Origin of the sequence: Sphingopyxis sp. OAS728, assembly GCF_014873485.1 — a bacterium.
Lineage (GTDB): Bacteria > Pseudomonadota > Alphaproteobacteria > Sphingomonadales > Sphingomonadaceae > Sphingopyxis.
On sequence record NZ_JADBDT010000001.1, the window covers coordinates 3,508,787 to 3,564,505 of the forward strand.

56 protein-coding genes (2 of these 56 only partly in view) are annotated in these 55,719 nt (G+C 64.8%); 39 read left to right on the top strand and 17 right to left on the bottom strand.

Translation table 11 applies throughout. The features are described from left to right. The 8 genes in view from GGC65_RS16660 to GGC65_RS16695 are tightly spaced (at most 54 nt apart) and all read left to right on the top strand, a layout consistent with a single transcriptional unit that may run on beyond the window. Positions 1-1,306 carry the end of a 2-oxoglutarate dehydrogenase E1 component gene (locus tag GGC65_RS16660; RefSeq protein ID WP_192648179.1) on the top strand. It extends 1,517 nt beyond the left edge of the window, so 1,306 of the gene's 2,823 nt are visible here — the last part of the coding sequence; the start codon falls outside the window, past its left edge; it ends in the stop codon at positions 1,304-1,306. A 20-nt stretch (positions 1,307-1,326) separates the two neighbouring features. Then, complete coding sequence (gene odhB / locus GGC65_RS16665; protein WP_192648180.1) at positions 1,327-2,577, top strand: 2-oxoglutarate dehydrogenase complex dihydrolipoyllysine-residue succinyltransferase; 1,251 nt, start codon at positions 1,327-1,329, stop codon at positions 2,575-2,577. A gap of 4 nt (positions 2,578-2,581) precedes the next feature. Further along, the gene (locus tag GGC65_RS16670; RefSeq protein WP_192648181.1) at positions 2,582-2,899 is read left to right on the top strand and encodes a hypothetical protein; all 318 of its coding nucleotides are present in this window, start codon (positions 2,582-2,584) and stop codon (positions 2,897-2,899) included. Positions 2,900-2,947: 48 nt separating this feature from the next. Further along, complete coding sequence (gene lpdA, locus GGC65_RS16675) at positions 2,948-4,345, top strand: dihydrolipoyl dehydrogenase (protein ID WP_192648182.1); 1,398 nt, start codon at positions 2,948-2,950, stop codon at positions 4,343-4,345. 23 nt (positions 4,346-4,368) lie between these two features. Then, entirely contained in the window at positions 4,369-5,709 is a 1,341-nt protein-coding gene (locus GGC65_RS16680) for an amidohydrolase (RefSeq protein ID WP_225940863.1), read from the top strand. Between the two features lie 9 nt (positions 5,710-5,718). Then, positions 5,719-6,345: a trimeric intracellular cation channel family protein gene (locus GGC65_RS16685; RefSeq protein ID WP_225940864.1), complete on the top strand. Its 627-nt coding sequence runs from the start codon at positions 5,719-5,721 to the stop codon at positions 6,343-6,345. A gap of 54 nt (positions 6,346-6,399) precedes the next feature. Next, the gene (locus tag GGC65_RS16690) at positions 6,400-7,722 is read left to right on the top strand and encodes an oxygenase MpaB family protein (RefSeq protein ID WP_225940865.1); all 1,323 of its coding nucleotides are present in this window, start codon (positions 6,400-6,402) and stop codon (positions 7,720-7,722) included. Between the two features lie 23 nt (positions 7,723-7,745). Further along, a complete protein-coding gene (locus GGC65_RS16695; protein ID WP_192648184.1) occupies positions 7,746-8,648 on the top strand; it encodes an alpha/beta fold hydrolase in 903 nt (300 codons plus the stop codon). 29 nt (positions 8,649-8,677) lie between these two features. Here GGC65_RS16695 and sppA read toward each other — a convergent pair whose 3' ends face one another. The 5 genes from sppA to GGC65_RS16720 all read right to left on the bottom strand — a co-directional run bounded on the left by sppA (position 8,678) and on the right by GGC65_RS16720 (position 14,652). Next, on the bottom strand, positions 8,678-10,660 hold the full coding sequence (gene sppA / locus GGC65_RS16700; protein WP_192648185.1) for a signal peptide peptidase SppA: 1,983 nt from the start codon (positions 10,658-10,660) through the stop codon (positions 8,678-8,680). 78 nt (positions 10,661-10,738) lie between these two features. Then, on the bottom strand, positions 10,739-11,635 hold the full coding sequence (locus GGC65_RS16705) for an NAD-dependent epimerase/dehydratase family protein (RefSeq protein ID WP_192648186.1): 897 nt from the start codon (positions 11,633-11,635) through the stop codon (positions 10,739-10,741). Positions 11,636-11,652: 17 nt separating this feature from the next. Beyond that, complete coding sequence (gene proB / locus GGC65_RS16710; protein WP_192648187.1) at positions 11,653-12,759, bottom strand: glutamate 5-kinase; 1,107 nt, start codon at positions 12,757-12,759, stop codon at positions 11,653-11,655. A 71-nt stretch (positions 12,760-12,830) separates the two neighbouring features. Continuing rightward, positions 12,831-13,871 carry a GTPase ObgE gene (gene obgE, locus GGC65_RS16715; RefSeq protein WP_192648188.1) on the bottom strand — a complete coding sequence of 347 codons (1,041 nt, stop codon included), beginning with the start codon at positions 13,869-13,871 and terminating at the stop codon, positions 12,831-12,833. 175 nt (positions 13,872-14,046) lie between these two features. Continuing rightward, on the bottom strand, positions 14,047-14,652 hold the full coding sequence (locus GGC65_RS16720) for a TetR/AcrR family transcriptional regulator (RefSeq protein ID WP_192648189.1): 606 nt from the start codon (positions 14,650-14,652) through the stop codon (positions 14,047-14,049). A gap of 56 nt (positions 14,653-14,708) precedes the next feature. Between GGC65_RS16720 and GGC65_RS16725 the strand changes: the two genes are divergently transcribed. Next, a complete protein-coding gene (locus GGC65_RS16725) occupies positions 14,709-15,599 on the top strand; it encodes a metal-dependent hydrolase (RefSeq protein WP_192648190.1) in 891 nt (296 codons plus the stop codon). Here GGC65_RS16725 and GGC65_RS16730 read toward each other — a convergent pair whose 3' ends face one another. Then, complete coding sequence (locus tag GGC65_RS16730; RefSeq protein WP_192648191.1) at positions 15,600-16,004, bottom strand: hypothetical protein; 405 nt, start codon at positions 16,002-16,004, stop codon at positions 15,600-15,602. Positions 16,005-16,095: 91 nt separating this feature from the next. Here GGC65_RS16730 and GGC65_RS16735 point away from each other — a divergent pair, with 91 nt between their 5' ends. Both GGC65_RS16735 and GGC65_RS16740 read left to right on the top strand, forming a co-directional pair. Next, entirely contained in the window at positions 16,096-16,656 is a 561-nt protein-coding gene (locus tag GGC65_RS16735; protein WP_225940866.1) for a hypothetical protein, read from the top strand. 31 nt (positions 16,657-16,687) lie between these two features. Further along, on the top strand, positions 16,688-17,218 hold the full coding sequence (locus GGC65_RS16740) for a GNAT family N-acetyltransferase (RefSeq protein ID WP_192648192.1): 531 nt from the start codon (positions 16,688-16,690) through the stop codon (positions 17,216-17,218). Here the strand turns inward: GGC65_RS16740 and GGC65_RS16745 are convergent. Further along, positions 17,215-17,661, bottom strand: a complete 447-nt coding sequence (locus GGC65_RS16745) for an NfeD family protein (protein WP_192648193.1) — start codon at positions 17,659-17,661, stop codon at positions 17,215-17,217. The two genes, GGC65_RS16740 and GGC65_RS16745, sit on opposite strands and share 4 nt — an antisense overlap. A gap of 1 nt (position 17,662) precedes the next feature. Continuing rightward, positions 17,663-18,577, bottom strand: a complete 915-nt coding sequence (locus GGC65_RS16750; protein WP_192648194.1) for an SPFH domain-containing protein — start codon at positions 18,575-18,577, stop codon at positions 17,663-17,665. Between the two features lie 84 nt (positions 18,578-18,661). Between GGC65_RS16750 and GGC65_RS16755 the strand changes: the two genes are divergently transcribed. Both GGC65_RS16755 and GGC65_RS16760 read left to right on the top strand, forming a co-directional pair. Next, positions 18,662-19,474, top strand: a complete 813-nt coding sequence (locus GGC65_RS16755) for an HpcH/HpaI aldolase/citrate lyase family protein (protein ID WP_192648195.1) — start codon at positions 18,662-18,664, stop codon at positions 19,472-19,474. A gap of 67 nt (positions 19,475-19,541) precedes the next feature. Next, positions 19,542-21,044 carry a M28 family peptidase gene (locus GGC65_RS16760; RefSeq protein WP_225940867.1) on the top strand — a complete coding sequence of 501 codons (1,503 nt, stop codon included), beginning with the start codon at positions 19,542-19,544 and terminating at the stop codon, positions 21,042-21,044. A 64-nt stretch (positions 21,045-21,108) separates the two neighbouring features. Here GGC65_RS16760 and GGC65_RS16765 read toward each other — a convergent pair whose 3' ends face one another. Beyond that, positions 21,109-22,482: a class II 3-deoxy-7-phosphoheptulonate synthase gene (locus tag GGC65_RS16765; protein WP_192648197.1), complete on the bottom strand. Its 1,374-nt coding sequence runs from the start codon at positions 22,480-22,482 to the stop codon at positions 21,109-21,111. 253 nt (positions 22,483-22,735) lie between these two features. On the opposite strand from GGC65_RS16765, the gene GGC65_RS16770 reads away from it, so the two are divergent. The 10 genes from GGC65_RS16770 to GGC65_RS16815 all read left to right on the top strand — a co-directional run bounded on the left by GGC65_RS16770 (position 22,736) and on the right by GGC65_RS16815 (position 31,161). Continuing rightward, positions 22,736-23,413, top strand: a complete 678-nt coding sequence (locus GGC65_RS16770; RefSeq protein WP_192648198.1) for a cyclic nucleotide-binding domain-containing protein — start codon at positions 22,736-22,738, stop codon at positions 23,411-23,413. A gap of 52 nt (positions 23,414-23,465) precedes the next feature. After that, a complete protein-coding gene (locus tag GGC65_RS16775) occupies positions 23,466-23,816 on the top strand; it encodes an ArsC family reductase (RefSeq protein ID WP_192648199.1) in 351 nt (116 codons plus the stop codon). Continuing rightward, positions 23,813-24,889 carry a glycerophosphodiester phosphodiesterase gene (locus GGC65_RS16780; protein WP_192648200.1) on the top strand — a complete coding sequence of 359 codons (1,077 nt, stop codon included), beginning with the start codon at positions 23,813-23,815 and terminating at the stop codon, positions 24,887-24,889. Before GGC65_RS16775 ends, GGC65_RS16780 begins: the two co-directional genes overlap by 4 nt. Further along, positions 24,886-25,815 carry an aldo/keto reductase gene (locus GGC65_RS16785; protein ID WP_192648201.1) on the top strand — a complete coding sequence of 310 codons (930 nt, stop codon included), beginning with the start codon at positions 24,886-24,888 and terminating at the stop codon, positions 25,813-25,815. The genes GGC65_RS16780 and GGC65_RS16785 overlap by 4 nt, the downstream gene beginning before the upstream one ends. Before the next feature lie 86 nt (positions 25,816-25,901). Then, positions 25,902-26,765, top strand: a complete 864-nt coding sequence (panB, locus tag GGC65_RS16790; protein WP_192648202.1) for a 3-methyl-2-oxobutanoate hydroxymethyltransferase — start codon at positions 25,902-25,904, stop codon at positions 26,763-26,765. A gap of 113 nt (positions 26,766-26,878) precedes the next feature. Then, complete coding sequence (locus GGC65_RS16795; protein WP_192648203.1) at positions 26,879-27,652, top strand: tetratricopeptide repeat protein; 774 nt, start codon at positions 26,879-26,881, stop codon at positions 27,650-27,652. 1 nt (position 27,653) lies between these two features. Next, complete coding sequence (locus GGC65_RS16800) at positions 27,654-28,988, top strand: PQQ-binding-like beta-propeller repeat protein (RefSeq protein ID WP_192648204.1); 1,335 nt, start codon at positions 27,654-27,656, stop codon at positions 28,986-28,988. 48 nt (positions 28,989-29,036) lie between these two features. Further along, on the top strand, positions 29,037-30,425 hold the full coding sequence (gene der, locus GGC65_RS16805; RefSeq protein ID WP_192648205.1) for a ribosome biogenesis GTPase Der: 1,389 nt from the start codon (positions 29,037-29,039) through the stop codon (positions 30,423-30,425). Beyond that, the gene (locus tag GGC65_RS16810; protein WP_192648206.1) at positions 30,415-30,639 is read left to right on the top strand and encodes a sulfurtransferase TusA family protein; all 225 of its coding nucleotides are present in this window, start codon (positions 30,415-30,417) and stop codon (positions 30,637-30,639) included. Before der ends, GGC65_RS16810 begins: the two co-directional genes overlap by 11 nt. 117 nt (positions 30,640-30,756) lie before the next feature. Further along, positions 30,757-31,161, top strand: a complete 405-nt coding sequence (locus GGC65_RS16815) for an Hpt domain-containing protein (RefSeq protein ID WP_192648207.1) — start codon at positions 30,757-30,759, stop codon at positions 31,159-31,161. On the opposite strand, the gene GGC65_RS16820 is transcribed toward GGC65_RS16815, so the two are convergent. Then, on the bottom strand, positions 31,155-32,393 hold the full coding sequence (locus tag GGC65_RS16820) for a DUF418 domain-containing protein (protein WP_192648208.1): 1,239 nt from the start codon (positions 32,391-32,393) through the stop codon (positions 31,155-31,157). The genes GGC65_RS16815 and GGC65_RS16820 overlap by 7 nt on opposite strands. A 129-nt stretch (positions 32,394-32,522) precedes the next feature. Here GGC65_RS16820 and GGC65_RS16825 point away from each other — a divergent pair, with 129 nt between their 5' ends. Beyond that, positions 32,523-33,302, top strand: coding sequence for a Coq4 family protein (locus GGC65_RS16825; protein WP_192648209.1), 780 nt, complete (start codon positions 32,523-32,525; stop codon positions 33,300-33,302). Between the two features lie 27 nt (positions 33,303-33,329). Here GGC65_RS16825 and GGC65_RS16830 read toward each other — a convergent pair whose 3' ends face one another. The 4 genes from GGC65_RS16830 to GGC65_RS16845 all read right to left on the bottom strand — a co-directional run bounded on the left by GGC65_RS16830 (position 33,330) and on the right by GGC65_RS16845 (position 37,513). Beyond that, positions 33,330-34,067: a DUF72 domain-containing protein gene (locus tag GGC65_RS16830; protein WP_192648210.1), complete on the bottom strand. Its 738-nt coding sequence runs from the start codon at positions 34,065-34,067 to the stop codon at positions 33,330-33,332. A 16-nt stretch (positions 34,068-34,083) separates the two neighbouring features. Next, positions 34,084-36,339: a phosphoribosylformylglycinamidine synthase subunit PurL gene (gene purL / locus GGC65_RS16835; RefSeq protein ID WP_192648211.1), complete on the bottom strand. Its 2,256-nt coding sequence runs from the start codon at positions 36,337-36,339 to the stop codon at positions 34,084-34,086. 84 nt (positions 36,340-36,423) lie between these two features. Next, entirely contained in the window at positions 36,424-36,720 is a 297-nt protein-coding gene (locus GGC65_RS16840; protein WP_192648212.1) for a hypothetical protein, read from the bottom strand. Positions 36,721-36,850: 130 nt separating this feature from the next. Next, entirely contained in the window at positions 36,851-37,513 is a 663-nt protein-coding gene (locus GGC65_RS16845; RefSeq protein ID WP_192648213.1) for a hypothetical protein, read from the bottom strand. Between the two features lie 72 nt (positions 37,514-37,585). On the opposite strand from GGC65_RS16845, the gene GGC65_RS16850 reads away from it, so the two are divergent. From GGC65_RS16850 to GGC65_RS16895, 10 genes are all read left to right on the top strand, one after another. Then, entirely contained in the window at positions 37,586-37,849 is a 264-nt protein-coding gene (locus tag GGC65_RS16850) for an exodeoxyribonuclease VII small subunit (protein ID WP_192648214.1), read from the top strand. Positions 37,850-37,855: 6 nt separating this feature from the next. Next, positions 37,856-38,776, top strand: coding sequence for a polyprenyl synthetase family protein (locus GGC65_RS16855; protein ID WP_192648215.1), 921 nt, complete (start codon positions 37,856-37,858; stop codon positions 38,774-38,776). Beyond that, entirely contained in the window at positions 38,776-39,282 is a 507-nt protein-coding gene (gene coaD / locus GGC65_RS16860; RefSeq protein WP_192648216.1) for a pantetheine-phosphate adenylyltransferase, read from the top strand. The genes GGC65_RS16855 and coaD overlap by 1 nt, the downstream gene beginning before the upstream one ends. Before the next feature lie 85 nt (positions 39,283-39,367). Next, complete coding sequence (locus GGC65_RS16865; protein WP_192648217.1) at positions 39,368-40,177, top strand: peptidylprolyl isomerase; 810 nt, start codon at positions 39,368-39,370, stop codon at positions 40,175-40,177. 23 nt (positions 40,178-40,200) lie between these two features. Next, the gene (gene queA, locus GGC65_RS16870; RefSeq protein ID WP_192648218.1) at positions 40,201-41,235 is read left to right on the top strand and encodes a tRNA preQ1(34) S-adenosylmethionine ribosyltransferase-isomerase QueA; all 1,035 of its coding nucleotides are present in this window, start codon (positions 40,201-40,203) and stop codon (positions 41,233-41,235) included. Between the two features lie 681 nt (positions 41,236-41,916). After that, positions 41,917-42,468 carry a spore coat protein U domain-containing protein gene (locus GGC65_RS16875; RefSeq protein ID WP_192648219.1) on the top strand — a complete coding sequence of 184 codons (552 nt, stop codon included), beginning with the start codon at positions 41,917-41,919 and terminating at the stop codon, positions 42,466-42,468. Positions 42,469-42,563: 95 nt separating this feature from the next. After that, positions 42,564-43,115, top strand: a complete 552-nt coding sequence (locus GGC65_RS16880) for a spore coat protein U domain-containing protein (protein WP_192648220.1) — start codon at positions 42,564-42,566, stop codon at positions 43,113-43,115. 115 nt (positions 43,116-43,230) lie between these two features. Next, positions 43,231-44,007, top strand: a complete 777-nt coding sequence (locus tag GGC65_RS16885; protein ID WP_192648221.1) for a molecular chaperone — start codon at positions 43,231-43,233, stop codon at positions 44,005-44,007. Positions 44,008-44,080: 73 nt separating this feature from the next. Continuing rightward, positions 44,081-46,519, top strand: coding sequence for a hypothetical protein (locus GGC65_RS16890; protein ID WP_192648222.1), 2,439 nt, complete (start codon positions 44,081-44,083; stop codon positions 46,517-46,519). A gap of 14 nt (positions 46,520-46,533) precedes the next feature. Continuing rightward, positions 46,534-47,418, top strand: coding sequence for a hypothetical protein (locus GGC65_RS16895; protein WP_192648223.1), 885 nt, complete (start codon positions 46,534-46,536; stop codon positions 47,416-47,418). 90 nt (positions 47,419-47,508) lie between these two features. Here GGC65_RS16895 and GGC65_RS16900 read toward each other — a convergent pair whose 3' ends face one another. Continuing rightward, on the bottom strand, positions 47,509-47,928 hold the full coding sequence (locus tag GGC65_RS16900; protein WP_192648224.1) for a hypothetical protein: 420 nt from the start codon (positions 47,926-47,928) through the stop codon (positions 47,509-47,511). A 125-nt stretch (positions 47,929-48,053) separates the two neighbouring features. Next, a complete protein-coding gene (locus GGC65_RS16905) occupies positions 48,054-48,716 on the bottom strand; it encodes a helix-turn-helix domain-containing protein (protein WP_192648225.1) in 663 nt (220 codons plus the stop codon). A gap of 228 nt (positions 48,717-48,944) precedes the next feature. Between GGC65_RS16905 and GGC65_RS16910 the strand changes: the two genes are divergently transcribed. From GGC65_RS16910 to tgt, 3 genes are read left to right on the top strand one after another with little or no spacing between them, the layout of a single operon-like run. After that, a complete protein-coding gene (locus GGC65_RS16910) occupies positions 48,945-51,131 on the top strand; it encodes an EAL domain-containing protein (protein ID WP_192648226.1) in 2,187 nt (728 codons plus the stop codon). Positions 51,132-51,191: 60 nt separating this feature from the next. Continuing rightward, a complete protein-coding gene (locus GGC65_RS16915) occupies positions 51,192-51,680 on the top strand; it encodes a hemerythrin domain-containing protein (RefSeq protein ID WP_192648227.1) in 489 nt (162 codons plus the stop codon). Positions 51,681-51,727: 47 nt separating this feature from the next. After that, positions 51,728-52,852 (top strand): tRNA guanosine(34) transglycosylase Tgt, encoded by a 1,125-nt coding sequence (gene tgt / locus GGC65_RS16920; RefSeq protein WP_192648228.1) that lies wholly within the window; start codon positions 51,728-51,730, stop codon positions 52,850-52,852. 1 nt (position 52,853) lies between these two features. Here the strand turns inward: tgt and GGC65_RS16925 are convergent, their stop codons facing one another. Further along, complete coding sequence (locus GGC65_RS16925) at positions 52,854-53,024, bottom strand: NepR family anti-sigma factor (protein WP_192648229.1); 171 nt, start codon at positions 53,022-53,024, stop codon at positions 52,854-52,856. Between the two features lie 208 nt (positions 53,025-53,232). Between GGC65_RS16925 and GGC65_RS16930 the strand changes: the two genes are divergently transcribed. Then, positions 53,233-54,027, top strand: a complete 795-nt coding sequence (locus tag GGC65_RS16930) for a response regulator (protein ID WP_192648230.1) — start codon at positions 53,233-53,235, stop codon at positions 54,025-54,027. A gap of 54 nt (positions 54,028-54,081) precedes the next feature. Beyond that, positions 54,082-55,719: the 5' portion of a bifunctional [glutamine synthetase] adenylyltransferase/[glutamine synthetase]-adenylyl-L-tyrosine phosphorylase gene (locus tag GGC65_RS16935; protein WP_192648231.1), read on the top strand. Its footprint extends 1,068 nt past the window's final position; the window shows 1,638 of its 2,706 coding nt (coding positions 1-1,638); it begins with the start codon at positions 54,082-54,084; its stop codon lies off the right edge, out of view.

Below are 55,719 nucleotides of genomic sequence, written 5' to 3' on the forward strand. Positions count from 1 at the left end.
CAAGCCGAACAAGGCCGACTGGTTCGCAGGCCGCTGGTCGGGGCTGCACGCCCCCGCCGATCCCGAAAATGCGCGCCGCAACATTGCGACCGGCGTATCGGACAAATTGTTCGACGCGATCGGCCGTACGCTAACGACGATCCCCGACAATGTCGAAGTCCACAAGACGCTCCGCCGCGTGATCGACGCGCGCGGCGCGATGTTCGCCGACAAGAGCGACGGCGAAGTGTTCGACTGGGCGACCGCCGAGAGCCTCGCCTTCGGCACCTTGCTCAGCGAAGGCTATCAGGTCCGCTTGTCGGGTCAGGATTCGGGCCGCGGCACGTTCAGCCAGCGCCATGCGGTATGGGTCGACCAGAAGACCGAGGATAAATATGTCCCGCTGACGACCGTGCCGCACGGCCGGTTCGAAGTGCTCGACAGCCCGCTCTCCGAATATGGCGTGCTCGGCTTCGAATATGGCTATGCGATGGCCGATCCGAAGAGCCTCGTGCTCTGGGAAGCGCAGTTCGGCGACTTCGCCAACGGCGCGCAGATCATGATCGACCAGTTCGTGGCATCGGGCGAAGCCAAGTGGCTCCGCGCCAACGGCCTCGTGATGCTGCTGCCGCACGGGTATGAAGGGCAGGGGCCCGAGCATAGCTCGGCGCGCCTCGAACGCTTCCTTCAGCTCTGCGCCGGCGACAATATCCAGGTGTGCAATATTTCGACCCCGTCGAACTACTTCCACGTTCTGCGCCGCCAGATGCTGCGCCCGTTCCGCAAGCCGTTGATCATCATGACGCCGAAGTCGCTGCTTCGTCACAAGCTGGCGGTGTCGCAGCGTTCGGACTTCATCGGCGACGCGCATTTCCGCCGCCTGATGTCGGATCGTACGCCGCCCGCGGACAAGGACGTCAAGCGCGTCGTGCTCTGTTCGGGCAAGGTCGGTTACGACCTGATGGAAGCGCGCGATGCCGCGGGCCTCACCGACACGACGGTCGTTCGCGTCGAGCAGATCTATCCGTTCCCGGGTGAGCCGCTCGCGGTCCGTCTGAAGCGCATGCCGAACCTCGAAGAGGTCGTCTGGGCGCAGGAAGAACCCCGCAACAATGGCGCGTGGTTCTTCGTCAACGAACTGATCGAGGAAGCGCTGACCGAGGCGGGCCACAAGGGCATGCGTCCGCGCTATGCCGGACGCGCCGCCGCGGCCTCGCCCGCGACGGGCCTGATGAGCCGCCACCAGACCGAACAGTCGGCGCTCGTCGCCGATGCGCTTGGCCTGTCGGTTCGCGCCGAAATCCGCCGTACGAAGAATAAAGCTTAAGCCCCCAAGGAACTGCACCTATGAGCACCGAAGTCAAAGTCCCCACGCTGGGCGAAAGCGTTACCGAAGCGACGATCGGCGAATGGCTGAAGAAGCCCGGCGAAGCCGTCGCGCTCGACGAGCCGATTGCGAGCCTTGAGACCGACAAGGTCGCGGTCGAAGTGCCGTCGCCCGTCGCGGGCGTGATGGGCCAGCAGCTCGCTGCGGTCGGCGATACGGTTAATGTCGGCGCGGCGATCGCGACGATCGAAGCCGGCGGTGCCGCTGCAGCCCCGGCCCCCGCCGCTGCCGCGCCTGCCCCCGCACCGGCCGCGAAGGCCGAAGCCGCTGCGCCGGCGCCCGCCGCAACCGCAGCACCGGCTGCCGAAAGCGTCGACACCGTCACGACCATGTCGCCCGCTGTTCGCCGCCTCGTGCTCGAGCACGGCGTCGACCCGACGAAGATCCAGGGCAGCGGCAAGGATGGCCGTCTGACCAAGGAAGATGTGCTCGCAGCCGCGAACAACGCGCCGGCCGCCGCCCCGGCTCCGGCAGCAGCTGCCGCCGCGCCCGTCGCCAGCGGGATCCCGGGGCGCCACGAAGAGCGCGTCAAGATGACGCGCATGCGCCAGACGATCGCGAAGCGTTTGAAGGCGGCGCAGGACACCGCCGCGATGCTGACGACGTTCAACGACGTCGACATGTCGGCGGTGATGGCGACGCGCGACAAATATCGCGAAAGCTTCGAAAAGAAGCATGGCGTGCGCCTTGGCTTCATGAGCTTCTTCACCAAGGCGGTCGCACTCGCCGCGCATGACATTCCGGCGGTCAACGCGCGCATCGATGGCGACGAGATCGTCTATCACGACTATCTTGACGTGTCGGTCGCGGTCAGCGCGCCCAACGGCCTCGTCGTTCCCGTCGTGCGCAACGCTGACAGCCTGTCGTTCGCCGACATCGAAAAGGCAATCGCCGACCTCGGCAAGCGCGCCAAGGACGGCACGCTGACGATGGACGACATGACCGGCGGCACCTTCACCATTTCGAACGGCGGCGTGTTCGGCGGCCTGATGTCGACCCCGATCATCAACCCGCCGCAGTCGGCGGTGCTCGGCCTCCACCGCATCGAGGATCGCCCGGTCGTCCGCAATGGTGAGATCGTGATCCGTCCGATGATGTATATCGCGATGAGCTATGACCACCGCTTGATCGACGGCCGCGAAGCGGTGACTTTCCTCAAGACGATCAAGGAAGCGATCGAGGATCCGACGCGCCTGCTGATCGATCTTTGATCCGATGATCATCCTTTCTCCCCGCACCATTCTGGTCTTCGCCGCAGCTGCTGCCCTGACGGGTTGCAGCGAGGGCGAAAGCCAGATGCAGAAGGGGTTCGAGGACGGGTTCAAGACGCAGTTTGTGGAAAAGTTCGACAGCTCGTGCCGCACCGCGGCAGAAGGTGCCGGCGCCCCCGCAAAGTTGGTGGCTGATGTCTGCAAATGTGCGGCGGACGAATTGGTCAAGAAATACAGCGCATCGGAACTGATGAGCCTGTCGCCCGAAACGGCGGAGCCGGTTATGAAGTCGTGCGCCGCGAAATCCGGGCTGCCCATTTGAGCGGATTCGCTCTTCCGGGCCCAGGCAGAAAATTGAGGTAGATTGAACATGGCTGATTACGACTACGACGTCCTTGTCATCGGTTCGGGCCCCGGCGGTTATGTCGCGGCGATCCGCGCGGCGCAGCTGGGCCTCAAGACTGCGTGCGCCGAAGGGCGCGAGACGCTGGGCGGCACCTGCCTCAACGTCGGCTGCATCCCGTCGAAGGCGATGCTCCACGCGTCGGAATATTTCGAGGCGGCTGCCGGCGGCGCGATGGCGAAGATGGGCATCAAGGTGAAGCCCGAACTCGACCTGCCGACGATGCACGGCCAGCGCATCGATGCGGTGAAGGGCCTGACCGGCGGCATCGAATTTCTGTTCAAGAAGAACAAGATCGACTGGCTGAAGGGCTATGCGCAGTTCACGTCGAAGGACAGCGTCGAAGTTGCGGGCAAGGCGTATCGCGCCAAGAATATCATCATCGCGACCGGCTCGTCGGTCACCCCGCTTCCGGGCGTCGAAGTCGATAACGACAAGCAGGTCATCGTCGATTCGACGGGCGCGCTCGAACTCGCCAAGGTTCCCGGCCATATGGTCGTGATCGGCGGCGGCGTGATCGGGCTCGAACTCGGCAGCGTGTGGCGCCGCCTCGGCGCCAAGGTCACCGTGGTCGAATTCCTCGACCAGATCCTGCCCGGCATGGACGGCGACGTCCGCAAGGAAGCGAACAAGATCCTCAAGAAGCAGGGCATGGAATTCAAGCTCAAGACCAAGGTCACATCGGCCACGGTCAAGGGCAAGAAGGCCGTGCTGACGCTCGAACCCGCAGCCGGCGGCGACGCCGAAACGCTCGAAGCCGATGTCGTGCTCGTGTCGATCGGCCGCCGCCCGAACACCGATGGCCTCGGCCTCGACAAGGCGGGCCTCGCGGTCAACCAGCGCGGCCAGATCGAAACCGACCATGATTTCTCGACGCAGGTCCCCGGCATCTGGGCGATCGGCGACGTCATCCCCGGCCCGATGCTCGCGCACAAGGCCGAGGACGAAGGCATCGCCTGCGCCGAAAATATCGCCGGGCTGACCGGCATCGTGAACCATGATGTCATCCCGTCGGTCGTCTACACCTGGCCTGAAATCGCCGGTGTCGGCCTGACCGAAGAGCAGGCGAAGGAAAAGGGCGAGGTCAAGGTCGGCAAATTCCCGATGCTCGCGAACAGCCGCGCCAAGACCAACCACGAACCCGACGGATTCGTGAAGGTGATCGCCGATGCCAAGAGCGACCGCGTCCTCGGCGTGTGGTGCATCGCGAGCGTGGCGGGCACGATGATCGCGCAGGCCGCACAGGCGATGGAATTCGGCGCGACGTCCGAAGATATCGCTTACACCTGCCACGCGCATCCGACGCATAGCGAAGCGATCAAGGAAGCCGCGATGGCGGTGACGGGCAAACCGATCCACACCTGACCGAAACGATAATGGGGGAGAGAATGATGGCGAAGCACGGGCTCTGGGCAGCGGCTTCGCTGACCCTCTCCCTCATCGCGACCAGCGCGCAGGCGGCACCCGATCTTGTCGCCGCGAACGCGCGGCTGACCGTGCTGCTCGACAAGAACTACCCGGCGCTCGACGCACTCTATCGCGATCTCCACCAGAATCCGGAACTTGGACTGCAGGAGGTCCGCACCGCGGGCATCCTTGCACAGCATCTCCGCAAGGCGGGCTTTACCGTGACCGAGAAGGTCGGCGGCACCGGCGTCGTCGGCGTGCTCAAAAATGGCGAAGGTCCGACGATCCTCATCCGCGCCGACATGGACGCGCTGCCGATGGAGGAAAAGACGGGGCTTGCCTGGTCGAGCAAGGCGCGCGCGACCTATGAGGGCAAGGATGTGCCCGTGATGCACGCGTGCGGGCACGACACGCATGTCGCCTATCTCGTCGGCGTCGCGCAAGCGCTCGCCGCGATGCGCGACAGCTGGTCGGGCACCGTCGTGCTCATCGGCCAGCCCGCCGAAGAGATTCTGAAGGGTGCGAAGGCGATGCTCGACGACGGGCTGCTGACGCGTTTCCCCAAGCCCGATTACGGCTTTGCCGCGCATGTGCTGAACGGCCCGACCGGCATCATCGGCATCAAGGCCGGGACGGCCTTTTCGGCCTCCGACAGCTATTCGATCACCTTCCATGGCCGCGGCGGGCACGGTTCGATGCCTTCGATGGCGCTCGATCCGATCCCGATCGCGGCACGCTTCGTCACCGATGTGCAGACGGTGATCAGCCGTGAAAAGGACCCCAACGCGTTCGGCGTGCTGACCATCGGCGCGATCAACGCCGGCAGCGCGCCCAACATCATCCCCGACAGCGCCGAGGTGAAGGTCAATATCCGCTCGCTGACCCCCGAGGTGCGCCAGTTGCTGCGCTCGGGTGCCGAGCGTTCGGCAAAGGCGGCGGCGATGATGGGCAATGCGCCCGAGCCGACGATCACTTACCTGACCGGCACCGCCAGCCTCGTGAACAATGAGTCGATGGCGGCGAACGGCTTTGCGACATTGAAGCCGGTGTTCGGTGAACGCCTGCTGTTCTCGCCCGCCAGCGCCGCGCCCGTTTCGGCGAGTGAGGATTATTCGGAATTCGTCGATGCGGGCATCCCGTCGCTCTATTTCGCGATTGGCGGCTATGACCCCGCGGTGCTCGCCGACCTGAAGGCAAAGGGCCAGCCGGTGCCGACCAATCACTCGCCTTTCTTCGCGCCCAAGGCCGAGCCCGTGATCCGCAATGCCGTCGCCGCGATCATGCTGTCGGTGATCGGCGGCGTGCGCCCCGACGCGAAATAGGGCCGGGCCTTGTTCGATATCGACAATGCGCTGATCGTCCGCCTGCTCGACCTTGTCGGCATCGGCGTCTTCGCGCTGTCGGGCGCGCTGATGGCGGTGCGGTTGCGGCAGACGCTCGTCACCGCGGCTTTCTTCGCGCTCGTCACGGGCGTTGGCGGGGGCAGTGTGCGCGACCTGCTGATCGGCGCGCCGGTCTTTTGGGTGCAGGACGGGGCGATTGCGGCGGTATGCATCGCGATCGCGCTGCTCGTCTGGCTCACGCCCGAGCGCTGGTGGCAAGGGCAGTTGCTCGAATGGGCCGACGCCGTGGGGCTTGCGGCCTATGCCGTGTTCGGGACGGCAAAGGCGCTCGCGTGGGGCGTTCCGCCCATGCCCGCGCTGATGATGGGCGTGATAACCGGCTGCGTCGGCGGCACGATCCGCGACATCCTGGCCGGGGTGCCGTCGATCATCATGCGGCCCGAAGTCTATGTCACCGCGGCGGCGCTCGCGTCTGGGCTGTTCCTGCTTTTGCAGTGGCTGGGGACGGGAACGCCGATTGCGGCTGTCGCAGGTGCGGTCGCGGGCTTTATCCTGCGCGGGGCGGCGATCCACTGGTCGCTTGCGCTGCCCGCCTATCGCGGACCCAAAGGCTAGGACAAGCGACAGGCTTGCCAAATCGCGAAACTGTGGCAGTTTCGTCTTATGAACATGGATGTCAGCACCATCGCCCGCCGGGTGCGGGGCCAGGCGGACGCCTTGCCCGAGTTGTTCGGCCGTTTCGATTTCGACAAGGCGCCCGAGCGCTGGGCGCCGGAGACGGACGCGGTGAGCGAGCTCAGCCGCGTCCGAAGCATCGACCGCGCCGACTATCTGGACGATCCCGACCTGCTCGGCCGTATCCGCGAATATACGATGCTCGGCGACCGCACGGGCGACGCCTATGCCGCGCTGATGCCGCGCTATGGTTTCCAGCGCACCGTCGCGATGCTCGTCGATGCGTGCGACAAAGGGATCGAGGCGGTCGAGGATGCACCGGTCGAACTGGTCGAGCTGATCCGCGAGATGGAGCAGAAACCGGGTTGGCTCGATATGGGGCTGGTCGAGGAAGGGGCGGCTTATGAACGCAACGCCACAGCGAACCTGTCGCCCTTCCTGATCCGCGGTGCCTTTATCGCGACCTTCCTCAACAAATATTCGGCGCTGCCGATGGCGCTCACCGGTACGCTGGGGCAGGCGACCGCGGCGCGGCGGGTCAAGGAAACCGCGACCTTTTTCGCGACCACGGCGCTGCCCGGCGCGCTCGACCGCTATGGTCCGGGTTTCAAGGCGGCGGCGATGGTGCGGCTGATGCACTCGATGGTGCGCGTCAATGTGCTCTCGCGCCCCGGCATGTGGGACGCCGAAACCTATGGCATGCCGATCCCGCAGCTCGATCAGATGCCCGCAGGGCTGATCCCGGTCTATTTCCTGTCGCAGGAGGTGCTCGCGAAAGGCCGGACCAACTTCACGCGGCTCGAACGCGGGCGTGTCGAACTCGCGCGCTATCGCTGTTATCTGCTCGGATTGCCCGAGGATCTGCTCGCCGACACGCCGCAGGAGATCGTGCGTATCTGGCGCACGCGCAGCGCGACGCTCCGCTACGAATATGACGATGTGGTCTGCGGCGGGCTGCTCCGCGCGACAATGGATGCCGAGCTGTCGAAAGACATGTCGCCGAAAGGACAGGTCAAACGTCGCCTGGAATATTCGGTGAGCCGCGTCTTCTTCGTAAAGGCCTTTCTTGCCGGTGACGAGGAGCGCGCCGCGAGCGTCGGGGTGCCCGTGCGACGCCGCGATCACCTTATCTATGGCGCAACGATGCTTGGCATTGCAGGGCGCATGGCGGCGTATCGCGTCGCCTCGCGTCTGCCGGTCATCCGCCATCTCGCCGATCGCCGGCTCGTGCGCCGCATCGAGCGTCAGCTCGATGGCTATGGCCGCGCCGAATTCACCTCGAACGCCGCGAATTACAAACCGGCGACTGCCAGCTAACGATTTCCAACCAAGGGATTTCCATGCAGACCGAACAGGCGACCGTAAACGGCATCAGCATCACCTTTGAAGACAAGGGGCCAAGAGATGCGCCGGTGATCTTGCTGGTGATGGGACTGGGTGGGCAGTTGACGCTCTGGCCCGACGAGTTCGTCGATGCGCTGAACGATCGCGGCTTTCGCACGATCCGCTACGACAATCGCGACGTCGGGCTGTCGACGCGTTTCGAGGCGGCGGGCGTGCCGAACGTCAAATGGATGATCGTCAAATCGGTGATCGGGCTGCCGGTGCGTCCGGCCTATACGCTCGCCGACATGGCCGCGGACGGGATCGGGCTGCTCGACCATCTAGGTATCGACCGCGCGCATGTCGTCGGCGTGTCGATGGGCGGGATGATCTCGCAGCATATCGCCGCGCGCTATCCGGGGCGTGTGCTGTCGCTGACCTCGGTAATGTCGACAACGGGCAACCGCCGACTGCCGCGCGCACAGAAAGAGGCGATGCAGGTGCTCGCGAACCGCCCGATGACTGGCGACAAGGAGGCGCTGATCGCTTACTCGGTCAATGCCGCGCGCGTGATCGGCAGCCCCGGTTATCCCGCCACCGAAGAGCGGTTGCAGCGCCGTGTGCGCACCGATTTCGAACGCGGCTGGTATCCGCAGGGCGTCGCGCGCCAGATGGCGGCGATCGTCGCCGATGGCGACCGGCGCCCGATCCTGAAGGACATCAAGGCGCCGACTCTCGTCATCCACGGCGAGGACGATCCGCTGGTGCCGCTTCCCGGCGGGCGCGACACCGCAGAGAACATCGCGGGCGCGAGGTTGCTGACGATCCCCGGCATGGGCCACGACTTGCCGCTGGGGCTCGTCGACACGATGGCTGACGCGATTGCGGCGCACGCGAAAGCGGTTGCGGTCGCGGCGTAGGTCCCCTCCCGGTTGCGGGAGGGGAATAATCATTTCAGCAGCAACGCCATCGTCGCGAAGAACCCCTTCGCTTCGGCCTGACCCGGCCGCGGCACGGCGGGCAGATAGGCGCGGCAGTCGAGGCACGAGGCCTGCACCGATCCCGCCTGCGTCAACATCGTCAGGTCCTGCACCAGTCGCCGTTCGGTGAGTTGGCGGTTCATCGCCGCGATGCCGAACCAGCCGCGGGGGAGCGCCGCCGTCTCTTCCTCGGCGCCCGACCAGCTCGCGAGCATCTTCGAAAATTCGCTCGGCTCATCCTCGAAATATTTGGCGTGGAAATCGCCATCGACCTTGGCGAGCTTCGCTGCGGCCTTCAGCGCGTCGGGCAGGCCGCCGAACTGATCGACGAGGCCGATCTGGCGCGCGGTGCCGCCCGCCCATACGCGCCCTTCGGCGATGGTGCGGATTTTCTCGATCGGTTGCTTGCGGCTCTTGGCGACGAGCCCGGTGAAGCGGCCATAAATGTCCTCGACGCTCGCCTGCGCCAGCGCGTTGAATTCGTCGTTCACGCCGCCGAACACGTCGGGCTGGCCCGACAGCGGGGTCGTCGCGATGCCGTCGGCGTTGACGCCGATCTTGGCGAGCGCCTGATCGAAGCTCGGCAATATGCCGAACACGCCGATCGACCCCGTGATCGTCTCGGGCTCGGCAAAGATGCGGTCGGCGGGGGTCGAAACCCAATAGCCGCCCGATGCCGCGACATTCGCCATCGACACGACGATCGGCAGCTTCTTCGCCTTCGCCGCGAGCAGCGCCTGCCGGATTTCCTCCGACGCCAGCACCGATCCACCCGGTGAATCGACGCGCAGCACGATCGCCTTGATGCTGCTGTCTGCGGCAGCGTCGAGGATGTGCTGCGCGACGGTCTCGCCGCCTGCAACGCCGTTCGGCGCCTCGCCATCGACGATCTCGCCGACGACGGGGATGACCGCGATCGCGCTGCCCTTCGTTGCGGGCGGATTGGCCGCGACCCAGTTTTCGAGCGGGATCGCATTATATTCCCACGGCTTGCTGTCGTCGGCGGCGCCGCTGATCTCGGCGACACGGCGGTTGAACGCCATGCGGCTGCCGACCTTGTCGACGAGGCCGGCGTCGACCGACGCTTTCGACAAATCATTGCCCGCCGCCTTCACCGCCCCCGCCGTGTCGGCGATGAACGCATCGACCTTGGCCGCCGGGCGCGCCTTCTTGACGTCGGTCAGCCAGTTATCCCACAGCACGCTTGCATAGGCGAGGTCGGCTTCCTTCGCTTCGGGCGACTGATCGCTGCGCAAATAGGGTTCGACCGCGCTCTTGAAGGTGCCGACGCGATAGATGTGCGCCGTGATGCCGAGGCGGTCCATCAATCCCTTGTAATAGAGGCGCGATCCGCCCGGCCCGGCGATCGCGACGCCGCCGATATTGTCGGCCCAGACTTCGCTGGCGTGCGATGCGACCTGATAGCTGTCGGTGGTGTAGGCGGTGGCGAAAGCGAGCACCGGCTTTTTCTTTGCGCGCACCTTGTCGACCGCGGTGCCGATTTCGGCGAGCGAGACCTGCCCGCCACCGAGGAAGCGGTCGAGGTCGAGCACGACCGAGGTCACGCGCTTGTCGTCGGCGGCGACTTCCAGCGCATGGACGATGTCGCGGACGCGAATTTCCTTGAGCTGCGCGCCGCCCGACAGTGCCGCGAGCGGATCGACGTCGGCGGGCTGTTCGCTGACGATGCCGTCGAGTTCGATCAGCAGCGCGCCCTGGCTGACCGGCAACCCGGCATTCGGGCGTCCCGCAAGCAAGCCGAACAACGCGACGAAGAAGAGCAGCAGGAAGATGAGCGCGAGCGCGTCCTTGATCCCCACAAGCAGGTTCCAGACCTTGCGCGGGAAGCTCGTCGTCGACTTGGGCTTGTCCTCGCCGGGCAGCGGCCGGCGGACGGGAATGGCCCAGGGGCCGGCAGGATCATTTGGCGTGTTCGCGGTGCTATCGGTCATGCCCGCGAACCTAGGGATGCACCTCGTCCTTGGCAATGCACGCTTCGACGGGCGAACCGTCATGCTCCATCGACGACGTCAGAGCCAGCCTTCGCGACGGTACCAGCGCACCGTTTCGGCAAGCGCGTCGTCGGTGTCGCGCTCGGGACGCCACAGCGCGGCGGGCGGGCCGGCGCCTTCGGTCGCGACCCAATCCGGGTGCGCGATATAGCGCGCGCGGTCCGGGGTCAGCTTGGCACGGCTACGGCGCACCAACTTGTCGAGCCGGCCGCCGGCCTTGAGCAGCAGCGCCGGGGTAGCGACTGTCGACAGCCGCTGCCGTCCCACCGCACGCGCGACCGCGCGGGCAAAGCCGCGGTGCGACCATCCGGTGGGCTTGCCGTCGTCGGGTTCGTAAATCTGGCCGATGCTTGCTTCGCGATCGGCGGCGAGCGTGACGAGCAGCCGCGCGAGTTCGTCGACATAGATCGCCGACATGCGCCCGCTCGGCACCAAGGCAATGCCGCGCCGCGCCATGCGGAACAGGTCGAGCATTTCGGTATCGCCGGGGCCGAAGACCGCGGGGGGGCGCACGATCGTCCAGTCGAGCCCGCTCGCCATGATCACCGCCTCGGCGCGCTCCTTCGACCAGCCATAGTTGGAGATGACGGGCTCGCGCGCTGCGAGTGACGAGACCTGGACGAAGCGCGTGACGCCGGCGCCGCGTGCAGCATCGACGACGTTCGCGGTGGCGGTCGCGTTGCCCGCCTCGAAGGCCGCGCGGGTAGGAACGTTGACGACCCCCGCGATGTGCATGACGACATCGGCGCCCGCCGCCATTTCGGCGAGGCTGTCCTTGTCGTCGAGCGCGCCCGCGATCCATGTCACGCCCTCGCGTTCGGGCTGCGGCCGGCGGGTGAGGGCCCGGACGTTCCAGCCCGCCGCGACGGCATCGCGCATCGTCGCGCCGCCCACGAATCCCGTCGCGCCGGTCATAGCGAGGGTCGGGCGGGTCAGAGCAGCACCATATGGTCGCGGTGGACCATCGCGCTGCGCGGCGCATAGCCGAGCGCGGCTTCCTGCGCATCGCGGCCGAGGCCTACGATATTCGCGGCGTCGGCGCCCGGATATTCGGACAATCCGCGCGCGATGACGCGCCCGTCGGGGCCGGCGATATCGAGGATGTCGCCGCGCGCGAAACTGCCGCTGACCGCGGTCACGCCCGCGGCGAGCAGGCTTGCGCCGCCCTGCAGCGCCTTGGCAGCGCCCGCGTCGATCTCGATCCGACCCTTCGCGGTGAGGCCGCCCGCAAGCCACGCCTTGCGCGCGCTGGCGCCCTTGTCGGCAACGAACAGGCTGTGCCGCGCTTCGGTCGACAGCGGTCGGTCGATGCGCCCCGATGCGATCGCCAGATGCGCGCCCGCGGCATTGGCGATGCGCGCTGCGGCGATCTTCGACACCATGCCGCCCGACCCCATGCCCGAGGCTGAACCTTTATCGGCCATCGCCTCGATCGCGGCGTCGATGCGCTCGATGCGTGCGATGTGGACGGCACCCTTCTGCGCCGGGTTGCGGTCGTAGAGTCCGTCGATGTCGGAGAGCAGGATGACACCGCCCGCTGCTGCCGCCTGCGCGACGCGCGCCGCGAGCCGGTCGTTGTCGCCGAAACGGATTTCCTCGGTCGCGACGCTGTCATTCTCGTTGATGATCGGCACGACACCAAGGCTGAGCAGCCGGTCGAGCGTCGCTGCGGCGTTGAGGTAACGGCGGCGATGTTCGAGGTCGTCGAGCGTGACGAGCATCTGCGCGGCGGTGAGCCCTTCGGCGCCGAGCACTTCGGCCCAGACCTGGCTCAGCGCGATCTGCCCGGTCGCCGCGGCCGCCTGCGCATCCTCGAGCGTCCCGCGCCCGCCCTTGGCGAGCCCCAGCCGCCGGGCCCCGAGCGCGATTGCGCCCGACGACACGACCGCAACCTGCTGTCCCGCACGCGCGCGGTCGGCGATGTCGGCGGCGATCCCGGCAAGCCAGTCGCGCCGCACCGCGCCGTCGGGATCGACGAGCAACGCCGATCCGATCTTGACGATCAGCCGGGGACAGGAGGCGGGCGGAAACAGGCTCATGGCGCCGCCGATAGCGCGATGCGCGTCATCCGCCAATGCGAATGTCCGGGCCCCGTCATCCGGGGTGCGATCTAGACGGGCGACCAGCCGCTGGCTTCTTCGCTTTCGTCCTCGCCGGGTTCGGGATGCCCGATCGCCTCGAGCAGCTTGTCGAGCACTGCGGGTACGCCCGCGCCGCTCGCGCCCGACAGCGCCATCACGGGATGGCCGCTTTCGGCTTCGAGTTCGGCCGAGAGGGCGGCGACGAGCTCGTCGTCGAGCGTGTCGATCTTGTTGAGTGCGACGATCACCGGCTTGTCGACTAGGTCGGCACCATAGGCTTCGAGTTCGTCGCGGACGATGCGATAGCTGGTCGCGACATCCTCGTCATTCGCATCGACGAGGTGGAGCAGCACGCGGCAGCGTTCGATATGGCCGAGGAAGCGGTCGCCGACGCCGGCGCCGTCGGCGGCGCCTTCGATCAGGCCCGGAATGTCGGCGACGACGAATTCCTGTCCCTTGTGGCTGACGACGCCAAGCTGCGGGCGCAGCGTCGTGAAGGCATAGGCGCCGACCTTGGCCTGCGCATTGCTCACGCCGTTGATGAAGGTCGATTTGCCCGCGTTGGGCAGGCCGACGAGCCCTGCATCGGCGAGCAGCTTGAGGCGCAGCCACACCCACATTTCCTCGCCCGGCCAGCCCGGACCGTGCTGGCGCGGGGCGCGGTTGGTCGATGTCTTGTAGCTGGCGTTGCCGCGCCCGCCGTCGCCGCCGCGCAGGAAGACAATCCGTTCGCCCTCCTTCGTCAGGTCGGCGAGCACGCTGCGGTCCTCGTCATCGTCGAGGATCTGGGTGCCGATCGGAACCTGGATGACGAGGTCGGGCCCGCCCGCGCCGGTGCGGTCGCGGCCGGCGCCCGGGGTGCCGCGCTTCGCCTTGAAATGCTGGGTGTAGCGAAAGTCGATCAGCGTGTTGAGGCCGGCAACCGCTTCGAAGATCACGTCGCCGCCCTTGCCGCCGTTGCCGCCGTCGGGGCCGCCATATTCGACATATTTTTCGCGCCGGAAGCTGACGGCGCCGGGGCCACCGTCGCCGGACTTGATGAAAATCTTGGCTTGATCAAGGAAATGCATGGCGGGGCCTTCAGGGCGGAAACGGTAGACTAAACATTCAACCCCGTTCGTGTCGAGCGAAGTCGAGGCACCCCGCAGCATAGCGTCAAGCCGAGGGGCATCTCGACTTCGCTCGATGCGAACGGGGATAGGGAATGCGGCCCTTTAGCGTGCGCGCAATAAAATTGCCAGCGGCTTAGCCCGGCTTGCCGCCATGCTCGGCCCAGAATTTCGCGATCCGCCCGGTGATCAACTCGGTCGCGAGCACGCGCGAGGTGTCGCGCGGCAGGTCGAGTGCCTCGGCCATTGGCCCGCCGAGCTGCGCATCGCCCAAGGCCATCAGCACCAGCGCGAGCGTATCTTCGTGCATCAGGCGCTTTTCGTGCGCGTCGGGTGCCATGCCGTCGATCAGCCGGTGGATCGCATCGACGATCGGGTCGAGCGCATCGTCATTGCCTGTCGCCGCCATCCACGTCGCGAGCGCGCCCGCGCCACCCTCGTTGAACGCGTCGAAGGCGAGGTCGACAATCTCGCGCACATTGCGCTCGCCCGGCGGCGATTCGGCCATTTTCCGACCGATCGTCGCGCACACGGTTTCGGCCTGATAGGCGGCGAGCGCCTTTTGCAGCCCCGCGGCGCTGCCGAAATGGTGGAGCAGGTTCGCGTGCGTGCGGTCGATGCGCGCCGCGACGGCTTTCAGCGTCACCGCCGCCGGCCCCATTTCGATCAGGATGTGACGCGCGGCCTCGAGCGCCGCCGAACGGCTTTCCTCGGGACTCAAACGCTTCTTCACTATTGACATATATGTAAGTAAACCCTATTGCTGGCCCGTCTCCCCTTTTCGACGGTATGAGCCATATGTCCAGCCTTTCCCAGTCGCCGACGCCCGCCGATCTTTCGATTACGCCGCGCGACATGCGCTTTGGCCGCGACGATCGGCAGGGGCGCTGGTGGCTCAACGGTGATCCGATCGCCTCCGCATTTCACACCGCGCTGTCGGTCACCTTCCCGCGCGGGGAGGCGATGTTCATCGAGGCGGTGAAGGCGCACCGCGACGGGGTCGATGAGAAATTGGCGCGCGAAATCCGCGCTTTCACCCAGCAGGAAGTGATCCACAGCCGCGAACATGTCGTCTTCAACAAGAAGGCGGCGGAGGCGGGCTACGACCTGTCGGAGCTCGAGGCCGACGTGAACCAGGTCCTCGACCTGATCAAGACGCGCCCGCAGATCGTCAACCTGATGGCGACGATCGCACTCGAACATTATACCGCGATGATGGCGGCGATCATGCTGCGCGACGACAGCATGTATGCGGGTGCCGAGCCCGAATGGGCGGCTTTGTGGAAATGGCACGCGATCGAGGAAATCGAGCATAAGGGCGTCGCTTATGACACCTGGCTGCACGCGACGAAGGATTGGAGCCGTTTCAAACGCTGGCGCGCGAAGTCGCTGATGATGCTCCTTGTCACCTCGCGCTTCTGGCCGAAACGGGTGAAGGGGATGAAGGCGCTGCTGAAGCAGGACGGCCTGACCGGCTGGCGCGTCACCGCGCGTATCTGGTGGTATCTGCTCGGCAAGCCCGGCATCTTGCGCCGCAGCTTCCTGCCCTGGCTCAGCTATTTCATGCCGGGGTTCCACCCGTGGAACCATGACGACCGCGCGCTGATCAAGAAATATGAAAGCGACTATGCCGATGCAATCATGCCGGCGCATTCGTCGAAGCCCGAACTGGCCGCGGCGGCCGCTTAGTCAGCGCGCTTTCGCGTCGACCGCGACCAGTTTCGCCGGCGCGATCCGGTAACCCCAGACGCACAGGCAGAGCATGAACAGGTTTGACACGAGGTCGAGCGCCATCCAGCGCGTCATCACCGGCACCACGAAGACGAAATAATAGTTGAACCAGAAAAAGGGCAGTAGCGCTGCGCCGTAAATGGCAAAAGTGCCGCGCGTCCAGCGGCTGAACGCGATGAACAGGCCGCCGAGCACCGCCTGCGCGCCAAAGCAGCCCATGAACAGCGCGCTCGTCGTGCTGAGATGCTGATATTCGGGATTGATCGAAAGCCGCTCGACCATGTGCGGGGCGGCAAGGCACCACGCGCCAAGGATCAGGAAGGGAAGGGCGAGCAGGCGCTGCGGCCAGAGGGGCGTCAACATGGCTTTGACCTATCAGCGCCGCGCAATTGCGCCAATAGCGGGCTGGACGCCACGACGCTTGTCCCATATCCATTCGGCTGTGGAGGGGACCATGCAACCACATATGACCGCGGCCGAGGTCACGCAGTTCGAACTGCAGCTCGCCGGGCTCGATTCCTTGCTCGAATTCGGGTGCGGCGGTAGCACGCTGGTTGCGGCACGGCAGGTGCGCCGGATCGTCAGCGTCGACAGCGACCCCGTCTGGCTAGGGAAGGTCCAGGCCGACGTCGCGCGCGAGGTGGTCGAATTCAACCCCTTTCACGCCGACATCGGCCCGGTTGCCGAATGGGGTTATCCCGCCGACGAAAGCCGGATCCGCGACTGGCCGCGGTACCACACCCAGATATGGCGCCATGTGAACGGCAGCCCCGATGCGGTGCTGATCGACGGTCGCTTCCGTGTCGCCTGCCTGTTGCAGTCGATCATCCATTGCAAACCCGACTGCGTTTTCCTGTTCCACGATTTCCAGGACCGTCCGCACTATCATGGCGTACTCCGTCACGTCGATGTGCTCGCGCGCGTCGATACGCTCGCGGTGCTGCGGGCAAAGCAGCAGGTCGACGGCACCGCGGTGCTGCACGACCTGTTCGACCATTATCTGATCCCCGATTGACCGCCGGGGCCGGCTTCGGCACATCCCCACCATGTTCGCAGCACCCCCTGTCATCGAAACCGAGCGCCTGCGCCTCCGCCCGGGGCGTCTGTCCGACAAGGACGTCCATATCGACATGTGGGCGGACGAACGGGTCACGCGCTTTATCGGTGGCGAACCGCGCGCGCCCGACGTCAGCTGGGGCAAGTTCCTGAGCTCGGCCGGACTGTGGCCGGTGATGGGGTTCGGTTATTGGGTCTTCGCCGATAAGGTCAGCGACGCGCTCGTCGGCATGGGCGGCCTCAGCTATTTTTGCCGCGGCATCCCCGAGCTCGAGGGCGTGCCCGAGGCGGGCTGGGCGTTCGACGCCGATCATTGGGGCGCAGGCTATGCGACCGAGGCAATGCGCGCGGCACTCGGCTGGGCCGACGCGAACCTCGACGCCAGCGAAGTGCGCTGCATCATCGACCCGGGCAACGACGCGTCGGAGCGCGTTTCGGCAAAGCTCGGTTTTTGCCGCATCGGCGAGAGCGACGCATTAGGGCATGTGGTCGCGATCTATTCGCGGCCCAAGGGCGGCTAGGCGGCCTCGACCACCAGCACGCCGCCGTCGGCGCTGACCACACGGACCTTGGTGCCTTCGGCCACGTCGGGCCCACGGACCGGCCATTCGCCGTCGCCGACCTTGGCGCGGCCGCGCCCGTCCTCGATCGCCTTGGTCACCGTCAGCACTTCGCCGACGAGACGGCCGCCACGCTGGTTGAGGTGCGGGTCGGCCGTGGTGATCGGGTTCGCCTTGAGCCAGCGGCGGGCGCCGTAGAGGAAGATGAAGGACAGGACGGCGAAGACGCCGAGCTGAAGCGGAATCGAGATCGGCGCGATCCATGCAATAGCGCCGGTCACAATCGCCGCCCCGCCCAGCCAGATCAGGAAGAAGCCCGGCGCTACGATCTCGGCGGCGGCGAGCAGCACGCCGAGCGACAGCCATGCCCAATGCGGTTCCATATTGGTCAGCCAATCGGGCATGTCAGGCTCCCGTCTTGCGCTCGATCGCGTCGCGCGCGAGTTCGCCGATGCCGCCCAATGTGCCGATCAGCTGCGTCGCCTCGACGGGGAACAGGATCGTCTTGGCGTTCGGGCTCGTCGCGAACTGGCTGACCGCCTCGACATATTTTTGCGCGATGAAATAATTGATCGCCTGCGCATTGCCGCCGGCAATCGCGTCGGACACCATCTGCGTCGCCTTGGCTTCGGCTTCGGCTTCGCGTTCGCGGGCTTCGGCGTCGCGGAAGGCGGCTTCGCGGCGGCCTTCGGCCTGCAGGATCTGGCCCTGCTTTTCGCCCTCGGCGCGCAGGATTTCGGAGGCGCGCATGCCTTCGGCCTCGAGGATGTTCGCGCGCTTTTCGCGTTCGGCCTTCATCTGCCGCGCCATCGCGTTCGAGATGTCGGCGGGCGGGCGGATGTCCTTGATCTCGACGCGGGTGATCTTGACCCCCCACGGCGTCGTCGCATCGTCGACGACATGCAGAAGCCGCAGGTTGATCTCGTCGCGCTTCGACAAAGTCTCGTCGAGGTCCATCGAACCCATCACCGTGCGCAGGTTCGTCGTCGTCAGGTTCATGATCGCCAGATAGAGGTCGCTTACCTCGTAAGCCGCCTTGGCGGCATCGAGCACCTGGAAAAAGACGACGCCGTCGACCGCGACCATCGCATTGTCCTTGGTGATGATTTCCTGTCCCGGGATGTCGAGCACCTGTTCCATCATGTTCACCTTGCGACCGACGCGGTCGAAGATCGGCATGATGAAATTCAGCCCTGGCTGCGCGATATGCGTGTAACGGCCGAAGCGTTCGATCGTATAGGCATAGCCCTGCCGGACCGGGGTCAGCGCCCAGACGAGGAACACCAGCGCCAAGACAACCAGTGCGAGTGCGAATTCCATCGATCATCCCCCTGTTGCAAAATTGCGATTTGCAAACCCGCTTCCTTATTGCGGCAATGGCGGGGTTGCGCCACAGAAAAGCGCATGACCCCAAGTGACTATCCGCCGCGCTCGCTGCTCTATGTCCCCGGTTCGAACGCGCGTGCGCTCGAAAAGGCGGCGGGGCTTGCCGCCGACATGTTGATCATCGATCTGGAGGATGCGGTGCCCGCGGATCGCAAGGCCGAGGCGCGCGACGCGATGCGCGGGGCGGTGGCCGCAGGCTTTCCGGGCAAGCGCGTCGCGGTGCGGGTGAATGCGACGGGCACGGCCGAACAGATCGACGATATCGTCGCGATTGCCGGGCTCACGATCGACGCCGTGGTGCTTCCGAAGGTCGATGCGCCGTCCGATCTCGACCCGCTGCGCGGGCTTGGCCTGCCGGTCTTCGCGATGATCGAGACGCCGACGGCGATCTATGCCGCGCGCGATATTGCCGCCGACCCGGCTGTGGCCGGACTCATCGCGGGTCTCAACGATCTCGCGCACGAGCTGAAGCTGCCCGACGGAATGGACCGCGGCGCGATGAGCCATGCGATCCAGGCGATCGTCCTCGCGGCGCGCGCGGGCGGCGTCTGGGGCTTCGACGGCGTCTATAATGCGATCGACGATGCCGCGGGCTTTGCGGCCGAAGCGGTCGAGGGAAGACGGCTCGGTTTCGATGGCAAGACGCTGATCCACCCGTCGCAGGTCGATCCCTGCAACACCGCCTTTGCCCCGTCCGAACGCGAGATCGCCGCCGCCGAGGCGCTGGTGGCCGCGGCAACGGGCGGGGCGCAGCGCCACGACGGCCGGATGATCGAGGATATGCATGTCGCGGCAGCGCGGATGCTGCTCGAACGGGCAGGGCGCGCCTGACGCCGTCGTTCGTCTTTCGACGAACGCGCCTTGCCGGGCCGCGGCGGAAATGCCATGCGGCGGCGCCATGAAAACCACCCGTTTCCACGCCGCCGTTGCGGCCATCGCCCTTCTTGCCATTGCCCCCGCTGCTTCCGCCGCGCCTGCCAAGGGCGACACGCCGATCACCGAGGCCCAGCTTGCCGATCACATCAAGATACTGGCGAGCGATGCGTTCGAAGGACGTGCGCCGGGGACCGAAGGTGAGGATCGCACGATCGCCTATATCGTCGGCGAATGGGCGAAGGCGGGGCTCGAAGCCGTGCCGGGCAGCACAACACCCTGGCTCCAGCCGGTACCCTTCGTCGAAACGCAGGCGCTTGGCGGCAGTGCGAAGTTCAAAGTCAAAGGCCGCGACTTCGCGCTCGAGGATGACGGGATCATCCTGAGCAGCCGCGACGCGTCGACCTCGCTCACCGATCTTCCCGCCGTCTTCGTCGGCTATGGCCTCGACGGCGCGGGCAAGGTCAATGCCGACGTCAAGGGCAAGTTGGCGATCATGCTGTTCGAAAACGCGCTCTTCGGCGACAAGCTGCCGCGCTATCGCGAGCGGCGCCAGATGCTCGCCGATGCGGGTGCATCCGCCGTGCTCGTCATCGCGACCGACGCTGTGCCGTGGACCGCGCTGCGCGAAAGCGCGGGCGCCAAGTCGGTCCGCCTTGCCAGCGCCAAGCCGGGCGCACCGGTCAGCGGCTTCCTGTCGATCGAGGCGGCCGATGCGCTGCTCAAAAAGGCGGGGCAGGATAGCAGTGCGCTTCGCGAAGCCGCAAAATCACCCGATTACAAGGGTGCCGCCCTGCCAGTGACCGCGGACCTGACCGCGAAATCGAACACGCGTCCCTTCGCCAGCAACAATGTGATCGCAAAGCTTCCGGGCGCCAAGCCCGACGGCAAGGCTGTGCTGTTTCTCGGCCACTGGGACCATCTCGGCATTTGTGCGCCCGAAGGCGAAGCGGACCGCATCTGCAACGGCGCGGTCGACAATGCCAGCGGCATCGCTGTGCTGATCGAGGTCGCTAAGCGGCTGGGTTCGGGTGCGCGTCCCGACCGCGACATCTATTTCATGGCGACGACCGCAGAGGAAAAGGGCCTGCTCGGCGCGCATTATTTCGCCGATCACCCGGTGGTGCCGCTGACTGATATCACTGTTGCGCTCAACGTCGACACGATCGCGATTTCGCCGCGCGGCACGCCCGTCGCGACGCTCGGGCGCGGCAAGCCCGCTTATGACGCCGTCGTGCGCGAGGCGGCGACCAAGCTTGGCCGCAAGGTCGACGAGGATGGTGAGGCCGATGCCTTCATCCAGCGGCAGGACGGCTGGGCGCTCGGCGCCAAGGGCGTCACCTCGCTGATGGTCGGTGGCAGCTTTTCGGACATGAAGCTGCTCGAGGCCTTCCTCGGCAGCGACTATCACAGCGCCGCCGATAATTTCTCGGACAAGATCCCGCTCGGCGGTGCCGCAGAGGACGCCGACCTGCATGTCGCGCTCGGCCGGGCGTTCGCCGATACGAAGCGCTGGCCGGGTAAGTGAGCTTCGCCGAATAAGAAACGCCGCCCCCGCTTTCGCAGGGGCGGCGTCATCTACCGGGCTGGCTTTAGGCCGCCTGCTTCGCGCGGTCGGCCATTTCCTGGTTGAGCATTTCGGCGAGCAGGAACGCCAGTTCGAGCGACTGCCCCGCATTCAGGCGCGGATCGCAATGCGTGTGGTAGCGATCGGCCAGATCCATCTGGGTCACGTCCATCGCGCCGCCGGTGCATTCGGTGACATTCTGGCCGGTCATTTCGATATGGATGCCGCCGCCATGTGTGCCCTCTGCGCGGTGCACGGCGAAGAAGCCGCGCACTTCGGCAAGGATGCGCTCGAACGGGCGCGTCTTGTAACCGTTGTTTGTCTTGATGACATTGCCGTGCATCGGGTCGCACGACCAGACGACGGGGTGGCCCGATTCCTTCACCGCGCGCACCAGCTTCGGCAGATGCGCCTCGATCTTGTCGTGGCCGTAGCGCGTGATCAGCGTCATGCGGCCGGCGACATGGTTCGGGTTCAGCGTGTCGAGCAGGCGGAGCAGCGCATCGGGCTCGAGGCTCGGGCCGCATTTCATGCCGACCGGATTGCCGATGCCGCGGAGGTACTCGATATGCGCCGAACCCTCGAAGCGGGTGCGGTCGCCGACCCACAGGAAGTGGCCCGATGTGTCGTACCAGCCGCCGGTCAGGCTGTCCTGACGCGTGAGCGCCTGCTCATAGGGGAGCAGCAGCGCCTCATGGCTGGTGTAGAAGCTGGTGCCCTTGATCTGCGGCACCGTTTCGGGCGTCACGCCGCACGCTTCCATGAACGCCAGCGCTTCGGAAATCCGCGCGGCGGTTTCCTGATATTTCTTCGCCCACGGGCTGCGGTCCATGAAGTCGTGCGTCCAGGCATTGACCTGGTGCAGGTTCGCATAGCCGCCGTTCGCAAAGGCGCGCAGCAGGTTCAGCGTCGCAGCCGACTGGTTATACGCCTTGACCATGCGCTGCGGGTCGGGCTCGCGGCCCGCTTCCTCGAACGCGATGTCGTTGATGATGTCGCCGCGATAGCTCGGCAGCGACACGCCATCGATATCTTCCATATCCGCCGAGCGCGGCTTGGCGAACTGGCCCGCCATGCGGCCGAGCTTCACCACGGGCATTTTCGAGGCGAAGGTCAGCACGACCGCCATCTGGAGCAGCACGCGGAAGGTGTCGCGGATGTTGTTCGGATGGAATTCGGCAAAGCTTTCGGCGCAGTCGCCGCCCTGGAGCAGGAAGGCCTTGCCCTCGGCAACCTTGCCCAGTTCGGAGGTCAAGTCGCGCGCCTCGCCGGCAAACACCAGCGGCGGATAATTGCTGAGCTCGCGCTCCGCCGCCGCGAGCGCATCGGCGTCGCGGTAGGTGGGGAGTTGGCGGGCCTCGTGCGAGCGCCAGCTATGCGGTTGCCAGTTTTTTGTCATATGCCTGTCTTTTCGCGTTCGAATCGAGCGCCACATGGCGCCTCTGCCGCGCGGAAGCAATGTTTCCGGCACGAGCAAACCCGAAAATTAGCATTGTCGTGACATTTGCGCACCTATGCTTTTCTTGAGCGGCAAAAACGGTTAGTTTGTTACGCGCTTTGGATGTGGAGGGGTCTGCGGCCAAGGCTTTTTGCAATCGGCAACGTCATACACCCGGTGGCCCGGCGGCGGGTCGGGATGCGAGCGACTAGCTATGGCGAATTTCGAATCCGCGTGGTTCGTATATGGGGTGCTGCTCCTGTTGCTCGCGACAAGCCTTGTCGTGCGGATCGAATATGCGCGCATGGGCCTTGCCGCGGCGGCGTTGGTGGCGCTGCCGTTGACGCTGTTCCGGGGCCCCGACGTCGGTTACGGCCTACTGGTGCTCGCGATCCTCGCGATCAATATCGGCATATTGGCGCGGCTCTGGTTCGGCGGGACGAATATCCGCTTCACGGCCGAAGAAGAAGAATTGCGCCGCCAACATTTTCCCGAACTTGGCGCGGTGGTTGCGCGCGACCTGATCGATCAGGGAAACTGGATATCGGCGAAGCGCGGCGAGGTGCTGATCCGCGAAAATCAGGCTGCACCCAGTCTTTTCTATCTGGCGGAAGGTAACGCGACGATCCTGCGCGACGGGACCGAGATCGGCAAGCTTTCGGACGGCGCGCTGATCGGCGAAGCGACCGTGCTCGACGGCACGCACGCGACGGGAACGGTGCTGCTGGCCAGCAACGCCCGCATGTGGTTCGTGCCTGCGGCGGCGCTCCGCGCCTATCTGGCGGCGAACCCGGGAATTGCGGGTGCGCTGCACGAAGGGTTCGCGCGCGCGCTGCGCGGCAAGCTGGCGAGTGCGAACACGCGCATCGCGGATCGGCCGTTGATTTCCTGAGCACGCCTTCTCGGCCTCGAAACTGCAACCGGCCCCTGCTACTCCTCTGTCCATGACGATGATTCTCTATGGCATTTCGAACTGCGACACGGTGAAAAAGGCTCGGCGCTGGCTCGACGAGCAGGGTGTCGCCTATCGCTTTCATGACGTGCGCAAGGATGGGCTCGACGCGGCGCGGCTCCAGAGCTGGATCGACGCGGTGGGTTGGGAAAAGCTGCTCAACAAGGCGGGAACGACCTTTCGAAAGCTGCCCGATGCGCAGAAGGACGGGCTCGATGCCGCGTCCGCCAAGGCATTGATGCTCGACCAGCCGGCGATGATCCGTCGGCCGGTCGTTGAGGCCGCGGACGGCATCAATGTCGGCTTTTCGGCCGCTGACTGGCAGGCGCGTTTTGCGGCATGATCCGGTCGCTTGTGGCCCTGCTGGCCTCGATGCTGCTCGCCGGCTGTTCGGCTGACGCGGTGACCGCGCAGCCCACCCTCGATGGCAAGCCGCCGATCGTGATCGCGCATCGCGGCGCGTCGGGCGAACGCCCCGAACATACGCTGGCGGCTTACAAGCTCGCGATCGAGCTTGGCGTCGATTATATCGAGCCCGACCTGGTCCTCACCAAGGATGGTATCCTCGTCGCGCGGCACGAAAATGAGATTTCCGAAACGACCGACGTCGCCGCACATTCCGAATTTGCGGCACGTAAGGCGACGAAGACGATCGACGGGCAAAAGGTCACCGGCTGGTTCACCGAGGATTTCACGCTCGCCGAACTCAAGACGCTGCGTGCGCGCGAGCGGCTGCCGAAGCTGCGCAGCACCGAATATGACGGCCGGTTCGAAATCCCGACCTTCGAGGAAATCCTGACCCTGCTCGCCGAAGTCAACAAGGGCCGGGCAAAGCCGGTCGGCGTCTATCCCGAAACGAAACACCCGAGCTATTTCGTGTCGATCGGGCTGCCGCACGAGGCGCCTTTGCTCGCGATGCTCGATCGCTTCGGATATCGCGGCCGCACCGCGCCGGTGTTTATCCAGAGCTTCGAGGTCGGCAATCTGATCGACCTGCGCGCCAAGAGCGAACTGCCTTTGATCCAACTGATGGATGCCGAGGGCGGCCCGGCCGACCGGCCGGGGACGAGCTATGCCGCCATGACGTCACCCGCGGGGCTGAAGATGATCGCCGGCTATGCCGACGGCATCGGGCCCAATAAGGGGATGGTCATCCCGCGCGGTGCGCTCGGCCGGCTGGGCAAGCCGACCGATCTGGTGCGCGATGCGCATGCCGCGGGGCTCAAGGTTCATCCCTGGACCTTCCGCCGCGAGAATTATTTCCTGCCGCTCGGCGACAAGGGCGGGGTTAATCCCGCGGCGCATGGCGACCTTGCGGGGGAAATCACCGCTTATTTGAACACGGGCATCGGTGGCCTGTTCAGCGACAATCCGCGCGAAGCGGTGGCAACGGTGCGCAAGGAGAGCGGACAATGACCAGGAAAGCCTTGGGCCAGAGCGGCCTGTCGATCCGGTCTTTCGTCCTTGGCGGCAACGTGTTCGGCATGACCGCGGGGCGCGAGGCGAGCTTCGCGGTTCTCGACCGCTTCGTCGAGCTCGGCGGCGGGATGATCGACACCGCCGACGTCTATTCGGCATGGGTTCCGGGCCACAAGGGCGGCGAGTCCGAAAGCATGATGGGCGCGTGGCTCAAGCAAAGCGGCGCGCGAGACCGTGTGCTGATCGCAACCAAGGTTGGCATGATGCCGGGCGGCTTGAAACCCGACCGCATTCGCGAAGCGGCGCAGGGCTCGCTCGACCGGCTCGGTGCCGACGTCATCGACCTTTATTTCGCGCACAAGGACGATCCCGATGTGCCGCTGGACGAAGTGCTCGGCGCCTTTGCCGAACTCGTCGACGCGGGGTTGGTGCGCTCGATCGGCGCGTCGAATTATTCGGCCGAGCGTCTGGCGGAGGCTCTGCGCGTATCGGACGATAAGGGCCTGCCGCGCTACACCGCGATGCAACCCGAGCTCAACCTGCTCGACCGCGACCAATATGAGGGTGCGCTGCAACGGCTTTGCATCGATGAAGGGCTGGGGGTCGTTACCTATTTCAGCCTCGCCTCGGGCTATCTGTCGGGCAAATATCGCGGTGCCGACGACCTCGGCAAAAGCCCGCGCGGTGCGCGGGTCAAACCCTATATGGAGGGCAAAGGCCCGGCGGTGCTCGCGGTAATGGACCGGATCGCGGCGGAGACCGGCGCCACCCTCTCGCAGATCGCGCTGGCGTGGGTCGCCGCGCAGCCCGGTGTAACCGCGCCGATCGCCAGCGCGACGACGGTGGAGCAATTGGACGAGCTGATGGGCAGCCTCGATCTCGAACTGGGCGACGCGCATCTGGCTGCGCTCAGCGCGGCCTGACATTCGGCGGCGCGCCCTTGCGGCGCTGCAACAAAAGGGGCTTTGGCGCTTTCGCCGCGCCGTTTTAGCGGCTAAACCCCCGCGCCATGTCCACGACCTCCAAAACGCTCACCTTCGACACCTCGACCAGCCGCGCCAACCCGACGCCGCAGCCGATGAAACGCCTGACGGTGCCGCGTATCCGCCAGCGCAAGGGCGGCGAGCCGCTTGTGATGCTCACCGCCTACACCGTTCGCATGGCACAGCTGCTCGATCCGCATTGCGACATGCTGCTCGTCGGCGATTCGCTGGCGCAGGTGATCTACGGCTTGCCGCACACGGTCGGCGTCACGATGGAGATGATGGCGCTGCACGGCGCCGCCGTCGTTCGCGGCAGCTATCATGCTGCGGTGATCGTCGACATGCCGTTCGGCAGCTATGAGGGCAGCCCGCAGCAGGCGTTCGACAATGCGGCACGGCTGCTCAAGGAAACCGGCGCCGCGGCGGTGAAGGTCGAGGGCGGCAAGGTGCTCGCGCCGACGATCGAATTCCTCACCCAGCGCGGCATCCCCGTGATGGGGCATGTCGGGCTGACGCCGCAGGCCGTCAACATCCTCGGCGGCTATGGCGTACGCGGCAAGAGTGAGGAAGAGGCGCGTTCGATCGTCGAAGATGCCGTTGCGGTCGCGCAGGCCGGGGCTTTCTCGATTGTGATCGAGGGTGTGCTCGAATCGATCGCGATCGAGATCACGAACAAGGTCGATTGCCCGACCATCGGCATCGGCGCCTCGGCCGAGTGCGACGGGCAGGTGCTCGTCACCGACGACATGCTCGGCATGTTCGACCGGGTCCCGAAATTCGTGAAGCGCTATCAGGATATGGCGGGCGTCGTCAGCGGTGCGGTCAAGGACTATGCCGACGAAGTCAGGTCCCGTTCATTCCCGACCGAGGATCAGACCTACGCAGGTTGAAGCTTCGGCGATCCGCCAAAGTGAAACGCTTGGCGTTTTTCAGTGCCGTCGCTAAGGAAGCGGCCGGCGTCATGCGGAAAGCTTGGGCCAATATTGAGTTTATGGAGGTTTGATTGGCCCTGAGCCCGACGAATGATGCCGCGCTGTTGCAGGAAGTCGACGAAGCCGTCCGCAAGGACCGGCTCGACACGATCATGCAGCGTTATGGCCGCTGGATCATCGGCGGCGTGCTCGCCGCCCTGCTGGCGTTCGGCGGCTATCTGTTCTGGAACCACCGGCAGGATGCCGCGCGCGGCGAGCAGGCCGAGCAGTTGATCGCGGCGTTCGAGAAGATCGGCACCAATCAGCCGCGCGCCGCGACGACCGACCTGCAGAAGCTCGCGGCTGAAGGCGATCCCGCGTACCGCGCGGTGGCGCAGATGCAGGAAGCGAACATCAAGGCACAGACCGGCGACCTGAAAGCCGCCGCCGCCCTGATGGCGAAAGTTGCCGCCGACACCAAGCTCGACCAGGCGCTCCGGGATCTCGCGCTGATCCGCCAGACGGCATTCGAATATGACACGCTGAAGCCCGAGGTGGTGATCGCGCGGATGAAGCCGATGGTCGATGCGAAGGATCCGGCGTCTAGCTGGTTCGCGAGCGCCGCCGAGCTCTCGGCGACCGCGCATTACCAGCTGGGCCAGTTCGACCAGGCGGGCGCGCTTTATGGCCGCATCGCCAAATTGCCTGATGTCACCAAGTCGCTGCAATCGCGTTCGGTGCAGATGGCGGGCATGCTCGGCGTCGATGCGGTTGCCGATCGGGCGGCCGAAAGCGCCGCCAAGGACCAAAAAGGCAGTGCCGCGCCGAAGGCAGCGGCAGCCGCAAAGACTGAGGAAGCCAAGTAATATGCGGAATGCGCGTTTCGGAATTTATGCGGCGCTGATCGCGCTGCCGCTTGCGGGCTGCGGTGTGCTGAAAGGCGACGGCGGGCCGAAGACGCCGACCGTTGGCGACCGCGTGTCGATCCTGTCGAACGACAATAGCGTCAAGGTTGATCCCGCCACCGCGTCGATCGCGGTCGTGCTGCCCGAACCGGCGGTTAACGCCGCCTGGGCGCAGTCGGGCGGCAACGCATCGAAATCGATGGGGCACCCGGCGCTGGCTGCGACGCGCACGAAGCTGTGGGAAGCCAATATCGCGGGCAGCACAAACAAGCAGCGGATCGCAGCATCGCCGGTGATTGCTGACAACCGCCTGTTCGTCGTTGATACCGACGCCGTTGTCACCGCCTTCGCCGCCGACACGGGCGCCAAATTGTGGAGCGCGTCGATCGGCAGCACGGGCAAGGATTTCAAGGCATCGCTGTTCGGCGGCGGCGCCGGGGTCGACGGGAATGTCGTCTATGCGACGAGCGGCGTCGGCGACGTCGCGGCGCTCAATGTCGCCGACGGCTCGGTGATCTGGAAGGTCAAGCCCGCAGGCCCGCTGCGCGGCGCACCGACGATCGCGTTCGGCGGCGTCTATGTCATCAGCCAGGACAACCAGATTTTCGCGCTCAATGCCGCTGACGGAGCCGTCCAATGGCAGGCGACCGCGTCGGCGGAGGCGGGCAGCGTGTTCGGCGCCGCGTCGCCCGCGGCGGGACAGGGGACAATCGTCGCCGGCTTCTCGTCGGGCGAAGTGCAGGCCTATCGTTACGAAAACGGCCGCGACCTGTGGGAAGACGCGCTCGCGCGTACGTCGATGGCGCTGTCGGTGTCGACGCTCACCGACGTCGACGCCGATCCGGTGGTCGATCGCGGCCGCGTCTTCGCACTCGGCCAGGGCGGCCGCATGGCAAGCTATGAGCTCGTCACCGGCCAGCGTAGCTGGGAAATCTCGATCGCCGGCATCTCGACGCCCTATGTGGTCGGCGAGTGGGTTTATGCGATGACCGACGACGGCAAGTTGCTGTGCGTCGCGCGCTCGAACGGCAAGGTTCGCTGGCTCCAGCAGCTCGCGCGCTTCCGCGTCGAAACCGAAAAGAAGAAAAAGGACCCGATCCGCTGGACCGGACCGATTCTGGCGGGTGGCCGCCTGATCGCGGTCAACAGCGAGGGGATCTTGTCGGAATTTTCGCCGACCGACGGATCGCTGCTGGGCACGACCGATTTCAAATCGCCGCTGTCGCAGGCTCCGGTGGTCGCGAACAATATTTTGTACGTCCTCGCGGACGACGGGAAAATCACGGCCTGGCGCTGACACGCGTCCGGGCCGGGATGGCCCGGACAGATACAGGGATTTAATTTCATGTCGCGATTGGCGACGATTGCCATTGTCGGCCGACCCAATGTGGGCAAATCGACGCTGTTCAACCGGCTGGTCGGCAAGCGCCTTGCGCTCGTCGACGACCAGCCCGGGGTGACGCGCGACCGGCGCGAAGGCGACGGCAAGCTGCTCGGGCTCGAATTCCGCATCGTCGATACCGCGGGTTTCGAGGATTATGACGCGGCCACGCTGCCCGGCCGGATGCGCGTGCAGACCGAAAAGGCGGTGCGCGAAGCCGACGCCGCCTTGTTCATGATCGACGGCCGCGCCGGGGTGACCCCACTCGACGAGGAAATTGCGCGCTGGCTGCGCAGCGAGGACACGCCGATCATCCTCCTCGTCAACAAGGCCGAGGGGAAGCAGGGCGAAAACGGCCTGATGGAGAGCTATTCGCTCGGCTTCGATAATCCGATCGCGCTCAGCGCCGAACATGGCGAAGGGGTGGTCGACCTGTTCGATGCCCTCCGCCCGATCGTCGAGGCTTTTGACGCGGCCGAGGCCGAAGCGTCACCGCCGCCGGTCGAGGGTGAGGACGACGAAGACGTGCCGCTCGGCCCGATGAAGCTCGCGATCGTCGGCCGCCCCAATGCCGGCAAGTCGACGCTTATCAACCGCATGATCGGCGAAGACCGCCTCATCACCGGGCCCGAGGCGGGGATCACGCGCGATTCGATCCGCGTCGACTGGCAATGGGAAAAGGACGGCGAGGTTCACGAGATCCAATTGTTCGACACCGCGGGTATGCGTAAGCGCGCCAAGGTTGTCGAAAAGCTGGAAAAGCTCTCGGTCGCCGACGCGCTCCACGCGGTCGATTTCGCCGAGGTCGTCGTCCTGCTGCTCGACGCGACCAAAGGGCTTGAAGCCCAGGATCTGCACATCGCCGACAAGGTGCTGCAGGAAGGCCGCGCGCTGATCGTCGCGCTCAACAAATGGGACGTGGCCGAAAACCCCTCGTCGCTGTTCAACGGCGTTCGGGGTGCGCTCGAGGATGGGCTCAGTCAGGTCAAGGGCGTCCCGGTGCTCAGCATTTCGGGCGCCACCGGCAAGGGCATCGACACGCTGGTGCGCGTCGCGTTCGAACAGCGCGCGATCTGGACCAACCGCGTCTCGACCGCGAAACTCAACCGCTGGTTTGAAAATGCCGTTGAAACCAATCCGCCGCCGGCGCCCGGCGGCAAGCGGATCAAGCTGCGCTATATTACGCAGGCGCGGACGCGGCCGCCGACTTTCGTCGTCTTCGGCACGCGAACCGACAGCCTGCCGGGCAGCTACACGCGTTATCTGGTCAACGGCATGCGCAAGGAACTGGGCTTCCAAGGCGTTCCGGTGCGCCTCAATTTCCGCAATTCGCGCAACCCCTATGACGAATGAAGCGTCGACGCTGGTCGTCGATGCACGCGGCATGCGCTGTCCCTGGCCAGCGCTACGGCTCGCGCGGGCGATGCGGAATGCATCGGACGTGCTGCTGATCGCCGACGATCCGCAGGCGGGGCGCGAAGTCGCGGCGCTGGCGGGCGAGCATGGCTGGTCGGTCGAAGCCGATTCTGCCTCCGCCACCGAAGGCCGCTGGCGCGTTCGCCGCTGACCCAAAACGGGGCGCCTTGCGCCTCAAGACCCCTGACACCGTAACGTCTTTTTTACCCAACTTCGGCATGGACGGCTTGGGACCACGGCCGAATTTGAACACCAAGGGACGAAAACATTGGACGAAATCCTGGTCGATTGGGATGAGTTTCGCGCGACGCGCACCCAGCTGGGCGCCGCGTTCGTACGGATTCTCGGCTATTTTCGCGAAGACGGCACCAAGTCGGTGGCCGCGATCGAAGAGGCGATGCGCGCCCGCGACGCCCGCGGCCTTGTCATGCCGGCGCACACGCTGAAAAGCGAAGCGCGTCAGTTCGGCGGCGAGAAGCTCGGCGCGCTGGCGGAGGATATCGAGGTGTTCGCGCGCCACTGCGTCGAAAGCCAGATCAGTCCCGAAGAATATCTGCCGCGCGTCGTCACGCTGCGCCCGCTGTTCGAAGAGACGCTCGCCGCGCTCGAGCGCGAAGCCAATCCACTCGTCCAGCGCCGCCCGACCGGGTTCGACCGTGCCGTCGGCTACTGACGCATCGGTTGCAGCCGGCCGCGCGCAAGGCTGCGCCATAACCATTCGAGCGGGCCATAGCGAAAGCGGTCGAGCCATGGCTTGGACCAGAGCAGCATGACGGCCCACATGCCGATGCAGAACAGATAAAGCGTCCAGCGGTCGACGTCGCCGAACAGGCCGATTCCATAGCCATAGAAGATCGTCGTCATCACGATGCTGGTGCCGAGATAGTTGGAGAAGGCCATCCGGCCCGTCGCCGCGACGCGTGCGATCCACGGCGCGTCCGCCGCGCCCTTGATCAGCAGCACGAGCAAGGCGGCGTAGGCGACCGTCATCATCAACCGCCCGGGCCCTGCCCACGCCATGAAGGCATTGACCGCGACGAGATAGTCGAAGCCCGCCTGCCACTGAATCCAGCCGACGAGCAACGTTAGCAGCACGCCGGGGGGCAGCCAGCGCATCGCCGTCCGCCGATAGTCGGCGGCCGCCCATGCGCCCGTCAGGAAGCCGTTCCGGAACAGCGCCATGCCGAGCATCATCAGTGGCAGCGTCTCCAATATCGTCATCAGCACACCGATGAACGGATTGATGGCGGTATCGAGCCGCGAGCCGAGAATCGGAAGATAGGGGCCGCGATAGAGCGCGAGCTCCTCGGTCACCTCGCCGTCGATCTTGGCATATTCGGCGCGGACCTCGCGCCCGGCTTCGGCCATCGGCGATGCGGGATTGTCGGCCGCATTCCCGACCGCAAGCTGCGCGCCAAAGAAAAGCGATGTCAGCACGACGCCGAGTGTGAAGAGGCCGATCGCCCATTTGATCAGCCGTCGCGCTTCCCACGCGCGGAAGCGGAAGGTGACGCAGCCGACCGCAGCATAGAGGAAGAGGATGTCGCCCCACCAGATGAAGAAATAATGGCAGAGCCCGAAGATCGCGAGCCACGCCATGCGACGGTAGTGGACCGATCCCGGGCTTTGCCCCGACCCCTCCGCACGGTCGATGATCAGCAGCATGCTCGCGCCGAACAGGATCGAGAACAGCCCGCGCATCTTGCCGTCGAAAAGGAGGAAACCGAGGGCCCAGGCGGCGAGGTCGGCGGCGGTCTCGCCGCCATAGGCCTTGGGCGAGACATAGGCCATTTCGGGCATCGCGAAGGCGACGATATTCATCGCCAAAATGCCCATCACGGCGAAGCCGCGCAGCGCGTCGAGGGTGACGAGGCGTTCGCCCGCAACTTGTCTGTCTTCGCGCATATCGCCCTCCACTGTATTATCTGTCTATAACGGCTGGCGCGACGATCCGTCCAGCGCTTTAACCTGCTATTGACATCTATGTCAGTAATGCTATCTCGACATCATCACCTGATTCGAACGAGACCAGCCATGATCCCCACCATCTTCTCCCACCCCGACCGCCAGCCGCAGAAGTTCCGCCCGTTCAAGGCGTTCCAGCACTTCCGTAAGCTGATCAAGGACAAGGAAGACACCGAACAGGTGTTTCACATCTTTGAAAACCTGCCGCGCAAGGGCTTCATGGACGATGCGCGCGCTTTCGTCGAAAGCGATTTCGGCAAGAAGCTGATGGAGCGCGAGCCCTATTTGCCCGACCTGCTCGACGACCATAGCTGGATCGACGAACTGCCCGAGGGCACGGTCGGCCACGCCTATGTCACCTTCATGCGCCGCGAAGGCCTGTCGGCTGCGGGCCTCGTCGCCGAAAGCGAGAAGATGGGCCGCCCGCAATATGACGACCAGGTGCAATGGTATTCGAACCGCCTGCGCGACACGCACGACCTGTTCCATATCCTGACCGGCTATGGCCGCGACGCGCTCGGCGAACAGTGCGTGCTCGGCTTCACCTATGGTCAGACGGGCAATTACGGCAATGCCTTCATCGCCTATGCCGGTGGCTATGAAGTGAAGCGCGGCGTCAAGAGCGACGCGCCGGTGATGGGCGCGATCCGCCAGGGCCAGCGCCACGGCAAGGCGTCGAAGGCGATCATCGAACAAGACATCCGCTCGCTGCTCGCCGAACCGCTCGAAGCCGCGCGCGCGCGCCTCGGCATCGGCAAGCCGACGCTGTATGAGGAAGCGCACCGCGCGTACCGCAACCGCGGTATCGACCCGTACAACTTCCTCGCGGCAAAGGCTGCGATGGCCTGACCTGCACCCGGCGCAAGCCGGGGCCAGCTAATCCAGCTTCGCGATCAGCGCCTGCGCTGCCGCCGGGTTGCGGACCTTCGCGCCCGATATGAAGAAGATATAGACGTCGCGGTCGCCTTTGGCCCAGTCGCAAGCTTGCTTGGCCCAGTGATCCAGCCCTTTGGCGTCATAGCCGGTTTCGACATCCTCCTGGCTGCGCTGAAGCCGGGCATAGGTGAAGTCGGCGGTCTGTTCGTCGATACACGGGAATTCATCGCTGTCGGCAAAGACGACCGCCATGTTGCGCTCGCGCAGCATGTCGATGAATGCCGGGTCGCGGAAACTCTCGTCGCGCACCTCGATCGCATGTCGCAACGGCAGGCCATCCTGACTGTCGGGAAGCAGGTCGAGGAAGCCCGCAAAATCGTCGCGGTCGAACTTCTTCGTCGCCATGAACTGCCAGTGGATCGGGCCGAGCCGGTCGCCGAGCCGGGTGAGGCCCTGCGTCAGGAATTTCTCGATCGATGCCGCGCCGTCTTTCAGCACCTTGCGATTGGTCGTGAAACGTGACGCCTTGACGCTGAACTGGAAACCATCGGGCACCGATGCTGCCCAATTGGCAAAGGTCTCGGGCTTCTGGCTGCCATAATAGGTGCCGTTGATCTCTATCCCGGTCAGATGCTGCCCAGCATATTCGAGCTCGCGCTTATGCGCGAGCCCGGCGGGATAGAAGGGGCCGCGCCACGGCTCGAAGGTCCAGCCGCCGACTCCGACATGGATGCTCATCGGCCCCTCTCTTTCATTATGCGAGCGCCGCGTCGGCCCCCATCAGATTCGGGAAGAAACCTTCATGCGCATCGCGAAGTTCGGCGAGCGTCACCTGATGGTCGCTGCCCTCCAGTTCGAAGACGATGCGGTCCTTGATCGTGCGGCCGACCGGATCGACCGGCACATCGGCGCGGCCCGCGGCGTCGAGGAAGTCGGCGAGGCAGGTGTCGCAGACGGTGACGAGATAGAGGCCCTGATCCTCGCCGAAGAAGCTTTCGGCGACGCCGAAGGGCTGTTCTTCGCTGACGAGCACGCCGATGTTCGACTTCAGCGCCATTTCGGCGAGCGTTACCGCCATGCCGCCGTCCGAGACGTCGTGGCAGGCCGTGATCCAGCCCGCATTGATCGCGCCGCGGATGAAGTCGCCCGTGCGCTTTTCGCAGCGGAGGTTCACCTCGGGCGGCGGACCGTCTTCGCGGCCGTGGATTTCGCGCAGCCATACCGACTGGCCGAGATGGCCGGCGCGTTCGCCGACCGCGAGCACGATGTCGCCCGTACGCTTGAAGCCGATGCCGACCGCGCGGTTCAGATCGTCGATCACGCCGACGCCGCCGATCGCGGGGGTCGGCAGGATCGCACTGCCGCCGCCGGTCGCCTTGGATTCATTATAGAGGCTGACGTTGCCTGAGACGATCGGATAGTCGAGCGCGATACACGCCTGCGCCATGCCGTCGAGGCAGCCGACAATCTGGCCCATGATTTCGGGGCGCTGCGGGTTCGCGAAGTTGAGGCAGTTGGTGATCGCGAGCGGCGTCGCGCCGACCGCGCTGATGTTGCGCCAGGTTTCGGCGACCGCCTGCTTGCCGCCCTCGACCGGGTCGGCGTAGCAATAGCGCGGGGTGCAGTCGGTCGACATCGCAAGCGCGCGGTTGGTGCCGTGGATGCGGACGAGCGCGGCGTCGCCGCCGGTCTGCACGGTATCGGCGCCGACCTGGCTGTCATATTGCTCCCAGATCCAGCGGCGGCTGGCGATATCGGGGGTGCCCATCAGCGTCTTGAGGTCGGCGGCGACATCCTTCGTTTCGGGGACGTTCGTCAATTCAGCCTGCTTAGGCGTCGGGACGTGCGGGCGGTCGTAGAGCGGCGCGTCGTCGGCGAGCGGCGCGAGCGGGATGTCACAGACGATCTCACCATGATGCTCGAGCACCATGCGGCCGGTGTCGGTGACGGTGCCGATGACCGCGAAATCGAGTTCCCATTTGTGGAAGATCGCGGCGGCGAAATCCTCGCGGCCGGGCTTCAACACCATCAGCATGCGTTCCTGCGATTCGGACAGCATCATCTCATAAGCCGTCATGCCGGTTTCGCGCTGCGGCACATCGTCCATCTTGAGGTGGAGGCCGACGCCGCCCTTCGACGCCATTTCGACCGACGATGACGTAAGCCCGGCTGCGCCCATGTCCTGGATCGCGACGATCGCGTCCGACGCCATCAGCTCGAGGCACGCCTCGATCAGCAATTTTTCGGTGAAGGGGTCGCCGACCTGCACCGTCGGGCGCTTCTCCTCGGCATCCTCGCCGAAGTCGGCCGACGCCATCGTCGCGCCGTGGATGCCGTCGCGGCCGGTTTTCGAGCCGACATAGACGATCGGATTGCCAACGCCCGACGCGGCCGAATAGAAGATCTTGTCCTGTTCGGCGACGCCGACGGTCATCGCGTTGACGAGGATATTGCCGTCATAGGCCTTGTGGAAATTGACCTCACCGCCGACGGTCGGAACGCCGACGCAATTGCCATAGCCGCCGATACCGTGGACGACGCCCGAGATCAGATGCTTCATCTTCGGATGGTCGGGGCGGCCGAAACGCAGCGCGTTGAGGTTCGCGACGGGGCGCGCGCCCATGGTGAAAACGTCGCGCAAAATGCCGCCGACGCCGGTCGCCGCGCCCTGATAGGGTTCGATGTACGACGGGTGGTTGTGGCTCTCCATCTTGAAGATCGCGGCCAGCTTCTTGCCGTCCGGGCCTTCCCCGATGTCGATGACACCGGCATTTTCGCCGGGGCCGCAGATCACCCACGGTGCTTCGGTCGGCAGTTTCTTGAGGTGGAGGCGCGAGCTTTTGTAGCTGCAATGCTCGGACCACATGACCGAGAAGATGCCGAGTTCGACAAGGTTCGGCTCGCGCCCGAGCGCGTGCAGGACGCGATCATATTCTTCCGGAGACAGGCCGTGTTCGGCAACGATCTCGGGGGTGATGACGGAGGCGGGCGCGGTTGCTGTCTGAGTCATGGCGCGCCTTTAGCCCCGTGCGCGCAAAACGAACAGACCCCATGATGCATTTTGCACCATGGGGTCTGCGGTCGGAGAGCGGGATTAGCGCGAGGCGAGCGTGGCCGTCTCGATCTTGAGCGGCTGCACGTCGCGCAGCGCGAAGCTGACCTGCTGCGAGCCGACGGTGCCGCGGACGCGGTGCTGGCCGACGCGGAGCGTGAACGGCTTGCCGGTGCGTTCCTCGACGCCGCTGATGACGCGCGTGTCGCCAACCTGTGTGACGGTGTAGCTGTAGGTCGCACCCTCATGCTCGAAGCGGTTGGTCGGCGCATCCTTCGCGAAGGCAATGGACGGCGCCAGCGCGAGCAGGCCGAGGGCGGGGAGAATGTATTTTTTCATGATGCAAGTCCTTGTCTAGTGAACAAAACTTGCCTTTGAGCCCCTCTCTTCTTGTGCGGTGCAACATGGATGCTGGCGCGCGCGCCAGCAATTGCAAAAAACAGAAGCGTGATTGCGTGCGGTGAAGGGGTCAGGCCGGGCGCGGCGTCGCAAGCTGCCGGTTGGCGCCAGCCCATGCGGCGGTGCCGGCGAGCAGGATGTAAGCGAACAGCATCGTCGCGGGGATGGCGAGCGAATAGGCCGGCTCTTTCGGCCCGAACCAGTCGACCGTCTGCGCAAAGGCGAGCAGCGCCGCGAGTACCCATAAGCGCCCATTGCCCGCAGGGGCCCAGGTGCGTCGCATATAATAGACGAAGGCCCCGCCGGTCAGCAGCATCTCGAGCGGCATCGCGATCAGCGGGTGGTCCCACAGGCCGAGCCCGAGCTTCGGCGGCATGCCGTAGAGGGTGAGATCGGGGATATGGACGAGGAGGTCGATGAACCAGTGCGACACCACGACCAGCGCCGCGCCGATCGCGGCTTCCTTCCTTTTGGTCGCGAACCAGACGAGCACGCCGAAAATCTTTGCCCAGATCAGCGCGCCGAGCAGGCTGTGCGTATAGGGCATGTGATGCAGGTCCATCGGGTTCATCGCGGTGATGCCGGGGACGATGCGCATCGCCTCGATCCCCGGGATCAGCAGCGCGGCGAAGCCGATGTCGACGAGCTGCGCGGCGACGAACAATGTCCCGAGCCCGGCGGCCCGTGGGCGGGCGGCAGCGATCAGCGCCGGGGCGAAATGGCCGATGAACATGGCGCGAGGCTATAGGGCAAAATCACCACGTCAAGCTTGACCGGACGGGGGCGAAGGGGCCAAAGCAGGGCGATGACGGACACCCCCGAAACCGCTGCCGCCCCCGTGATCGCCTCGCTATCGTTCGAAGCCGCGATGGGCGAACTCGAAACGATCGTGCGGCGCCTCGAAAGCGGCGACGTGAGCCTCGAGGAATCGGTGGCGCTTTACGAGCGGGGCCATGCGCTGCGCGGCCATTGCGAGGCGCGCCTCGCCGCGGCGCAGGCGCGGATCGAACAGGTCAGCCTCGGCGCCGACGGCCGCCCGGCGGGAACCACCCCCTTCGGCGAAAGCTGAGCCATCATGGCGTCGGTCGACAGCGAAGTTTCGCGCGGCACACAATTGCTCTTTTCCACGCAGGCCGAGGTCGTCGCGGGCATCGACCGCCTGTTCGACCAGTTGCTGCGCGTGCCCGCCGATCCGCGTGGACCGCTCTATGAGGCGATGCGCCACGCGGCGATTGCCGGCGGCAAGCGGCTACGCCCGCTGCTGGTGCGCGCTGCGGGCGACCTGTTCCACGTCGACCGTGCGCTGACCTTGCGCGTCGGCGCGGCGGTCGAGGCGATGCACGTCTATTCGCTGATCCACGACGATTTGCCGTGCATGGACGACGACGATATGCGCCGCGGCAAGCCGACGGTGCACAAGGCGTATAACGAGGCGACCGCAGTGCTTGCCGGCGACTCGCTCCATGCCCTCGCATTCGAATGGCTGTGCGACCCAGTGACCAGCGCCGATCCCTTCGTACGCGGCGAGCTTTGCTGCGAACTCGCGCGCGCCGCGGGGCCGGCGGGCATGGCGGGCGGTCAGATGATGGACCTTGCCGCCGAGACGTCGAATTTCGACCTGCCGACGGTCACGCGGCTGCAGCAGCTCAAGACCGGTGCGCTGATCGCCTTTTCGGTCGAAGCGGGCGCGATCCTCGCGCGCATTCCGCCCGAGGGCCGCGCGCCGCTGCGCGCCTATTCGCGCGACATCGGCCTCGCGTTCCAGATCGCCGACGACATCATGGACGTCGAGGGTGACGAGGCGCTTGCGGGCAAGGCGCTGCACAAGGATGACGCCGCGGGTAAGGCGACTTTCGTCACCCTGATGGGGCTCGAGCGCGCACGCGAGCAGGCGACCGTGCTCGTCGAGCAGGCGATCGGGCATCTTTCGAATTTCGGCGACGAGGCGGCGCTGCTGCGCGCGATCGCCCGCTATGTGGTGGAAAGGGACCGTTGATGCGTATTGGGGTTTATCCCGGAACCTTCGACCCGATCACGCTTGGGCATATGGACATCATCCGCCGCGGCGCGAAGCTCGTCGATCGGCTGATCATCGGCGTGACCACCAACATCGCGAAATCGCCCCTGTTCGACGACGACGAGCGGATCGCGATGGTGAAGGCCGAGGTGGCGGGGATCGAGGGGAATATCGAGGTCGTCGGTTTCAACTCGCTGCTGATGGACTTTGCCGACGCCCAGGGCGCATCGATCGTCGTGCGCGGCATTCGCGGCGTCACCGATTTCGAATATGAGTATCAGTTGACGGGCATGAACCGCCAGCTCAACGCGCGTGTCGAAACGGTCTTTTTGATGGCCGACGTCAGTCTTCAGCCGATTGCGTCGCGGCTGGTCAAGGAAATCGCGATCTTTGGCGGCGACATCCACAAATTCGTGACGCCTTCGGTACGCGACGCGGTCGTGGCGCGCATCGCCGAACGGGGGCTGCTCCAGGGCGAGCGCTGATACCGATCATTGAGCGTTCAGCTTTTTCCCGCTAGGGCGCGCCATCGGGGCGCAAATCCTGTTACATTCTAAAGGCCGATCCAGCATGAAATCATCCTTCCGCCCCTTGGTTCTTACGGCGATGGCGTTCGGTCTTGCGGCTTCGGCCGTCGCGCAGGATGCGCCGCCCGCACCGGGGCCGAACCCCGAGCAAAGCCCGCCCGCGCCGCCGGTCGAAACGCCCGCGCCCGCGCCGGTCGAAACGCCGACCGCGCCTGCACCTGCTGCGGCAGAGGCGACGCCGGAAACCGCAGCGCCGGCGGTGCCCGCGATGACCCCCGACCAATATATCAACAATCCCGAATATATGCTCAACATCGACCTTTCGACGGGCGGCCGGGTCGTGATCCAGCTTTATCCGAACGTTGCGCCCAACCATGTCGAGCGGCTGAAGCAGCTCGCGCGCGCGGGCTTTTACGACGGCATCAAGTTCCACCGCGTGATCGACGGCTTCATGGCACAGACGGGCGATCCGACAGCGACCGGGCAGGGCGGCTCGCAGCTTCCCGACCTCAAGGCCGAATTCAACGTAACCCCGCATCTGCGCGGCACGCTGTCGATGGCGCGCGCCGAGAGCGAGGACAGCGCGAACAGCCAGTTCTTCATCATGCTCCAGCCGCGCTTCGCGCTCGACCGCCGCTACACCGCCTTCGGCCGCGTGATCTCGGGCATGCAATATGTCGACGCCATCCATAAGGGCGAGCCGCCCGAAGTGATGTCGCGCATGGTGCAGGTGTCGGTCGCCGCCGACAACAAGCCGATGCCGCCGGCGTCGATGCTCACCGAAACGGTGCCCGCGCCCGCTGTAGCGCCCACCGTGACGGTCGATGAGCTCAACGCCCCGATCAAGCAGTAAGCGCGGGGACGCGCCACAAGATCATGCGCGTCGACGCCTTCGATTTCGATTTACCCAATGAGCGTATCGCGCTCCGCCCCGCGCGCCCGCGCGATGCGGCGCGGATGCTCGTCGTCGACGGCGGTGCGATCGTCGATGCGGGGGTTGGCGACCTGCCCACGTGGCTGCGCCCCGGCGACTGCCTCGTCTTCAACGACACGCGCGTCATCCCGGCGCAGCTCGAAGGGCAGCGCGGCGACGCAAAGATCGGCGCTACCCTGCACAAGCGCATCGACCTGCGCCGTTGGCAGGCGTTCGTCCGCAACGCCAAGCGGCTGCGTGTTGGCGAGAGCGTCGATTTCGGCGCCGGCGTCGAGGCGATCGCCGAGGAGCGGCTCGCCGACGGCAGCTTCATTCTCGCCTTCGCGGGGGACGAACCGGTCGAGATCCTGCTCGAACGCGCAGGCACGATGCCGCTGCCACCCTATATCGCGGGCAAGCGCCCCACCGACGAAGACGATCGCAGCGATTACCAGACGATGTTCGCGCGCGAGGACGGCGCTGTCGCGGCGCCAACCGCGGCGCTGCATTTCACGCCGAAGCTGCTCGAAGCGCTAGCGGCTGCGGGTGTCGGCTCCGAAACGCTGACGCTGCACGTCGGCGCCGGTACCTTCCTGCCGGTAAAAGCCGACGACACCGAAGATCATGTCATGCATGCCGAATGGGGGCGGATCGACGCCGAGACGGCTGCACGGCTCAACGCCGTGCGCGCGGCGGGCGGCCGTGTGATCGCGGTCGGCACCACCAGCCTCCGCCTGCTCGAAAGCGCGGCGCAGGACGACGGCATTATCGCGCCCTTCGCGGGCGACACCGCGATCTTCATCACCCCCGGCTACCGCTTCAAGGCGATCGATGGGCTGATGACCAATTTCCACCTGCCGCGTTCGACGCTGTTCATGCTGGTCAGCGCGCTGATGGGGCTGGAGACGATGCAGGCGGCCTATGCCCATGCCATCGAGCACGCATATCGCTTCTACAGCTATGGCGATGCGAGCCTGTTGCTGCCTGGCGCGAAATGAGCCGCGTTCCCGGTTAAGTTTTGTTTCATTGTCGCTGCCGATAACCGGACGAATCGTGCGTCGTTCGTGCGAATCCAGGCAATGAAAAACTACCGACAGTGCCGCCGGGCAGGCGGCTGCACGACCGAATCGCGGCTTTACGAGCATGTCGTGTGCGCGGCAGATCGAGCGCACGGTGCAATATAAACATATGTTATAAAACGGCTTTTCGTTGGGCTTTTAGAGTCTTTTTGAACGCTAATGACTCGTCTTGCCACTGTTCGATTTCGATACAGCTTGGCCAAATCGGGCGTTTCGGGTCGCGCGCTCCGGACCGGACCGGGCGCGCGGCGCCGCCAGCGGGGAAGGCGCGCCGCCATCCGATCCATAGGGCGCTAAGCTTCTAGAATATGAGGTTTTCCTGCGATTCGTTTTCAATTTCGGTTGGATAAATTAACTTTCAATTTAGTCGTCGCCGTCGCCGTCGGCATCCAAAATTCCGGATTTTCCACGCATCGTTAATGTTTTAACCAATCATAAACGGTTGCGCTTCCCGTCCTGTCGTTTAATTAGTTGTTAACCGCAGGGGGGAAGTCGCAGACTGGAAAAGTCTCTCTCGGCGGTTGGGGAAGCGAAAAAGGGCGCCGTCGCCGGCGCCCTTCGCTTCAGATGACGACCAGTCTGTATGAGGGGAATTTTACCATGAAGAAGCTTTTTGCCTTGGCCGCCATGTCGGCCATGCTCTCGACGCCTGCCTTCGCCGCCGATTCGGACAGCGAATCGTTCGACATCAACGCGAGCGTTGCTGAAACCTGCACGATGGAAGGCATCAGCGACATCGAACTCGGCACGCTGTCGATCAACACCACCGCCGGCAGCAACGCGCTGTTCCTGAACGGTGCGTCGGCCGACAACGCCGGTGAGTTCTGGCTGAGCTGCAACGACACCAACCGCATGTCGATCGTTCCTACGCTCGGCAAGCTGAAGAACCAGTCGCGCACCCTGCAGTCGGGCGACGACGCCGGCTTCAAGGACACGATCAACTATTCGGTCGCTGCCCTGAACTATCGCAACGGTTTCCTGCAGCCGTCGTACAACAGCCTGCTTGGCCCGCTGCTCCAGAACCAGAGCCGCGGTGCGATCCATCGCAAGATCGACATGGGCGCTGCTGTGACCCTGCTCGGCAACCTCGACGCCCGCCCGCTGGCTGGTGTCTACAAGGACACCGTGACGGTCACCGTCACGACCATCTGATCCTGATCGCGGGGGAGGGGCGTCGCTCCTCCCCTGTTTGTCTTTCGGGTCGCCATGTTCGAATATGATGCGGCCCCTCAACGGGGAATAGCTCCATGAAGAAACTTCTTATCGTCTCGCTCGGCGCGATGCTCGCCTCGACCCCCGCCTTCGCAGCGGATTCGGACAGCGAAGCGTTCGACATCAACGCCAGCGTCGCAGAAACCTGCACGATGGAAGGCATCAGCGATGTCGACCTTGGCACGCTGTCGATCAACACGACCGCCGGTTCGGGCGCGCTGCTGATCAACAACACGTCGGCTGACGAAACCAGCCCGTTCTGGGTCAGCTGCAACGAAAGCAACCGCATGCTGATCGACGCCGACCTTGGCGTCCTGAAGAACCAGACGCGCACCCTCGCTTCGGGTGATGACTCGGGCTTCAAGGACACGATCAACTATTCGGTCTATGCCCTGAACTATCGCAACAGCGGTGCCGGTCCCGAGCATAACTCGGCACAGGGCTCTGTCGGCCAGAACACGACCCGCGGCGCGATCCATCGCCAGGTCGAACTGCGCGCACGCGTTCGCGCCAACGAAAACCAGGATGCCCGCCCGCTGGCCGGTGTCTATGAGGACACCGTCACGGTCACCGTGACGACGATCTGATCGGCTTCGTTAATCAGATGGAAAAAAGGGGGGGCTAAGGCTCCCCCTTTCAGTCTGTAGCGATGCGATCTTGCAAGAGCGTTTGGGGGAATTGGTCTTGTTCCGGAAATCTTTGATGCTGGCGTTCGCCGCCGCAACCTTGGCCGTGAGCGCCAGTCCCGTCGAGGCCGCCCGCGTTACACCGATGACCGTCGAAATGACGCCGACCGGGCGCGGATCGACCGCGCGTATCGAAGTCACCAATTCCGAAGACCGCAATCTGCCGGTCGAACTGCGGATGTATCGCGGCGATGTGAACGAGGCGGGCGAACTGACGCTCACCCCGGCCGACGAAAAGTTCGTCGTCTTTCCGCCGCAGGTCGTAATCGCGCCGAATGCGCAGCAGGTTTTCCGCATCCAGTATCTGCCGGGCGAACCGCTCACCAAATCCGAAGTTTATTACGCGGCGGTCACACAGATCCCGGTCGAACTCGATCCGACCATTTCGCGGATCCAGGTCGTGATGCGGTTTAACGTACTGGTCAATATCGTGCCCGAAGGCACCAAAGCCGAACCGGTCGTGACGGCCGCCAAGGCGCTGGTTCGCGAAACGGTGGTCCCGCCTGACGAGCGACTCCCGGTCGATCAGCAGAAGCCCAAGACGGTGACCGAACGCGGCGTCGAAGTCCGTATCGAGAATCGTGGCACGCGCTTTTTCGCTGCCGGACGCACCGGATGGACGATCACCGGCACGCGTGAAGACGGCACCGCGTTTTCGGACACGCGCACGGCGAGCCGGATGAGCGATGCAATCGGCTTTGGCCTTATTCCGCCCGGGGGGGCTCGCATTTTCTTCGTTCCGGTCGAGGAGCCGCTGCGCGAGGAGGGCGTCAGCATCAAGATCGGAGAATAACGAAGGCGACGCGGGGCATTCAGGGGGGTGGTTTAAGTTGATACGCTATTGTTCAAGCATCACATTGGCGTTGATGGCGCTTCAGTCGCCCTATGCCTATGCCGCGATGCAGGACCAAGGGCCGCCGGTGCCGCCCGCCGCCACGCCGCCGCCGGCTGCAAAGACGCAGCGCTGGACCCAGTTGCAACTGCCGCTAGTACGCAACGGCCAGCTCAGCGGCGATATCATCGCCGAAGTGACGCCTGACGGTCTGGTCCGCTTTGAACGCGCATCGTTGATGGAGCGTCTATTACCCTATCTTTCGCCGTCGGCGCGCGAAACCTTTGGCGCATCCTTTGCGCAAGCGACTTTCGTTACGCCCGAAGAGCTTGATGCGGCCGGCATTGTCCTCCGCTATAACCCCGCCTTGCTTGAAGTTTCGATCGAACGGATCGATCCCAATCTCGCAGCCGTGCAAACGCTCGGCCCAGTCATCACCGAAAGCCGCGTACCGGTCACGCGGCAGCCCGAAGATTTCAGCGCCTATCTGAACGTCGTCGGCGATTTTCGTCTCGAAGATTTCGAAACGTTCGAGGATCCGGGCATACTGGTTTTCGGTGCCGCCCGTTTTCGCGGTGTGGTCGTCGAATTCGACGGCGGTTACGACCGGTCGATAACCGGCGGCCAGGGCAGCGGCTTTTATCGCCGCGCAGCCCGCGCGGTATATGACGAGGTCGACAAGCTGCGCCGCTGGAGCGCGGGCGACCTTCAATTGTCGGGTATTCCCGTCATGGCGGGGGCACTGATCGGCGGCGTCGCCGTCGAAAAGGGACGCCGCGTGTTTTCGGGCGCTGGCCCGGTGACCCAATTGGGCAGCCAGCAGATTCTGCTTGATCGGGATTCGACGGTCGAGGTGATGGTCGACGGTCAACAGGTGCAGACATTGCAGCTGGCCGCCGGACCTTATGACCTTTCGCAACTGACCGCCCAATATGGTGGCCGTAATGCGCAGCTGTTCGTCACCGACGTGACCGGGCGGCGGCAACTGGCCTCGTTCGACCCCTTTTTCGATCCCGTGGACCTGGGATCTGGCGAAGACGAATATAGCGCCGGCGTCGGTTTTGTAGCGCGCGCGTTCGAAGCCTCGCCAAAATACGGCGGATTGCCCGCTTTCTCTGGCTTCTATCGCCGCGGCATGACCAACCGGATGTTGCTCGGCGGCGCCTTGCAGCTCTCGGAAGATGTGCAGGTCGCCGGCGCGGAAGTGATCGTATCGCCTAACAAAATTCCGGGCCGTATCGAGTTTTCCGGTGCCGTCAGCACCGGTGACGATTTCGGCTACTCGTTGCGCGGCGCCTACAGCCTGCAGGTCGGAACGGGCATGCAGGGCCGGCAGTTTTCGATCAGCGCCGATTATCGCAGCAAGGGCTTCCAGACGCTGACCGACGCGATTGCCGGAGACCGGTTCGAAACGCTGAACGTTACCGCCAATTACGCGCAAAGCCTTGGCGAACAGACGACGCTTGTTGCGGGGGCCAACTGGTTTCACCGGCCGGGCTTTAACAGCTCCCATTCGGTTTATGCCGATGTCATCCATCGCACGGAAAAATTCCGGGTCACGGCGGGCGTCGAATATGGCAAGGGCCTGAACGAGAATAATTTCGGTGTCCGGCTTGGACTGACGGTGCCGCTTGGCCGCCGCACCCGCGCCGAAGCCAATTACAACAGCCGCCGCGAGCAGTCGCGCGCCTTCGTGACGCGCAGCTACGAGGATCGCGTCGGGTCCTTCGGTTACGACGTCGGCATCCGCAGGTCGAGGAATGACGCCACCGTCGACGCGATCGCCAACTATGTCGGCAATCGTTTCTATGCCCGCGGATCGGTCACGTCGGGCGGCCCGGGCTTCGGCGATATCGATGAGCGGCAGCAGGCGCGCCTCCAGGTCGGCACCTCGATCGCCTTTGCTGGCGGCGACGTTGGGATCGGTCGTCCGATCAACGACAGCTTCGTCATCGCCAAGCCGCATGAAAGTGCCGAGCCGGGTCAGGTGGTGCTCGGTCGGTCGATCCAAGACAAACGCTTCGATGCGCAGAGCGGGGCGCTCGGCCCCGCGCTCGGCGGTCGTCTGCAATCCTATACGAGACAGAATGTGATTTATGACTTGATGGACGGTCCCGTCGGCTATGATATCGGCACGGGTATCGACACCGTCGAACCGCCATATCGCAGCGGTTACAATATTACCGTGGGCAGCGATGCGAATGTGACGGCCTATGGTGTGCTCAAGATTGAGGGCGCGCCGGCATCGCTGGTCGCCGGGTCGATTTCGTCGACCGACGACGAAGCCTTCACGAACCAGCCTTTCTTTACCAATTCGGTAGGCCGATTTGCTATTATGGGCCTGCGGCCGGGCAAGACCTATCAGGTGCGCCTGACCGAACCCGCGGCGATCTATACGATCGAAGTGCCTGCGAAATCCGAGCCACTGTACCAGCTCGGCGAGATTCTCATCACGCCGCCGGCGGCGAAATGACAGGAGTGAAGGTGATGCGCGCATATATTGGAACGCCGATTGCGCTGATGCTGGCGACCTTTGCCACTGCCGCGCAGGCGGAATGCGTGCCGAGCTTTGTAGCAGGCGGCAATTCAGTGACGCTCACGCCTGCAGGAAGCTTCGACGACGGCCGGCTCAACGAGCGTTTCTATGTCCGGCTGCGCAACGACGGTGATACCGTGTGCGAACTGCGGCTCGCAGTCGGCCGCGACATTGCAGCATCAGACGCTGATTTCCCGAGCTATGAGCTGTTCGGGCCGAACGGCAGCGTGACGGTCAACAGCACCGACGCAGCGCGCACTAGCGAGCGCTCGGCGGTCGATATCGTGATCCCCGTTCGCGGCGAAACCTCGATCCCCTATGACGTTCGCATGAAACTGGGCTGGGGCTTTGAATCGGGCATTTATGACCAAGCGCTCGAATTCTTCCTGACCGCGCGGACCGGGCAGAGCGAGCTGGCAACGCAGCGTACCCAGCTCAGCCTGAATATTCCGGCGATCGCGCGCATCCGCTTCGCGGGTGCAGGCAATGCGCGCGGATCAACCAGCGTCGAAATGGGTACCTTGTCGCCGAACGGCGTTTCGACGTCGCCCCCCTTCGCCATTCGCGTGCTCAGCACCGCGGGCTATCAGATGGACCTTGAGTCGCAGAATGCAGGCGCGCTGCGCCGGGTCGACGGCCCGGAGGTCATTCCCTATCGCATGATGGTGTCGGGCCGGCCGATGAACCTCAAGGGCGGCGGTGACCGGATCCAGGTCGCCAGCCACACAGGCTCGACAGGCAATGTGCATCCGGTGTCGGTGGTGGTCGATCCCGATCCCACGATGCATGCAGGCAATTACCGGGATCGTATCACGGTGACCGTTACGCCGATGTAAGCAAAACGGTCCGCGCCGTCTGGGCGACACGGACCGTTTTAAAGCTTTGCCGTAGCGCTGACGGTCAAGGCCGGCCGCGCAGGATAAACGTCAGATGGTGGTGATCGTCAGGTTGATCGCCAGCGGCGTGGTCAGTGCGCTGTAACGGATGCTGATCGGCTTCATGCCAAACTTGGCGCCGGTGCGGTTGGCAACCTGGCTCCAGCCGTCGTCGCGCAGATAGGTCAATTCGCCCGCATAGTTGAATGCGACCGCTTCGTTCGTTTCGAGCGGGCGATGCGATGCGATGACCTGAAAGCCTTCCTGCGTGTTGCAGCTTTCGAAGATCGACCCGCTCGCAAAGCCATTGCCTTCGGACGCCATCAGCGTCGACGCGTTGACCTCGCAATATTCGGGAACCGTCACGCGGACGTCGAAGGAGCTTTTGCCGCTTTCAGCCGCCATCGCCGTGCTGCCGACAAAAGCCATTGAGACAAGGGCCACTGCGCCATAGAGCCGAACGTTCTGCATCACATTTCACCCTCTTCTGTTGAGGGCTCTCTACGCCACGCGAGTTAAGGAATGTTTGATGGGGCCAGCCAAAACCGCTGGAGTTTCACTGGCTTCGCGCGATTGTGGGTCGCGCGACAGACGGCCTACATCTCGATCGTGAGCTTGACATTGTCCGGGCTGACACCGGCTGCCCTGGCAATTTGCGCCTTCGCCCTCGCGACCAGGTCGGCCAGGTTTTCGGTTCCTTCGAAGCCGAGGAGTTCGGAGATTTCGACGCCGAGCGCGTCCGACAATGCCTCCATCCGGCCGGCTTTGGGCCGGGCCTTGTCGAGTTCCCAAGCCGAAATCGAGGGCTCGCTGACGCCCAACCGGACGGCGAGTTGCCCCTGCGTCAATTGCTTTGCCGTTCGCAGCCGTTGCAAGCGGACGCCAAAGCTTTCCGCACCCGCCGCGGGCTGGTGGTCGTCAAGTGCGGGCGTATCGGGGCCCACGACGCTGCGCAGTTGCGCCGCGCTGAGCGTCGCGGGCGAGATCGGCATTTCGAACTGGCATCCGGCGAGGTCGCCGCTGGTCCAGATCACCCTGGTCGCGGTTTTGCCGCTGTGCGGCAGGTTGACCTCGATGACTTCGCCAATCTCGAGGGGCGCCTTGCTTTCGACGAGCATGCCCGTGGCCGAAATATTGTGGACCAGTGCCTCGATCTCGGCTCCCGTCGCCTTCGACCCGTGGAGCGGCAGCCGCAACTGGCGACGCGAGGCGCGCCCCTTGCCGGTCGATCGCGGGGTGTCGTTCAAATATACGGTCATTGGCATGCGCGCTTCCATCGCGAGCGCTATATTAACATTTTGCTTCGCCGGAAGGTTAATAAGACAAAGCGCCCGAAAGTCACGAAGGGCGCGAGGCGCCCTTGCCGGCGGAGCAATCCAACATCCTCAAATGGCACGGTTTCCGGAAAACCCTTAGATATTTACTCTATCGCAATCCCTTCCCGGCATAGCGGGCGGCATGTGGGGTTCAGGTGAAGAGTTTGTTTGATGGACGGGCCATCGCGGATCGATACCGGCGACCGCGGGGATGACCAAGCCGACGGAGGCCAGCGTGGCTTTTTCGGTTTGCTCGGCCCGCGTATCACCAAACAGCGTGGTGATACCGCGGCGAACCTGCACACCCACGAAGCGTTGCTGCTGCTCCAGAATTATGAGGAAAGCGGTCAGGGCTGGTTCTGGTCGACCGATGCCAAAGGCCGGCTAACCTATATCACCGATTCGGTGGCGCGATTGATGGGACGAACGACCGGCCAATTGCTCGGCACGGCCTTCACCGACCTTTTCCTTCCCGTCGATAGCCACGGCGAACGCCAGCGCACCCTGCCTTTCCTGTTGACCAAACAATCGAAATTCGACGATCTGCCGTTGCGCAGCGCGTTCGAGGGCGACGACCGCTGGTGGGCGATATCCGGCCGGCCGCAGTTCGACAGCGCCGACAAGTTCGCCGGCTATCGCGGCAGCGGGACGGACGTGACCGCACAGCGCCGGTCGGCCGAGGACGCGTCGCGGCTCGCGCTCTATGACTCGCTGACGGGGCTAGCCAACCGTTTCCACATCTCGAAAAAGCTCGACACGACGCTCGCGACCTTCGCGCAGCAGCAGCGATCATGCGCGATCATGCTGCTCGATCTCGACCGGTTCAAGCAAGTCAACGACACGCTGGGCCACCCGGCGGGCGATGCGCTGCTGAAGCAGGTCGCCGAACGCCTGCTGAAAATCGTCGGCGACAAGGAAATGGTCAGCCGATTGGGCGGCGACGAATTCCAGATCATCCTCCCCGACATCGAGGACCGCGGCAAACTGGGCGACATGGCGGCCGACATCATCGCCAGCCTGTCGCAGCCCTATTCGGTCGAGGGCAGCCGCTGCATCATCGGTGCGTCGGTTGGCGTCGCGATCGCACCCTTCGATGGCCTGAGCAGCGATGAGCTTGTCCGCAACGCCGACCTGGCCCTCTATGCCGCAAAGGGCAACGGCCGCGGGCGGTTCAGCTTCTATTCGAGCGATCTTCACACCGCGGCCGAAGATCGCCGCGCGCTCGAGGACGATCTGCGCGACGCGCTGGTGCGCGGCGAGATGGCGCTGCTTTATCAGCCGGTCGTCAATTCCAAATCGAACATGGTGAGCGGGGTCGAGGCGCTCATTCGCTGGACCCATCCAGATCGCGGCGTGATCTCTCCCGCCGTGTTCATTCCGATCGCCGAGGAGGCCGGGCTGATCTGGAAAATCGGTGAATGGGTGCTGCGCACCGCGTGCGAAGATGCCGCGAGCTGGCCGGGCGACATGCGGGTCGCCGTCAACGTCTCGCCGATCCAGTTCGCGAATGAGGAACTGCCGAAAATTGTCGCGAGGGCACTCGGCGCGACCGGTCTCGCCCCCGACCGGCTGGAGCTCGAAATCACCGAAAGCGTGTTCATGGGCGATACCGCCGAAACCGCGCAGATGTTCAAGGCTCTGAAGGAGCTGGGGGTTCGCCTGGCGCTCGACGATTTCGGTACCGGCTATTCCTCGCTCGCCTATCTGCAATCCGCGCCGTTCGACAAGATCAAGATCGACCAGAGCTTCGTCCGCGATGCGACGATTCCGGGGTCGCGCAATGCCGCGATCATCGCCGCGATCGTCGCGCTCGCCGAGGCGCTCGAGATGGAAACGACCGCCGAAGGGATCGAATCGCTCGACCAGCTCGAACTCATCCGCAAGCTCAACGTCAGCCACGTCCAGGGCTATGTCTATAGCAAGGGTGTGCCGCAGGCCGAGCTGCTCGAGCATAGCGAAGGGGCGTGGACGATCAAACCCGCGGGGCCCGCGCGCCAGCGTAACGACCGCTACTCGTTGTTCCGCAAGGTCGGCGCGATCCACGACAACCATCGTTATGCGGTGGTGATCCGAAACCTGTCGACCACCGGCGCCTTTATCGAAGGCATATTGGACGTGCCCGTGGGCACGCGCTTCGTTATCGATTTCGGCGAAGGCCAGCTTGTCACGGCGACTGTCCGCCGTTCGATGAAGCATCAGCAGGGCATCGAATTCGAACAGACGATGGTCAGCGACGGCAATGGCGGGCTGTGCACGCGGCACCGCGTTTCGCCCTATCTGATCGCCGCGGCGACCCAGTCGACCTCCGCGCTGGCGCTGCCCTCGTTCACGACGACGACCGACTGGAAGGCCAGCTGAGGTCGGAACCCCGTCGGGGCTGATCCGTTCTGTCTTCGACCGCCACGGACGGAGACGAATATGACCGAGACCAAAATCTTTGCGCGGCTGAAGGCCGATCATGATCGGCACCGCGAGCTTCTTGACCGCATCGATGAAACGCAGGGCGACAGCGACGAGCGTCGCTACCTGTTCGAGGCATTTCGCGTCGAGGTGACTGCGCACGCCGCGTCGGAGGAAATGTCGCTCTACGCGACGATGCTCGCGAACCCCGATTTGCGCGACGAGGCGCAGCACAGCGTCGCCGAGCACAAGGAAATTGAGGATTATCTGACCGAACTGTACGAGATGGACTTTTCCTCGACCGGCTGGCTCACGCGTTTCCGCACGATGAAGGAACGCTATCTCCACCATATCGACGAAGAAGAGGAAGAGATGTTCCCGCAGGCCGAAAAGGGGCTGTCGGACGCCAAGAAGCGCGAGCTGATCAAGATATTCGAAAAGGAAAAGCCGAAGGAAAAGGCGAAGGCTGCCGAGGAAGAACCGTCGAGCGAGCACGCGAAAGCCTGATCGCCCGCCCTCGACTTTTGGCGCCTGCGCCGCCATAGGCGCGCGCCATGACCGACAGATTCGCCTTTTCGATTGCCGCGACCGACGGCGCCGCGCGCACGGGCGTGATCCGGATGCAGCGCGGCGAGATCCGCACCCCGGCCTTCATGCCGGTCGGTACCGCTGCGACGGTGAAGGCGATGCGCCCGGCCGAAGTGCGCGCCACAGGCGCCGACATCATCCTCGGCAACACCTATCACCTGATGCTGCGCCCGACCGCCGAGCGCATGGCGCGGCTCGGCGGCCTTCACAAATTCATGGGTTGGGACCGGCCGATCCTGACCGACAGCGGCGGTTATCAGGTGATGAGCCTGTCGGCGCTGACCAAGCAGAGCGAAGAGGGCGTCGCGTTCCAGAGCCACCTCGACGGCTCGCGCCATATGCTGACCCCCGAACGCTCGATGGAAATCCAGCGGCTGCTCGGCAGCGACATCGTGATGGCGTTCGACGAATGCCCGCCGAACGGCGTCGATGCCAAGCGCGCCGAGGCGAGCATGGAACGTTCGATGCGCTGGGCGGCACGCAGCCGCGCGGGCTTCGATTCCGGCGAGGAGCATGCGGCACGCTCGGCGCTGTTCGGTATCCAGCAGGGTTCGCTCGACGAGAAGCTCCGCGCGCGATCGGCGGCGGCGCTGACCGACATCGGCTTCGACGGCTATGCGATCGGCGGCCTTGCGGTAGGTGAGGGGCAGGAAGCGATGTTCGGGGTGCTCGACTATGCACCCGCGCAGCTCCCCGCCGACAAGCCGCGTTACCTGATGGGGGTCGGCAAGCCTGACGACCTGGTCGGCGCGGTCGCGCGCGGGGTCGACATGTTCGATTGCGTTTTGCCGACGCGCTCGGGGCGCAACGGGCAGGCCTTCACCCGGGGCGGCCCCCTCAATATTCGCAACGCAAAGTTCGCCGAAGATCAGGCGCCGCTCGACGCCGATTGTCATTGCCCGGTGTGCACGACCTGGTCGCGCGCCTATCTGCATCATCTCGTCCGCTCGAACGAAATGCTCGGCGCGATGCTGATGACGCAGCATAATCTGCATTTTTATCAGGATTTGATGCAGGGGATGCGCGACGCGATCAGCGCCGGGACGTTTGCCGCGTTTCAGCGTGATTTCGAGGCGCGCTACAAGCGCTGACTCAATCGAGTTTACTCAGCAAATCGAGCAGGGACTGCGGAATCGTCTCGTCTACGGTCGATTCATAGGCACGGCGCAGGGCGCCGTTGACGTCCTGTCCCTTTGCGGAAGGTTTTTTATCCGCGTCCTTTCCGGGGGTCTCGCCACGCGGCGAACCGGTTTTAGACGACATTATCGAAGCATCCGCTGGACATGGGCCTTTTGCTAACCGCGCGTACACCAAAGAGCAATGGCGCGTTTGTTCCTTCGTGATGAAACTATTTTACCGCTAAATCGTTCCCAAACGTTGAAATATATCGGATGGTGACGGGGAGGCACGGGCGATTGTCCCTTTTCCGGACGCGTCCGGAAAAGTTTGTGCGGGTATCAGGAGGTAAAATATGTCTTTGGGTCAGTCGGTTGCGCCGCATCTTCCCTATCTGCGGCGTTATGGCCGGTCCATTTCCGGAAGCCAGCAGAGTGGTGATGCACTGGTTGCGCGACTGCTCGAAACGCTGGTCGCGAACCCCGGTGCGGTCGACACCGGCGGCGATCTGCGCATCCAGCTTTACCGGATGGTGCACGACAATTTCGGCCTGATGGCCGAACAGGCGGCCGCGAACGATGACGCCGCCCTCACCGATATCGCTATTGCCGATGCCCGCCTGCGCCGCATTCCATCGCTTGCGCGGCAGGCATTGCTGCTCACCGCGGTTGAAGGTTTCAGCTTCGAAGACACCGGACGGATCATCGGTCGCGATGTCGAGGCGGTGCGTGCGCTGATTTCCGACGCGACCGACGAGATCGACCGTCAGACGCGTGCGCGCATCCTGATTATCGAGGACGAACCGATCATCGCGATGGACATCGAAATGATCGTTCGCGAGCTCGGTCACGACGTCGTCGGCGTCGCAACGACGCACCGCGAGGCGGTCGACGAAGCGCAGAAGCATCAGCCGGGCCTCGTGCTCGCCGACATCCAGCTTGCCGACAACAGCTCGGGGATCGAGGCGGTGCAGGAAATCCTGACCGACCTGAAGGTGCCGGTCATCTTCATCACCGCCTTTCCCGAACGGCTGCTGACCGGCGATCGGCCCGAACCGGCCTTCCTGCTCACCAAGCCGTACCAGCCCGCGACCTTGCGCGCCGCGATCTCGCAGGTGCTGTTCTTCGACGAAAGCACGATCCCGGCCTGAGCGAATGTCGCCCGCCCTTGTCACGCGCGGCGGCGCGGGTGATAGGGCGGGGCGATGACATTAGTGGACGCTTCCAGCCGCCAGTCGGCGCTCGACCGGCTCACCGCGCACGCGCCCTTCCTGGCGCGTCTCGCCGAACTCTATCCCGACGACGTTGCGCGATATCTCGACGTCGGCACCGACGCCGCGCTCTCGGGCGTGGTGCCGCCGCCGGTCGATGACGATATCATGCGGACGCTGCGCCAATGGCGCGGGCGGATGGCGCTGCTGCTCGCGCTCGGCGATCTGTCGGCGGAGCATGATGTAGCAACGACGACGCGCCTGCTCTCGGACTTTGCCGATCAGGCGTGCGACGCCGCGCTCGCCGCCGCCTTCGCCGAGCGTGTGCCGGGCGAAGAGCCGCGTGGACTTTCGGTGATCGCGCTCGGCAAGCTCGGCAGCCACGAACTCAATTACTCGTCGGATATCGACCCGATCCTGATCTTCGATCCCGAAACCCTCCCGCGCCGCTCGCGCGACGATCCGACCGAGGCAGCGGTGCGGATTGCGCGACGGATGACCGAAATCCTGTCCGCGCGCACCGGCGACGGCCATGTGCTGCGCGTCGACCTCCGCCTCCGCCCGCATCCCGAGGTGACGCCGATCGTGCTGCCCGTCGATGCGGCGATCTCCTATTATGAATCTGAGGCGTTGGCTTGGGAGCAGGCGGCGTTCATCCGCAGCCGCGCGTCGGCGGGCGACCGCGCGCTCGGCGAACAGTTCCTGTCCGCGATCCAGCCCTTCATCTGGCGCCGCAGTCTCGATTTCCGCCAGCTCAAGGAAATCGGCGCGATGAGCGACCGGATCCGCGACCATTTCGCGCAGGGGCAGGCGTTCGGCCCGGGCTTCGACCTCAAGCGCGGACGCGGCGGCATCCGCGAGATCGAATTTTTCGCGCAGGTCCATCAGCTGATCTACGGCGGGCGCGATCCGTCGCTGCGCGTCAAGGCGACGGTGGATGCGCTCGCCGCGCTCGCCGCGGCGGGACGGATCGAGCTGGACGACGCCAACCGCCTGTCGGGTCATTATGCGACGCTGCGCCGGATCGAGCACCGGCTGCAGATGATCGAGGACCAGCAGACGCATTGCCTGCCGACGCAGGAAGCGGCGCTCGATTGCGTCGCGCGGCTCGATGGCGAGGCCGATGGCGCAGCGCTGCTCACGATGCTCGAACCCGTCGTGACCGACGTCGGCAGCTGTTACGACCGGCTCGTCGCCGAGCGCGCGGTGACCACCGGTCTGCCGCGTGACGAGGACAGCCTCGCGGCGCAATTGACGGCGGCGGGGTTCGACCCGCCCGATGCCGCACTGCGAACGATCGCCGAATGGCGTGGCGGCAAGCTGCGCGCGCTACGCAGCCCCGCAGCACTCGATGCGCTCGAAACGATGCTGCCCGAACTGGTCAAGGCGCTCGGCGCAGCGCCCGATCCGCAGGCGACGCTGGTACGTTTCGACAAGCTTGTCGCGGGGCTGCCGAGCGCGATCAATTTCTTTCATCTGCTCGGTGCGCAGCCAGCGCTGGCGCGCATCGCGACGCGAATCCTGTCGCTCGCGCCCACGCTCGCCGACGCGCTCGGCACGCGCGCCCAGCTGATCGAAGGGCTGATCGACCAGCGCGCGTTCGACGCGCCCGCGAACAAGGAGCAGCTGGCG

Coding starts and splice junctions, on each gene's coding strand:
- odhB (WP_192648180.1), top strand. CDS start 1,327: ATGAGCACCGAAGTCAAAGTCCCCACGCTGGGCGAAAGCGTTACCGAA.
- GGC65_RS16670 (WP_192648181.1), top strand. CDS start 2,582: ATGATCATCCTTTCTCCCCGCACCATTCTGGTCTTCGCCGCAGCTGCT.
- lpdA (WP_192648182.1), top strand. CDS start 2,948: ATGGCTGATTACGACTACGACGTCCTTGTCATCGGTTCGGGCCCCGGC.
- GGC65_RS16680 (WP_225940863.1), top strand. CDS start 4,369: ATGATGGCGAAGCACGGGCTCTGGGCAGCGGCTTCGCTGACCCTCTCC.
- GGC65_RS16690 (WP_225940865.1), top strand. CDS start 6,400: ATGGATGTCAGCACCATCGCCCGCCGGGTGCGGGGCCAGGCGGACGCC.
- GGC65_RS16695 (WP_192648184.1), top strand. CDS start 7,746: ATGCAGACCGAACAGGCGACCGTAAACGGCATCAGCATCACCTTTGAA.
- sppA (WP_192648185.1), bottom strand. CDS start 10,660: ATGACCGATAGCACCGCGAACACGCCAAATGATCCTGCCGGCCCCTGG.
- GGC65_RS16705 (WP_192648186.1), bottom strand. CDS start 11,635: ATGACCGGCGCGACGGGATTCGTGGGCGGCGCGACGATGCGCGATGCC.
- proB (WP_192648187.1), bottom strand. CDS start 12,759: ATGAGCCTGTTTCCGCCCGCCTCCTGTCCCCGGCTGATCGTCAAGATC.
- obgE (WP_192648188.1), bottom strand. CDS start 13,871: ATGCATTTCCTTGATCAAGCCAAGATTTTCATCAAGTCCGGCGACGGT.
- GGC65_RS16720 (WP_192648189.1), bottom strand. CDS start 14,652: ATGTCAATAGTGAAGAAGCGTTTGAGTCCCGAGGAAAGCCGTTCGGCG.
- GGC65_RS16725 (WP_192648190.1), top strand. CDS start 14,709: ATGTCCAGCCTTTCCCAGTCGCCGACGCCCGCCGATCTTTCGATTACG.
- GGC65_RS16730 (WP_192648191.1), bottom strand. CDS start 16,004: ATGTTGACGCCCCTCTGGCCGCAGCGCCTGCTCGCCCTTCCCTTCCTG.
- GGC65_RS16735 (WP_225940866.1), top strand. CDS start 16,096: ATGCAACCACATATGACCGCGGCCGAGGTCACGCAGTTCGAACTGCAG.
- GGC65_RS16740 (WP_192648192.1), top strand. CDS start 16,688: ATGTTCGCAGCACCCCCTGTCATCGAAACCGAGCGCCTGCGCCTCCGC.
- GGC65_RS16745 (WP_192648193.1), bottom strand. CDS start 17,661: ATGCCCGATTGGCTGACCAATATGGAACCGCATTGGGCATGGCTGTCG.
- GGC65_RS16750 (WP_192648194.1), bottom strand. CDS start 18,577: ATGGAATTCGCACTCGCACTGGTTGTCTTGGCGCTGGTGTTCCTCGTC.
- GGC65_RS16755 (WP_192648195.1), top strand. CDS start 18,662: ATGACCCCAAGTGACTATCCGCCGCGCTCGCTGCTCTATGTCCCCGGT.
- GGC65_RS16760 (WP_225940867.1), top strand. CDS start 19,542: ATGAAAACCACCCGTTTCCACGCCGCCGTTGCGGCCATCGCCCTTCTT.
- GGC65_RS16765 (WP_192648197.1), bottom strand. CDS start 22,482: ATGACAAAAAACTGGCAACCGCATAGCTGGCGCTCGCACGAGGCCCGC.
- GGC65_RS16770 (WP_192648198.1), top strand. CDS start 22,736: ATGGCGAATTTCGAATCCGCGTGGTTCGTATATGGGGTGCTGCTCCTG.
- GGC65_RS16775 (WP_192648199.1), top strand. CDS start 23,466: ATGACGATGATTCTCTATGGCATTTCGAACTGCGACACGGTGAAAAAG.
- GGC65_RS16780 (WP_192648200.1), top strand. CDS start 23,813: ATGATCCGGTCGCTTGTGGCCCTGCTGGCCTCGATGCTGCTCGCCGGC.
- GGC65_RS16785 (WP_192648201.1), top strand. CDS start 24,886: ATGACCAGGAAAGCCTTGGGCCAGAGCGGCCTGTCGATCCGGTCTTTC.
- panB (WP_192648202.1), top strand. CDS start 25,902: ATGTCCACGACCTCCAAAACGCTCACCTTCGACACCTCGACCAGCCGC.
- GGC65_RS16800 (WP_192648204.1), top strand. CDS start 27,654: ATGCGGAATGCGCGTTTCGGAATTTATGCGGCGCTGATCGCGCTGCCG.
- der (WP_192648205.1), top strand. CDS start 29,037: ATGTCGCGATTGGCGACGATTGCCATTGTCGGCCGACCCAATGTGGGC.
- GGC65_RS16810 (WP_192648206.1), top strand. CDS start 30,415: ATGACGAATGAAGCGTCGACGCTGGTCGTCGATGCACGCGGCATGCGC.
- GGC65_RS16820 (WP_192648208.1), bottom strand. CDS start 32,393: ATGCGCGAAGACAGACAAGTTGCGGGCGAACGCCTCGTCACCCTCGAC.
- GGC65_RS16825 (WP_192648209.1), top strand. CDS start 32,523: ATGATCCCCACCATCTTCTCCCACCCCGACCGCCAGCCGCAGAAGTTC.
- GGC65_RS16830 (WP_192648210.1), bottom strand. CDS start 34,067: ATGAGCATCCATGTCGGAGTCGGCGGCTGGACCTTCGAGCCGTGGCGC.
- purL (WP_192648211.1), bottom strand. CDS start 36,339: ATGACTCAGACAGCAACCGCGCCCGCCTCCGTCATCACCCCCGAGATC.
- GGC65_RS16840 (WP_192648212.1), bottom strand. CDS start 36,720: ATGAAAAAATACATTCTCCCCGCCCTCGGCCTGCTCGCGCTGGCGCCG.
- GGC65_RS16845 (WP_192648213.1), bottom strand. CDS start 37,513: ATGTTCATCGGCCATTTCGCCCCGGCGCTGATCGCTGCCGCCCGCCCA.
- GGC65_RS16850 (WP_192648214.1), top strand. CDS start 37,586: ATGACGGACACCCCCGAAACCGCTGCCGCCCCCGTGATCGCCTCGCTA.
- GGC65_RS16855 (WP_192648215.1), top strand. CDS start 37,856: ATGGCGTCGGTCGACAGCGAAGTTTCGCGCGGCACACAATTGCTCTTT.
- coaD (WP_192648216.1), top strand. CDS start 38,776: ATGCGTATTGGGGTTTATCCCGGAACCTTCGACCCGATCACGCTTGGG.
- GGC65_RS16865 (WP_192648217.1), top strand. CDS start 39,368: ATGAAATCATCCTTCCGCCCCTTGGTTCTTACGGCGATGGCGTTCGGT.
- queA (WP_192648218.1), top strand. CDS start 40,201: ATGCGCGTCGACGCCTTCGATTTCGATTTACCCAATGAGCGTATCGCG.
- GGC65_RS16875 (WP_192648219.1), top strand. CDS start 41,917: ATGAAGAAGCTTTTTGCCTTGGCCGCCATGTCGGCCATGCTCTCGACG.
- GGC65_RS16880 (WP_192648220.1), top strand. CDS start 42,564: ATGAAGAAACTTCTTATCGTCTCGCTCGGCGCGATGCTCGCCTCGACC.
- GGC65_RS16885 (WP_192648221.1), top strand. CDS start 43,231: ATGCTGGCGTTCGCCGCCGCAACCTTGGCCGTGAGCGCCAGTCCCGTC.
- GGC65_RS16890 (WP_192648222.1), top strand. CDS start 44,081: ATGGCGCTTCAGTCGCCCTATGCCTATGCCGCGATGCAGGACCAAGGG.
- GGC65_RS16895 (WP_192648223.1), top strand. CDS start 46,534: ATGCGCGCATATATTGGAACGCCGATTGCGCTGATGCTGGCGACCTTT.
- GGC65_RS16900 (WP_192648224.1), bottom strand. CDS start 47,928: ATGCAGAACGTTCGGCTCTATGGCGCAGTGGCCCTTGTCTCAATGGCT.
- GGC65_RS16905 (WP_192648225.1), bottom strand. CDS start 48,716: ATGACCGTATATTTGAACGACACCCCGCGATCGACCGGCAAGGGGCGC.
- GGC65_RS16910 (WP_192648226.1), top strand. CDS start 48,945: ATGGACGGGCCATCGCGGATCGATACCGGCGACCGCGGGGATGACCAA.
- GGC65_RS16915 (WP_192648227.1), top strand. CDS start 51,192: ATGACCGAGACCAAAATCTTTGCGCGGCTGAAGGCCGATCATGATCGG.
- tgt (WP_192648228.1), top strand. CDS start 51,728: ATGACCGACAGATTCGCCTTTTCGATTGCCGCGACCGACGGCGCCGCG.
- GGC65_RS16925 (WP_192648229.1), bottom strand. CDS start 53,024: ATGTCGTCTAAAACCGGTTCGCCGCGTGGCGAGACCCCCGGAAAGGAC.
- GGC65_RS16930 (WP_192648230.1), top strand. CDS start 53,233: ATGTCTTTGGGTCAGTCGGTTGCGCCGCATCTTCCCTATCTGCGGCGT.